45 protein-coding genes and 7 pseudogenes are annotated in these 46,521 nt (G+C 41.2%); 47 read left to right on the forward strand and 5 right to left on the reverse strand.

Features of this window, described 5'->3' with window-relative positions; all coding sequences use genetic code 11:
- The first annotated feature begins 314 nt into the window (after positions 1–314).
- From JQM81_RS10420 to JQM81_RS13915, 11 genes and pseudogenes are all read left to right on the forward strand, one after another.
- Positions 315–824, forward strand: a complete 510-nt coding sequence (locus JQM81_RS10420; protein WP_235233531.1) for a helix-turn-helix domain-containing protein — start codon at positions 315–317, stop codon at positions 822–824.
- A 77-nt stretch (positions 825–901) separates the two neighbouring features.
- Positions 902–1,147, forward strand: a complete 246-nt coding sequence (locus JQM81_RS10425) for a putative immunity protein (RefSeq protein WP_235233532.1) — start codon at positions 902–904, stop codon at positions 1,145–1,147.
- A gap of 91 nt (positions 1,148–1,238) precedes the next feature.
- Positions 1,239–2,564, forward strand: coding sequence for an MATE family efflux transporter (locus tag JQM81_RS10430; RefSeq protein ID WP_235233533.1), 1,326 nt, complete (start codon positions 1,239–1,241; stop codon positions 2,562–2,564).
- A 6-nt stretch (positions 2,565–2,570) separates the two neighbouring features.
- The gene (locus JQM81_RS13685) at positions 2,571–3,434 is read left to right on the forward strand and encodes an AraC family transcriptional regulator (protein ID WP_235233534.1); all 864 of its coding nucleotides are present in this window, start codon (positions 2,571–2,573) and stop codon (positions 3,432–3,434) included.
- Between the two features lie 95 nt (positions 3,435–3,529).
- Positions 3,530–3,787: a helix-turn-helix domain-containing protein gene (locus JQM81_RS10440; protein ID WP_235233535.1), complete on the forward strand. Its 258-nt coding sequence runs from the start codon at positions 3,530–3,532 to the stop codon at positions 3,785–3,787.
- Complete coding sequence (gene rhuM / locus JQM81_RS10445) at positions 3,774–4,694, forward strand: virulence protein RhuM/Fic/DOC family protein (protein ID WP_235233536.1); 921 nt, start codon at positions 3,774–3,776, stop codon at positions 4,692–4,694. Before JQM81_RS10440 ends, rhuM (JQM81_RS10445) begins: the two co-directional genes overlap by 14 nt.
- 27 nt (positions 4,695–4,721) lie before the next feature.
- A pseudogene (locus tag JQM81_RS10450) lies at positions 4,722–4,844 on the forward strand (SpoIVB peptidase S55 domain-containing protein); the annotation flags it as partial.
- Between the two features lie 150 nt (positions 4,845–4,994).
- Positions 4,995–5,213 carry a helix-turn-helix domain-containing protein gene (locus JQM81_RS10455; RefSeq protein ID WP_235233537.1) on the forward strand — a complete coding sequence of 73 codons (219 nt, stop codon included), beginning with the start codon at positions 4,995–4,997 and terminating at the stop codon, positions 5,211–5,213.
- 36 nt (positions 5,214–5,249) lie between these two features.
- Positions 5,250–5,588 carry a RhuM family protein gene (gene rhuM, locus JQM81_RS10460; protein WP_235233538.1) on the forward strand — a complete coding sequence of 113 codons (339 nt, stop codon included), beginning with the start codon at positions 5,250–5,252 and terminating at the stop codon, positions 5,586–5,588.
- Between the two features lie 30 nt (positions 5,589–5,618).
- Positions 5,619–5,819, forward strand: a pseudogene (locus JQM81_RS13910) (Fic family protein); the annotation flags it as partial.
- A gap of 48 nt (positions 5,820–5,867) precedes the next feature.
- Positions 5,868–6,059, forward strand: a pseudogene (locus JQM81_RS13915) (SpoIVB peptidase S55 domain-containing protein); the annotation flags it as partial.
- Between the two features lie 39 nt (positions 6,060–6,098).
- Here JQM81_RS13915 and JQM81_RS10475 read toward each other — a convergent pair.
- Both JQM81_RS10475 and JQM81_RS13820 read right to left on the reverse strand, forming a co-directional pair.
- Positions 6,099–6,536, reverse strand: coding sequence for a DUF2442 domain-containing protein (locus JQM81_RS10475; RefSeq protein ID WP_235233540.1), 438 nt, complete (start codon positions 6,534–6,536; stop codon positions 6,099–6,101).
- Complete coding sequence (locus tag JQM81_RS13820) at positions 6,451–6,792, reverse strand: DUF4160 domain-containing protein (RefSeq protein WP_328282614.1); 342 nt, start codon at positions 6,790–6,792, stop codon at positions 6,451–6,453. Before JQM81_RS13820 ends, JQM81_RS10475 begins: the two co-directional genes overlap by 86 nt.
- Positions 6,793–7,287: 495 nt before the next feature.
- On the opposite strand from JQM81_RS13820, the pseudogene JQM81_RS10485 reads away from it, so the two are divergent.
- The 5 genes and pseudogenes from JQM81_RS10485 to JQM81_RS13920 all read left to right on the forward strand — a co-directional run.
- A pseudogene (locus JQM81_RS10485) lies at positions 7,288–7,810 on the forward strand (type III toxin-antitoxin system ToxN/AbiQ family toxin).
- Positions 7,811–8,045: 235 nt separating this feature from the next.
- A pseudogene (locus JQM81_RS13825) lies at positions 8,046–8,168 on the forward strand (SpoIVB peptidase S55 domain-containing protein); the annotation flags it as partial.
- 236 nt (positions 8,169–8,404) lie between these two features.
- The gene (locus JQM81_RS10495) at positions 8,405–9,106 is read left to right on the forward strand and encodes a TetR/AcrR family transcriptional regulator (protein ID WP_235233542.1); all 702 of its coding nucleotides are present in this window, start codon (positions 8,405–8,407) and stop codon (positions 9,104–9,106) included.
- A 58-nt stretch (positions 9,107–9,164) separates the two neighbouring features.
- Positions 9,165–10,880 (forward strand): DUF6273 domain-containing protein, encoded by a 1,716-nt coding sequence (locus tag JQM81_RS10500; RefSeq protein ID WP_235233543.1) that lies wholly within the window; start codon positions 9,165–9,167, stop codon positions 10,878–10,880.
- A 365-nt stretch (positions 10,881–11,245) separates the two neighbouring features.
- Positions 11,246–11,459, forward strand: a pseudogene (locus JQM81_RS13920) (transposase); the annotation flags it as partial.
- Between the two features lie 252 nt (positions 11,460–11,711).
- Here JQM81_RS13920 and JQM81_RS10505 read toward each other — a convergent pair.
- Complete coding sequence (locus tag JQM81_RS10505) at positions 11,712–12,149, reverse strand: MerR family transcriptional regulator (RefSeq protein ID WP_235233544.1); 438 nt, start codon at positions 12,147–12,149, stop codon at positions 11,712–11,714.
- A 128-nt stretch (positions 12,150–12,277) separates the two neighbouring features.
- Between JQM81_RS10505 and JQM81_RS10510 the strand changes: the two genes are divergently transcribed.
- From JQM81_RS10510 to JQM81_RS10550, 10 genes and pseudogenes are all read left to right on the forward strand, one after another.
- A complete protein-coding gene (locus JQM81_RS10510) occupies positions 12,278–13,273 on the forward strand; it encodes an alpha/beta hydrolase (RefSeq protein WP_235233545.1) in 996 nt (331 codons plus the stop codon).
- Between the two features lie 2 nt (positions 13,274–13,275).
- The gene (locus JQM81_RS13620; RefSeq protein WP_268826586.1) at positions 13,276–13,401 is read left to right on the forward strand and encodes a hypothetical protein; all 126 of its coding nucleotides are present in this window, start codon (positions 13,276–13,278) and stop codon (positions 13,399–13,401) included.
- 30 nt (positions 13,402–13,431) lie between these two features.
- A pseudogene (locus JQM81_RS10515) lies at positions 13,432–13,752 on the forward strand (cupin domain-containing protein); the annotation flags it as partial.
- A gap of 406 nt (positions 13,753–14,158) precedes the next feature.
- Complete coding sequence (locus JQM81_RS10520; protein ID WP_235233547.1) at positions 14,159–15,166, forward strand: 6-bladed beta-propeller; 1,008 nt, start codon at positions 14,159–14,161, stop codon at positions 15,164–15,166.
- 15 nt (positions 15,167–15,181) lie between these two features.
- Positions 15,182–15,571 carry a hypothetical protein gene (locus JQM81_RS10525; protein WP_235233548.1) on the forward strand — a complete coding sequence of 130 codons (390 nt, stop codon included), beginning with the start codon at positions 15,182–15,184 and terminating at the stop codon, positions 15,569–15,571.
- 76 nt (positions 15,572–15,647) lie between these two features.
- Complete coding sequence (locus tag JQM81_RS10530; protein WP_009245215.1) at positions 15,648–15,932, forward strand: transposase; 285 nt, start codon at positions 15,648–15,650, stop codon at positions 15,930–15,932.
- Positions 15,929–16,843: an IS3 family transposase gene (locus tag JQM81_RS10535; RefSeq protein ID WP_235233549.1), complete on the forward strand. Its 915-nt coding sequence runs from the start codon at positions 15,929–15,931 to the stop codon at positions 16,841–16,843. The genes JQM81_RS10530 and JQM81_RS10535 overlap by 4 nt, the downstream gene beginning before the upstream one ends.
- A 194-nt stretch (positions 16,844–17,037) precedes the next feature.
- Complete coding sequence (locus JQM81_RS10540) at positions 17,038–17,424, forward strand: hypothetical protein (RefSeq protein ID WP_235233550.1); 387 nt, start codon at positions 17,038–17,040, stop codon at positions 17,422–17,424.
- A 53-nt stretch (positions 17,425–17,477) separates the two neighbouring features.
- On the forward strand, positions 17,478–17,657 hold the full coding sequence (locus JQM81_RS10545; protein WP_235233551.1) for a hypothetical protein: 180 nt from the start codon (positions 17,478–17,480) through the stop codon (positions 17,655–17,657).
- 806 nt (positions 17,658–18,463) lie between these two features.
- Complete coding sequence (locus JQM81_RS10550) at positions 18,464–18,985, forward strand: flavodoxin domain-containing protein (RefSeq protein ID WP_235233553.1); 522 nt, start codon at positions 18,464–18,466, stop codon at positions 18,983–18,985.
- Between the two features lie 113 nt (positions 18,986–19,098).
- On the opposite strand, the gene JQM81_RS10555 is transcribed toward JQM81_RS10550, so the two are convergent.
- Entirely contained in the window at positions 19,099–19,653 is a 555-nt protein-coding gene (locus JQM81_RS10555; RefSeq protein ID WP_235233554.1) for a TetR/AcrR family transcriptional regulator, read from the reverse strand.
- Between the two features lie 177 nt (positions 19,654–19,830).
- Between JQM81_RS10555 and JQM81_RS10560 the strand changes: the two genes are divergently transcribed.
- The 10 genes from JQM81_RS10560 to JQM81_RS10605 all read left to right on the forward strand — a co-directional run bounded on the left by JQM81_RS10560 (position 19,831) and on the right by JQM81_RS10605 (position 33,872).
- Positions 19,831–21,555, forward strand: a complete 1,725-nt coding sequence (locus JQM81_RS10560) for an NAD(P)/FAD-dependent oxidoreductase (RefSeq protein ID WP_235233556.1) — start codon at positions 19,831–19,833, stop codon at positions 21,553–21,555.
- Entirely contained in the window at positions 21,552–22,835 is a 1,284-nt protein-coding gene (locus JQM81_RS10565) for an NAD(P)/FAD-dependent oxidoreductase (RefSeq protein WP_235233558.1), read from the forward strand. Before JQM81_RS10560 ends, JQM81_RS10565 begins: the two co-directional genes overlap by 4 nt.
- The gene (locus tag JQM81_RS10570; RefSeq protein ID WP_235233559.1) at positions 22,832–23,218 is read left to right on the forward strand and encodes a DUF1667 domain-containing protein; all 387 of its coding nucleotides are present in this window, start codon (positions 22,832–22,834) and stop codon (positions 23,216–23,218) included. The genes JQM81_RS10565 and JQM81_RS10570 overlap by 4 nt, the downstream gene beginning before the upstream one ends.
- On the forward strand, positions 23,199–24,941 hold the full coding sequence (locus JQM81_RS10575) for an FAD-binding oxidoreductase (RefSeq protein ID WP_235233562.1): 1,743 nt from the start codon (positions 23,199–23,201) through the stop codon (positions 24,939–24,941). The genes JQM81_RS10570 and JQM81_RS10575 overlap by 20 nt, the downstream gene beginning before the upstream one ends.
- Before the next feature lie 20 nt (positions 24,942–24,961).
- Positions 24,962–26,521, forward strand: a complete 1,560-nt coding sequence (locus JQM81_RS10580) for an FGGY-family carbohydrate kinase (RefSeq protein ID WP_235233564.1) — start codon at positions 24,962–24,964, stop codon at positions 26,519–26,521.
- A gap of 130 nt (positions 26,522–26,651) precedes the next feature.
- Positions 26,652–30,116 carry an FtsX-like permease family protein gene (locus JQM81_RS10585; RefSeq protein WP_235233566.1) on the forward strand — a complete coding sequence of 1,155 codons (3,465 nt, stop codon included), beginning with the start codon at positions 26,652–26,654 and terminating at the stop codon, positions 30,114–30,116.
- 164 nt (positions 30,117–30,280) lie between these two features.
- Positions 30,281–31,186: a quinolinate synthase NadA gene (nadA, locus tag JQM81_RS10590; protein ID WP_235233567.1), complete on the forward strand. Its 906-nt coding sequence runs from the start codon at positions 30,281–30,283 to the stop codon at positions 31,184–31,186.
- A gap of 64 nt (positions 31,187–31,250) precedes the next feature.
- Positions 31,251–32,408: an L-aspartate oxidase gene (locus tag JQM81_RS10595; RefSeq protein ID WP_235233568.1), complete on the forward strand. Its 1,158-nt coding sequence runs from the start codon at positions 31,251–31,253 to the stop codon at positions 32,406–32,408.
- Between the two features lie 25 nt (positions 32,409–32,433).
- The gene (nadC, locus tag JQM81_RS10600; RefSeq protein ID WP_235233569.1) at positions 32,434–33,285 is read left to right on the forward strand and encodes a carboxylating nicotinate-nucleotide diphosphorylase; all 852 of its coding nucleotides are present in this window, start codon (positions 32,434–32,436) and stop codon (positions 33,283–33,285) included.
- Between the two features lie 77 nt (positions 33,286–33,362).
- Positions 33,363–33,872 carry a transcription repressor NadR gene (locus JQM81_RS10605; RefSeq protein WP_235233570.1) on the forward strand — a complete coding sequence of 170 codons (510 nt, stop codon included), beginning with the start codon at positions 33,363–33,365 and terminating at the stop codon, positions 33,870–33,872.
- A 9-nt stretch (positions 33,873–33,881) separates the two neighbouring features.
- On the opposite strand, the gene JQM81_RS10610 is transcribed toward JQM81_RS10605, so the two are convergent.
- Complete coding sequence (locus JQM81_RS10610; RefSeq protein WP_235233571.1) at positions 33,882–36,218, reverse strand: PEP/pyruvate-binding domain-containing protein; 2,337 nt, start codon at positions 36,216–36,218, stop codon at positions 33,882–33,884.
- A 165-nt stretch (positions 36,219–36,383) separates the two neighbouring features.
- Between JQM81_RS10610 and JQM81_RS10615 the strand changes: the two genes are divergently transcribed.
- The 11 genes from JQM81_RS10615 (at position 36,384) to JQM81_RS10665 (ending at position 46,449) form a co-directional block, all read left to right on the forward strand.
- Positions 36,384–37,232, forward strand: a complete 849-nt coding sequence (locus JQM81_RS10615) for a putative manganese transporter (protein ID WP_235233573.1) — start codon at positions 36,384–36,386, stop codon at positions 37,230–37,232.
- 107 nt (positions 37,233–37,339) lie between these two features.
- Complete coding sequence (locus tag JQM81_RS10620; protein ID WP_235233576.1) at positions 37,340–37,762, forward strand: DUF6465 family protein; 423 nt, start codon at positions 37,340–37,342, stop codon at positions 37,760–37,762.
- A gap of 196 nt (positions 37,763–37,958) precedes the next feature.
- Positions 37,959–38,780 (forward strand): hypothetical protein, encoded by an 822-nt coding sequence (locus JQM81_RS10625; protein ID WP_235233577.1) that lies wholly within the window; start codon positions 37,959–37,961, stop codon positions 38,778–38,780.
- A gap of 62 nt (positions 38,781–38,842) precedes the next feature.
- Complete coding sequence (locus tag JQM81_RS10630; RefSeq protein WP_235233579.1) at positions 38,843–39,016, forward strand: hypothetical protein; 174 nt, start codon at positions 38,843–38,845, stop codon at positions 39,014–39,016.
- Between the two features lie 80 nt (positions 39,017–39,096).
- Positions 39,097–39,933: a PHP domain-containing protein gene (locus JQM81_RS10635; protein ID WP_235233580.1), complete on the forward strand. Its 837-nt coding sequence runs from the start codon at positions 39,097–39,099 to the stop codon at positions 39,931–39,933.
- Positions 39,934–40,100: 167 nt separating this feature from the next.
- On the forward strand, positions 40,101–41,012 hold the full coding sequence (locus tag JQM81_RS10640; protein WP_235233581.1) for a putative ABC transporter permease: 912 nt from the start codon (positions 40,101–40,103) through the stop codon (positions 41,010–41,012).
- A gap of 216 nt (positions 41,013–41,228) precedes the next feature.
- The gene (locus JQM81_RS10645; protein WP_235233582.1) at positions 41,229–42,767 is read left to right on the forward strand and encodes an isopeptide-forming domain-containing fimbrial protein; all 1,539 of its coding nucleotides are present in this window, start codon (positions 41,229–41,231) and stop codon (positions 42,765–42,767) included.
- 44 nt (positions 42,768–42,811) lie between these two features.
- Positions 42,812–44,086: a 3-isopropylmalate dehydratase large subunit gene (gene leuC / locus JQM81_RS10650; RefSeq protein WP_235233583.1), complete on the forward strand. Its 1,275-nt coding sequence runs from the start codon at positions 42,812–42,814 to the stop codon at positions 44,084–44,086.
- Complete coding sequence (locus JQM81_RS10655) at positions 44,086–44,574, forward strand: 3-isopropylmalate dehydratase small subunit (protein ID WP_235233584.1); 489 nt, start codon at positions 44,086–44,088, stop codon at positions 44,572–44,574. The genes leuC and JQM81_RS10655 overlap by 1 nt, the downstream gene beginning before the upstream one ends.
- 23 nt (positions 44,575–44,597) lie before the next feature.
- On the forward strand, positions 44,598–46,085 hold the full coding sequence (thrC, locus tag JQM81_RS10660) for a threonine synthase (protein ID WP_235233585.1): 1,488 nt from the start codon (positions 44,598–44,600) through the stop codon (positions 46,083–46,085).
- A 13-nt stretch (positions 46,086–46,098) separates the two neighbouring features.
- The gene (locus JQM81_RS10665; RefSeq protein WP_235233587.1) at positions 46,099–46,449 is read left to right on the forward strand and encodes a hypothetical protein; all 351 of its coding nucleotides are present in this window, start codon (positions 46,099–46,101) and stop codon (positions 46,447–46,449) included.
- Positions 46,450–46,521 lie beyond the last annotated feature (72 nt).

A 46,521-nucleotide genomic window follows, 5' to 3' on the forward strand; every position in this document is an offset into this window, starting at 1 on the left:
CAAATGCCGGGAACTGTTAAATCTGGCTCTTTCCAGATGCTGTCAATCAACAAATGTGATAATTGTTAGGGGAAAGCTTCTTAATGCAAAATTTACTCTTGACAAGAGGTCACTTCATAACAGCGAGGATATGTGGATATAGAATTTCATACTATGCAGACTGGTAATGGAGATTATCTGTGTTATGATGTAATGATAAAGAAATTATAAAGAATGGTTTGTAATATTAATAAATGTTAATATGCGTTGCTTGTGGCAACGGGCAGGTTCTCATACGATAGTGGTAACGTATGAAAGAAAGGAGATTATCCCTAATGTTAAACGAAAATATTAGAGCAATTAGAAAATCAAAAGGACTTTCGCAGGAAGAACTTGCTATCAAGCTGAATGTGGTGCGACAAACAATTTCGAAATGGGAGAGAGGATTGTCAGTTCCTGATTCTGACATGTTAATCTCCATATCGGAAGTGCTTGAAACACCTGTAAGCACTTTGCTTGGAGAAACTGTTATTGAGTCAAAAGTTGATGACTTAACAGCGATTTCCGAAAAACTGGAGATTATCAACTTACAGCTTGCACAAAGGAAGACCATAAGACGAAAAATACTTCATTGGCTGCTTATTTCATTATGTGCGGTCATAGTAACAATTTCTGTGGCCTTAATAGTATTAAATAGTCCTTACTTAGGCTGGGACTATAGTGATCCTGAAACTGCTGTTGTTGGAGTGGCTTTTCATGCATTTGAATGGCTGTTTGTCAGATTGGCACCGATAATTCTTATAGGGGCAATTGTTGGAATCTTCTTGGCACGGAAGAAAGTATAAATACCGCGTTATGAACTTAACCAAGTTTAACCGGTTTCTTACATAATAGGAGATGATGGAGTACAGAACACTTCCCTATGGAAACGAATGGTTCCACCGATGTGACAGAAGCATTGGGAGTAGTCAAAGACTGGGCATCTGGAAAAATTAAAATGCGATTAGCACAACGGAAAATATTAGATTGCCATGCATTTGCAAAAGAAATTGAAAATAAAGAAGATACTGCAATTATATATAAACATGGGATTGAAAACTGCAAAGACGCAGTAGAGCAACGAAAACAGGAATATATTGAAAAGAAAGTGATATACATCCATCGCTAATGTTGACATTATGGATGCAGATAGCACGAATTCAGAAGTATAGTAATTATTACATCTCTATAATGGAATTCTGTAAAGGAGAGATGTAATTATGGATATTAATCAAATCAAAGAAAATAAACTTAAGACTATCCTTCGGTTTTCAATCCCAAGTATCATAGCAATGCTTTTGGAAACGGTAATCACAATAACTGACGGTTATTTCACTGGCAATTATGTAGGTGAAGATGCGCTGGCAGCCATTAATCTGGGATTACCGATTCTTTACTTTTACCTGGGCGTAGGGTTATGCATCGGTGTTGGTGGAACGGTAATCTGTGGAAGACTGCTTGGAGCAAAGGATGAACGCAAGGCCTCCGAAGTGTTTTCACAGACGATTGTAACGGCCACGGTGATATGTATATTAGCATCACTAGTAATATTAGGGCTGTTCACTCCTATCCTAAAGGTATTGAGAGCAGACGGGAATCTGTCCGCATACTTTACCGGGTACTATAGGATCATGCTTTTCAATTATCCGCTGATGGTTATTGGAACCATATTTGGAATGTTTATCCGCGTGGATGGGAAACCTCAGGTGTGCATGCTTGTAAGTATCATAAGTTGTATTCTAAATGCAATCCTTGATGATATTCTGGTAGGCAGATTAGCGGTGGGAGTACAGGGAAGTGCCATAGCATCACTTATCGTGCAGGTGATTGCAGTCATTGTTCAGTTTATGTATTTCATTAGACTGTCAGCAGGCATACGTTTTAGACATTACAGATTTGACAGAGCAGTGAATAAAGAAACCATTTTTAATGGTTCCTCTGAATTTATCGGGGAGATGGCAAGTGCAATATCTATGTTTGCATTTAACTATGTGTTGATGAAATATGTTGGAGCAGAGGGAGTTGCCGCGTTCACGATTCTTGGGTTTACAGTATACGGATACAGCATGATTGCTATTGGTTTCGGACAGGGGCTGACGACTCTTGTAAGTGTTTGCTGGGGCGCGAAGGAACAGAAAACAGCAATGCAGCTGCGCATTCTGACGAATAAGATATTATTTGGAATAGGCGCTTTGTTTGCAGTATGCTTTTTCGTATTAGGAAGAAGATACGCAGGTATGTTTGGATGCAGTAGCAGTGTGGCAGATATGGTATCCGCAGGATTTCGGTTTTACGCTGTTACATTTCTGATTATGGGATATGATGTGATAAATTCGATGTATTTTACCAGCTGCGGTGATGCGTTAAGCTCTGCTCTGATATCGTCTCTAAGAGGAATGATTCTTCTTCTTTCATTTACATTTATCTTCCCGGCTATATGGGGAATGACAGGAGTATGGATGGCGGCTCCGGCTACAGAAGCTTTGACAGCGATCGTTTCGGCATGGCTGATCACGAAACAAAAGAAGATGATGGAAAGCAGGTGATCTGCAGTGGATGAGAAAGACAGCACTACGATTCGAAGTGCAGTGATCAACAAAGCGATTAGTTATATATTTGAAAATATAGATGAAGAAATTACGGTGGATGATGTGGCCAGACATTGTTCTTATTCAAAATATCATCTTATGCGAATGTTTAAAGAAGATACCGATGAAGCACTGTATCAGTTTATCAAACGTGTCCGGCTTGAAAGAAGTGCCTGGAGACTTAAAGTGGAGAAGGATAAAAGCATTACAGAAATTGGCGTAGATTATGGATATTCGTCTTCTAATTTTGCAACGGCATTTAAGAAACATCTGAATGTAACTCCGGCTGATTTCAGGAAGCTCAGTGAACAAATGGTGGAACGGAGTTCTTTTGCACATGGGATATCACTTGACGAATTAGAAGAGTCGGAAAAACTGATTACGGTCGAGTATCTTAACAGCTTTATGGTTGTGTATGAGCGTAAGAAAGGCAATTATCATAATCTGCCGGAAGAATGGTGTAAGTTTATTAAAAAGTATGAACATTTGTCTTCAGAAGATACGCTTTATATTGAATGTACCATTGATGATCCGTCAATTACGGATGAAGACAGATGCATGTATGAACTGTGCCAGACAATTTCACCGGGGAACCCGGTGCTGAAAGAGGATACCAGTATCTTGACTCATACCTTTGATGGCGGCAAATATGCAGTTTATCATTTTAAGGGATTTCCACAATTTCTTTTTATGGTATATCAGGAGATGTTCTGCAGATGGCTTTCAAAGACCGGAAATCAGCTTGATGAAAGACCGATACTTGATATATATCGAAACGTAGGTGATGATGGATATATGGAAATCGACATTTGTTTTCCACTAAAATGAGAGGCATTTGCTGGAGCATTGACAAAATGGTTCAGATATTTTAGAATGAAACCACCGAAAAGGTGGTTTTATTTTGCGCAAAATGAGGTTTTATCATGGAAAAAAGAGAAGAATTACAAGAACAGGCAGATAAGTTAAAGAGAATCAGAGCCGGTTTAGGCTTGAGCAGAAAAGCATTTTCAGAGTATATAGGTATCCCACTTCGCAATTTGGAAGAATGGGAAGCAGGCAGAAGGAAAATGCCTGAGTATTTGCTTAGGATGTTGATATATTATGTAAAAATGAATCAATATCTGGAGAAAAATGGGCTGAAAGAAGAAATGGAAAGGAAGGTATTTAATGAACAGGAATGAAATCATAATTTTTGAAACAGAAGATCATCAGATAAAGTTAGAGGTTAATGTAGAAAGTGAAACGGTGTGGCTGAGCGCTAATCAAATGGCGTTACTATTTGAGCGAGATGAAAAAACAATTCGAAAACATATAAATAATGTTTTTTCGGAATCAGAAGTGGATAAAATTAACAACACGCAAAAAATGCGTGTTGAAGGTGTAAAGCAATTAGTTCCATTTTATACATTAGATGTCATCATCTCCGTTGGTTATCGTGTGAAATCAAAACGTGGTGTGGAATTTCGCCGTTGGGCCAATTCCGTATTAAAACAGTACATATTGGAAGGTTATGCGGTGAATGATAGTCGTATCAAACAACTGGGAGAAGTGATACGGATTATGAAAAGAACGGAGAATGAACTGGACAGCAAACAGGTACTTTCTGTAATCGAAAAGTACAGCAATGCACTCGATTTGCTGGATTCCTACGATCACCAGAACATGACTCGTCCAAAAGGAAATGAAGCAACATATGTTCTTCAATATGAAGAATGTATGGACGTGATTCAGAGTATGCGATTTGGGGATGAATCAGATCTGTTCGGCAAAGAGAAGGATGATTCCTTCAAAGGCAGTATCGGAAATATTTATCAGTCTTTCGGAGGAGTGGATATTTACGAATCTCTGGAAGAAAAAGCAGCCAATCTTTTATACTTTGTAACGAAGAATCATAGCTTTTTTGATGGAAACAAAAGAATCGCAGCAACCATGTTTTTGTATTTTCTGGATAAGAATAATGCGTTGTTTGTAGACGGGAAAAAGAAAATGGAGGATTCAACATTGGTTGCCCTTACAATCATGATTGCTGAATCAAGGCCGGAAGAAAAAGAAATGATGATCAGTGTGGTAATGAATTGTATGCAATAAAAATGTTGTCCCTAATGACAATCACTCGTGTCAGGAAGTCCGATCATCCAGGATGGAAAGCTGGTGGGAGCAGTGACCCATGTGCTGGTAAATGATCCCACGAGAGGGTACGGCATCTTTATTGAGAATATGTTAGATGCAGCAGAATAATCCTGGGCAGGTAATGCAATGAGTATCTCATTGTATTGCCTGTTTTTTATGTATAAAAAAGAAAGAATTATTTTACATAAACCACGCATTGCGTAATTCCAAGTAATGTGATATGATAAATGAAATACTACATGGAGGTGTTCAGAAATAATGGAATCTGCAGATAAAATACGGAAACTCAGGGAACAAACAGGAATGACCAGGAAAGATTTTTCAATACATATTGGAATCCCTCTGCGAACGATAGAGGATTGGGAGGCAGGACGCAGGAAACCGCCGGAGTATATACCACGGCTGATCGAGTATCAGCTGAAGTATGAAGAATTGATCAGGAAGGTGCAAAGGGAGGAGCAGAATGCAGAAAAATAATGAAGATGAAGTAGAAGAAAAAAGCAATTTGCATTTTTGCAAATTCCAAATTCAGATAAACCGGTAGCCTTTTATAGCCTCGATGTAATCATCTCCGTTGGTTATCGTGTGAAATCAGAACGTGGTGTGGAATTTCGCCGCTGGGCAAATTCCGTATTAAAACAATACATATTGAAAGGTTATGCGGTGAATGATAGTCGTATCAAACAACTGGGAGAAGTGATACGGATTATGAAAAGGACGGAGAATGAACTGGACAGCAAACAGGTGCTTTCCGTAATAGAAAAGTACAGCAATGCACTTGATTTGCTGGATTCCTACGATCATCAGAATATGACTCGCCCGAAAGGGAGTGAAGCAACATATGTTCTTTAATATGAAGAATGCATGGAGGTGATTCAGAGCATGCGCTTTGGTGATGAATCAGATCTGTTCGGCAAAGAAAAGGACGATTCCTTCAAAGGAAGTATCGGCAATATTTATCAGTCTTTTGGTGGAGTAGATATTTATGAATCACTGGAAGAAAAGGCAGCCAATCTTTTATACTTTGTAACGAAGAATCATAGTTTTTTTGATGGAAATAAAAGAATTGCAGCAACCATATTTTTGTATTTTCTGGATAAGAATAATGCGTTGTTTGTAGACGGGAAAAAGAAAATGGAGGATTCAACATTGGTTGCCCTTACGATCATGATTGCTGAATCAAGTCCTGAAGAAAAAGAAATGTCGGGAAGTCCGATCATCCAGGATGGAAAGCTAGTGGGGGCGGTTACCCATGTGCTGGTCAATGACCCGACACGGGGATATGGGATATTTATCGAAAATATGCTGGATGCAGCGGGGTAAATGCGATGCCGGAGGCGGAGCCTCCGGCATATTTACAGCTTATCTTTTTGAAGCCACTCCATATTCTCGCTCCATGGCATCAATGGAAACCACCCATTGCTTGCCAAATTTACAAACATCTATACCATTGACCAGTTTTCCGTAGGAAATCGCTTTTCTCAGGGTGCTTTCGTTCAGCCCCCACAGCTCTGTCGCATCGCTGAATGCCATCAACCCGTCAAAAGGTGTTTTGACAACGGTACCGTTTTCCCACAGCTCGTCACAGGACAAATCCAGTTCATCGTCCCAAAGGATCCCATAGCCGCCTGTATCCACACTTGCGCAGGCGAACAAAGCCGGATCCTGTTGAAGCCGCCTGAAAACCGGAAGTTTCTCAAACAGCGGTTTCATATCATACACCTTGGTGACGCCTTCGCTGAACTGGACATTCAGTTTGAAGTCGGAAATGGGAAAAACATTTTTGACCTTGTGGAACATACATACACCTCCTTATTCCAACGGAGGGAGCTTCCGAAACTCTTGCGTCTTGTAAAGAATCTTTGTGAATAGACAGCCATTCCCGCACCATCGTTAACGCTTTCGGGGGAAGATGCCCCTCTAGCACATCCCCTGTCATAAAGTCGATTGCAGCAACGTCATCATTATAAATTGCGTGGATGTGCGGCGGGTTGTGTTCACTTTGCAAAAAGTACATTCTGATAACGATTCCATAAAATCTTGACAACACCGGCATAGTATCTCAGCCTCCCTCTTCTGTGAATACGGTATCACGATATCGTGATATTGTGATATTGTCAAGAGGATATGGTTCCTTGTATATATATATGCTGGAGCATTGAGTCTTGGCTTTACGAGTAATGAATCGGAGAGCAGAAAAGTAAGGGATTTCAAGGATAATCACAGTTAAAATTGAACTGAAGTTAATGGATAGTTCACAGAAATATGGTTGACATTGCTGTGAGACTAGAGTAATATTAAAGTACAAAAAGAAAAGATTGACACAGCATAATACCTTTGGTATACTGTTAAAATCTGTATATGTTTTAATAATACGGCATATAATGTAAATAAACAAGGCAACTTGTTTTGAGAGAGGTCCTGCTATAGTGGACGATTCAAAATGAGAGAGGTCCTGCTTCAGTGGACGATTCAAAATGAGAGAGGTCCTGCTATAGTGGACAAGAAAGCTGTTTGTTTTATGACAAACAGCTTTTTTTAAAGGAGAAAGATGGAGAAAGAAAGGCCCGTTCTTTACTATGTGGATAAGGAATACCTAAAATATCTGCATAAAGAGGATTATAGAGTAAGTGTTAAATTTAATAATAGACCGTTTGCTGGAATTGTTACATCAGTAGGTGATAAGAAGTATATGATTCCGCTAACATCACAGACAACAGAGGAGCGCAAGAAAGAAGGAAAGAATAAGAGAAGTGCTCTTATTACTACATTTGTTACAGAAACTTCAGGGAAAGAAATAGCAAATCTTCTTTATAATAATATGATTCCTGTTAACGAAGAAATTATAACCGCATTAGAAATTGATCCAAAAGTTGATACATATGAATCTAATGAGATACGATATTTAAGAAAAAAATTGGGAGAGTATAGAGGAAAAAGCGACAAATGTTTTCAATCAGAGATATGATACAAAATCTCACAATTTTGTTTTTTTGAAAAAGACATGCTGTGATTTCAAGAAATTAGAAACAGCATTAGAGCAGTATGGAAATCATAATAAAGAAGAAAGTTAAAAACTTTGCGTATAAATGTGAAATGAGTATAGATTACCAGCAAATAAGTTCTGTTTTCTAAATGAGTTATATCAAATTATTATTATGCGACTTGCAAAGGCTCTATGCAAAGTGTGAAGTATCCGGTTTGTTTGAATAAATCAAGATGATAACCTGTCCTTTGTTGTTTTGCAATCATTATAGTACCACCAACTCATTTAACAATCATAAGTGTTGTCCCTAATGACAATCACTCGTGAGCGGGAGCCCGATTATCCAGGACGGCAAGCTGGTGGGCGCGGTGACCCATGTGCTGGTGAATGACCCAACGAAGGGGTATGGAATTTTTATTGAGAACATGCTGGACGTGGTGGGATAGTATTGTGTTAGAGGTGAAATGGCTGATAGCGAAAGGAGTCACACGATTATCATCTGGATGCCTTCGAGGAATTTCATTTCCACCATGAATGTCTATGCCTACTCCACAAGAAAAGACAAGAGGGAATCCGCAAGACTTCTTGATAATATACTAAAGTGTTATTTGTCTCTTGAAAAACGGACGCACATCTGTTAAAATTGGCTTGCAAGCCAAGATGTATGGCAGGGGGTGATCGAGTGGCAGTACGAAGTGACGGGCTACAGACGAAAAAGCGGATCCTGCAGGCATGTGTCAGGCTGTTCCTGGAAAACGGATACCATCAGACGACCATGCTGCAGATTCTCAGGGAAGCGAAAGTCTCCTCCAGCAGTTTTCAGAATCTTTTTCACAGCAAGGACGGCGTTCTGATGGAGCTGGTGGGATTCATGTATGAAAATCAGTTCGGCATGGCCAGAAGTGTTGCGGGCGAGGCGCTCCCGCCGGTGTATGTCTACGCGGCAGAAACCGCGCTCCAGATCACGCTGACGGAGCTCAATGAAAATCTGCGGGAGATCTATCTGGAAGCCTATACGCAGGAACGCGTACTGGACTACATCCAGCGGGCCACGGCAAAGGAGCTGTACCGTATCTTTGGTCCTTATCAGCCGGAACTTACGGAGCAGGATTTCTACGAGCTGGAATTTGGCTCGGCAGGACTGATGCGCGGCTATATGGCAAATCCCTGCACAGAAGATTTCACTCTGGAGCGGAAACTGAACAAATTCGTGACGCTGGCGCTTCGTGGCTATAAGGTGCCGGAGGAAGAACTGCAGAAGGTGCTTACATTCCTCGCGGGGCTGGATATGCGAGGCATTGCCCAGTCGGTCATGGAAGAATTGTTCCGCCGGCTTGCGATGCAATATGAATTTTCCCTGGACGGACTTCTTCCACAGGGATAGAAGCAAACAAAGGACAGGATTAGTAAAATTGAAAAATATAATCGAGGAGGCAGATTTAATGAAAAGAAAAATATTAAGCACGTTGCTTACGCTATGCATGGTGCTGACATTAGTACCGACAACGGCATTTGCAGATGAAGGAACAGGTAGCACACCAAGCGTATCAGCCTATGCCACAAAGGATCAGTTAAAGGGTGTTACATTTGCTCCGGATTCAAACGGAAATGCAACGAATATCGGCAAACTGGTATTTGGTAAGAAAGAAGAAACTTTGGATGAAGAGGGTAATCCAGAAATCTATTCACCAGCGGAATGGTATATCTTGGGAGAAGATAACAAAGTATTAGTCGATAATACCATAATCTTTGCTGCAAACCCGATAAAAATAAATCAACAGTTTAATTCAAGCGATCCGTCTCGTCAATATACATATAATTATATGGCAGGAACAGGCTATGGGGATTATAGTGGCAGTATAGAAGTATATAGAAACCACTACGGGGTAAGTCAACTTCGTGCGGCACTGAATAATATGGTGGATAGTTCGAATACAACCTATTTTACCGCAGCCGAGAAGGGCTTGATGAATACTACCACAGTGACAACGAATGATACAAGGAATGATAAAACCTATACCACAACAGACAAACTGTATGCACTGGCGGCAGACGGGTCTGATGAATCAACCATAAAAGCAGGAAGCAATAATCAAATAGCACTTGCAGCAAATAGTTATTGGAACAGCGGTAATAGATCGTTCTGGCTGCGTTTGCCTTACGATAATAGTAGTACTAGTGTTAGTGGTGATGCACTACAGGCGGAACCGGGCAAAAAAGTTAACCACTCCAGTGTCAGCAGTAGTTTCGGGGTGCGTCCCGCTTCCAATTTAAATCTGTCAAATGTGCTCTTTGCATCTGCTGCAACAGCATCATCATCTGATACAGTATCAGGAACGATAGCAGATGGTACGGCGATGACCCTGAGGCTGGACGGAAGCAGTAAGAATATCGGTGCAGTGGCATATAGAACTGCAACAGGTGATATTTTTGCAACGAAAGGAAGTACTACAGGTGATGTAGCACTTGTGGTGCAGGGCAAAGAGGGAAACAAGGACTGGTATTACAGCAAGCAGATTACAGGAACTGAAACAGAGATTGTGAATGTATCAGATATCAAGTCAGAACTTGGTTTGTCAGCAGATATAGATTTATTAACTGCCAAAATCTGGCTGGAAACTACAGATGCTGCAGATGGAATGATTTATGCAGTTGATCCAATCACAAGTGATAATCTTATAAGCATCACGCCTCCAGCTCCTATAACAGTAGACAATGGAACTGCTTATGAAAACATGAATCTGCCTGAAACGGTTCAAGTTGTGACGGCAGAAAATTCACTAACAAAACTGCCGGTTGTATGGGATACAGCTACACCAAAAGAGGGCAGCTATGACCCAGACATTAAGACAGAGCAGACGGTGACATTATACGGTTCCTTGCAACTGCCCGATGCCTTTGAACATAATCCGGATGGACCTGCAATAACAACCATTACCATCACAATCAAGGCAGCACCGGCAACTTCGGATAACAGCAACAAAGACAATGATTCAAAGACAGATACGGAAGTTAATGGAGATGTCACAGATGTTAAAGATTCTGTAAATACCGGCGACAACACCAATCTGGTCCTGTGGATTGTACTTATGCTTCTCAGCGCTATGGGCATAATCGGCGTAACTGTTTACTCCAGAAGAAAAAGAACAACTAAATAAGTCATTATATGGCTGCCAGGCTTTCAATTTGAAGGTCTGGCGGCTTTTTTTATGACCAAAAAGGAGTAATTATGTTTGGAAAGAATAAATGTGAGCCAACAAAGAAGTGAGAAAGTGTCAGTGACAGTGAACACTTTATAAGAATCTTCAAAGTCCTGGCGGCAAGACGTTGAATAGTAAAGATGATTATGTTACACTACCAGTAGAACAACCGTGTTATAGGGTGGCTGACCTATTTGATGGCCTTTGGAATGTTCATTCTGGCATTGCTGACATTCGTTTTTACGTTTATCAGATAATGTTTTAATAGAAATCCTTGAACGAAATAAGGTCTTCAACATGAGGATGTTTTAGACTATGTTCGTCATGATACTTTGGATAATAATGACATATACAAACAACGCAGATCTATTGTAGAGCATCCATTTGGCACAATCAAAAGGACACTAGGGTACAGTTTTTTTACGCCGTAAAATAGATAATGTCGATGCAGAAGCCTCTTCTATGTTTATCGCTTATAATTTTAAGCGATTATTAAGCATGTTTTCAACACTGGAATTAATAGAGAAATTTGGATAAGTATCTAATAAAAAACAAATCGTTTCAATTTAAACTCACATTAAATATCAAAAATATCAACGGTAACAAAAAATACCGTACATCAGACTAACGTACGGAAATCGTTAGACAGTCTGATGTACGGTGGTGTGAGAGGGGAGAGGAAATCTCCCCTACTGGATTGCTCAGAATTGCTTTGGTTATGTAATACTATACAAATATTTTGAAGATGGCGGCAGAATGTAAATGCCAGGCAATTACGCCTGGCAAATTTTATTTGTGGGCTTTGTTATAAAGTTTTTGAATGTCCTTTGGGAGATTATCGGGGAGCATGGCATTAATCTTATCTTCGTTGCCATCGGCTATAGCGGTGTCATAATACCAACATTTGAATTCCAACATAGCGAGAGTTTTTTCAAGCTGCTTTATTTCCTCTTTGACGGCAGCTTTTCGATGCTCAAATAATTCTCTTCGTTTTGTATAGCTGGAGGCGCCTTCTGTAACCCATTCAAAGAATTGTTTTATATCTTTTATTTCAAGACCTGATCGTTTTAAGCATTCGATTACTCGGATTGCTTCAAGTTCGTTCTCGCTAAAGTATCGGATATTGCCTTTGCGCTCAAGATTAGGAAAAAATCCTTCTTTATCGTAATATCTCAAGGTAGAAATAGGGAGATGAAACATCTCGGATACCTGACCAATTGTGTACATAAAAATACCTTCTTTCAAAATTTGAAAATAATACTTGACCTAAAGTTAAGTTTAGGTCTTATGATAATATCATAAAGCAAAAAGGCTTTCATTTCAATAGAATTTTTTATACGGAGGTATTTGATATTATGAAGACAGAAGAGCTTAAGATGGTTACAGCGTGGGATAAGACTTTTCCTAAGAGCGAAAAGGTGGATCACAAGAAGATTACATTCATGAATCGATATGGAATTACTCTTGTAGCAGACATGTATATTCCAAAGAATGCAGAGGGTAAGCTTCCGGCAATTGCAGTAAGTGGTCCATTCGGTGCGGTAAAGGAGCAGTGTGCTGGATTGTACGCACAGACAATGGCAGAGAGAGGATTTCTTACAATCGCATTTGATCCATCTTTTACCGGAGAGAGTGGTGGATTGCCAAGATATATGGCATCGCCTGATATTAATACGGAGGATTTTATGGCTGCCGTTGACTTCCTTTCCGTACAGGATAACGTAGATGCCGACAAGATTGGTATTATTGGTATTTGTGGCTGGGGAGGTATGGCAATTAATGCAGCTATACTTGATACACGAATCAAGGCAACGGTTGCTTCCACTATGTATGATATGACAAGAGTGAATGCTAACGGATATTTTGATTCAGAGGACAGTGAAGAAGCCCGATTTGCAAAGAAACAGGCTATGAATGCTCTTAGAACTGAGGAATATAAAAAGGGTGAGTATTCACGAGCAGGTGGATGTATGCCACTCCCGGTCCCTGATGACGCACCATTTTTTGTAAAGGATTACAGCGAGTATTATAAGGGAAGATGTTATCATAAAAGAAGCCTTAATTCCAATGAAGGATGGAATAGCATCGGTTGTCAGTCGTTTATGAACCAGCCGATTCTGAAATATAGTAATGAGATCAGAAGTGCTGTTCTTATCATACATGGAGAGAAAGCACACAGCTATTATTTCGGAAAAGATGCATATGAGGCTATGGTTAAGAACAGTAAGTATGCTGCAAATAAGGAGCTTCTTACTATTCCTGATGCAGTCCATACAGATCTCTATGACAACCTGGATGTAATTCCTTTCGATAAGATGCAGAAATTTTTTGAAGAGAACGGAGTGTGTTAATTATGGCAAAGAAAGTATTGATTGTTTCAACAAGTCTTGTGACCGATAGTGGAATAACTGATTCTAATGATGCAAGTAATCATAAAGACACTATGCAAAAAGCCTATGAGCTTGGAAAAGGGCTGTAATAGATGAAGAGATTTCTTACTCAAGATAATATTAAGAAAGAGAAGGTTGGTATTTTCAACGTCACATTTGAACCCGGATGCAGAAATAACTGGCATATTCATCATGCAAAAAGTGGCGGTGGACAGATTCTGGTATGCGTAGCCGGACGTGGATTTTGTCAGGAAGAAGGCAAGGAAGCAGTAGAGATGAAACCAGGTGATTGTATCAATATTCCGACGGAAGTGAAGCACTGGCATGGGGCAGCACTTGATGAGTGGTTTTCACACCTGGCTATTGAGGTGCCGGGAGTGGATGGCTCCAATGAGTGGTGTGAGGCAGTATCAGAGGAAGAGTACACACAATTAAGATAAGAAGAAGCTTGTAGGTGGTAAACCCTATTCTATATCGATTCCCAAATTTATATAAGACTTTCTCCGTGTTATAACAAGCAATTCCCATTAGTTCATATATATTTTTTTGATAATCATCAATATTATTTTTATAGTCATAAATGATGTATACACAGTCTGAAAAAAATTGAAAACAGGTTAATTTTTGCCCCTTCTAACATGTGATTAGTGAAGGGGCACATTTCTTTTTATTCAAAACCAATTAACCGATTCAACCAATAACTATTTATTTATAAAAACTGGTGTCCTGAATAATATTAAGTCATGGTCAGAGTGTTGATGACTGAAAAGACATATTATAAATTATATAAAACAAACAGTAAATAACGTGCAGAAATTAATAATTTAATGATATGAGGTGGGAAGGATGAAAAAGAAAAAATTTGTTTTGACTATTTTTTGTATGATTTTAATATCTGTGACCGGGTGTCAAAAAAGTGAAAACTATAAAATGACAAAGGCGTCAAAAAATGATGTGCTTCCCATTTATGAACAAAATGCTGAAGAGTTACAAGGAGTATCTGAACTTCAAATATTACAAGATGTATATAAATCAGGATACAAATTTGAGGAATGGCTAATAGAAGGTGTAGAAGAACCCGGAGGTATCCTTGCATTAGAGGAAGCCTTTCTTGTATCAGATAGAGAAAATGATTGTATTTTCAAAGTGGATAATAATGGAAATATAATTGATGAAATCGGGCAAACAGGAAGCGGGAATGGTGAGTTCTTAAAACCGTCTGCACTTGCAGTTTATAATCATGAAATTTATGTGCTGGATCAAGGTAATAATAGAATACAGATATTGGATGAGGATCTAGTTTATGATAGAGAAATAAAATTGAAAGATACAAAAACAGAAGACCCGAATTATATTCCTCAAAATATAGCTGTGAATCAGGAGGGAGTATTTGTTACCGGGGTGTCATTAGAAAATCCTGTGGTAGATCGATATACAGAAGAAGTAGATGAAATTGGTTCCAATTTTATTGGAAGTATGAGTACATATGATAATCAGATGTATTTTATAAATTCTATGGTTCGATATTATGATAAAGAAAACGATAGTTTTGGAGCAGTGAGTATAGCGCCAGAATGGCTTCTGGTTGCCAAAGATAAAAAAATGGAAAAAATATGTGAATTGCCATATGGATTCAATATTACTTCTTTTTGTGTAGATGAAAAAGGCATTCTATGTGTTTCCGTATCAGGTGGTGCAGTATATCGTTTGAATAAGGATGGCGTATATGAAGAGACTATTGCGTGTTTGCCGGGACTTCAGGATGAAGAGGCGACGCAAATGGCAGTTGATGATCAAGAAAGCGTTTATATTGTAATGCCAAATGCTAAAAAAATTTATCGTTGCTATAAGTAGGAGTATGAACAAAATATGAATAGAATCAATTATCAGCTTCGACAAATATTATTTAAAATTACATATCGAAAGAAAGAATATGTTATGTATATTATTTCTTTCTATTTAGGTCTTTTATTGCCGGCATTTTGTTTGGCAAACATAAGGTCTGTAGATCAGGTAATTCATTTTACGACATTTGAAAACATGGACAGAGCTGTTCAGATTGATTGGTTTAGTGATGATTTCTTGGATATGAAAATAGAAGGTGCGAAAAATGTATCAGTGAGCGGATATTATGAGGAAGATTTCGCTGAGTGGGGACATCAGTATGTTCCAGTCAAAGGCATAGATGAGTGTTATATGTACCCATTTCCAAAAATAAAAGGACGTATGTTTAAAAATTTGGTGCTAGAATATAAATAGTACAAGTCAAAATGAGAATTCCTAATCTAATATTTCATGGTACAATGTAGGTACCGCACTGAAGGAGGATCTCATTATGGCAAAGCACTATGACAAACAGTTTAAACTGGATGCAGTCCAGTATTATCATGATCACAGAGACTTAGGACTGCAGGGCTGTGCATCAAATTTAGGAATCAGTCAACAAACATTATCACGTTGGCAAAAGGAGCTACGTGAGACAGGTGATATTGAATGCCGTGGTTCCGGTAATTATGCTTCTGATGAAGCAAAAGAAATCGCACGATTAAAACGTGAACTTCGTGATGCACAGGACGCTCTTGATGTACTAAAAAAAGCAATCAACATTCTGGGAAAATGACGGAAGCCATTTATCTCGAAGTTGCTGAGAAGTCAGAAACTGCCCATAAGGCTGGACGCCGGGTTTCTGTCTCCGGAATGTTGAAATATCTCGGCGTTTCCCGTTCTGGTTACCGTGCATGGCTAAAACATGTTCCTTCAAACGCTGAACAGCGTCGTGAAACGGTAAAAGCCAAAATCAAGGATATTTATGATGAATCAAAACAGAATTACGGTGCCCCAAAGATTACCAAAGAACTGCGAAAATCAGGGGAAATAATCTCTGAACGTACAGTTGGTAAATACATGAGGCAAATGGGAATCAAAGCACAATGGGTAAAACCATGGACTATTACCACAAAAGATTCTGACTTCAGTAGCGAATTGCAAAATATCCTTGATGAACAGTTTAATCCGGAACGCCCAAATGCTGTCTGGTGTTCTGATATCACATATATCTGGACGATAGACGGATTTGTTTATCTAACCAGTATTATGGATTTATATTCCAGAAAAATCATTGCCTGGACACTTTCTAAAACACTGGAAGTATCCTGCGTGATTGAAACAATAAATAAAGCTAAAGCAAGACGTAAAATCGAAGAACCATTGATTCTGCATTCCGATCGTGGCAGCCAGTATGTATCCAAAGAATACAAGAGGATAACTGCCGGTATACAGTGTAGCTATTCGAAAAAAGCTTATCCTTGGGACAACGCATGTATTGAATCATTCCATTCATTGATCAAACGTGAATGGCTGAACCGCTTCAAAATCCGCGATTATGATCATGCGTACCGATTGGTCTTCGAATATCTGGAAGCATTCTACAATACAAAACGTATTCATAGCCATTGTGACTATATGTCTCCAAATGATTATGAAGAACTGTATCGTAGAATCCAGAAAGACGAATTGCTGATGGCAAGTTAAGATGAGGAAAACCTCATTTTAACTTGTACTAAATCTTGACATAGGACCAGGTTGTCGTATATAATTGTGTTTATCTTATAGTCAAAAAAAGAAGTAAGGGTTAGAAAAGTAAAAAAGTAGAGTTCATCTGAAAGAGCCATGTGCGGACTGCCATATCAACACATGGCTCTTTCAGATAACTGCGAGGTAGATGAATGAAGAAAAAGATATCCAGACGATATGTATATATTTTGGTCGGGGTTGCAGCACTTATTGCTTTATTGTTGTGGGTGCATCCAATTGCATTTATAAAAACTGGAATTCTGACAAAAGAGAAGGTGGATCAGTATGAAAAGCAGTATGATCTGGGTGCTGCGAGAAAGTTTGATGCGAATGATAAGAGCATAAAGAACGTCTATATGTTTTATATTGGAAATGAAGCCGTGGAGGTACAAGATGAAACTGTGGACAGTCTTATCGATGTTAATGTGCGAAAAGTTGCTCCGTTTCTATATCGTTGGAATATTCCAGAAGGAAATTGGGGAATCTTTCGGGTCACGTTGGGAAACGACAAATATTATTGTCTGTATATTACAAATTAATTTCATTCATAAAGTACATGTTAAAAAGCATTAATTATACAAGGGGGAAGTTGATGAAGAAAAATGTTATCAAAATAATAGCAGCTACACTGACGCTTTTTCTGTTTTGCAGCAATGGCGTAAAGGCGGAAACTCAAAAAGAATGTATAACAATTGAAGAAAAAAAGGAATATTTGTGTGAAAAAGGTATGCTCAGTTGCAAAGCCCTAACATTTCGCCTAAGATTCAAATAAATCCAGGTGGATGGGCTTTTGTATCTTTTGAACCAAGTTATATGTTTCATGTAAATGATAATGTGGTAACGGATTTGAGGTTAGAGTATGTACATGAAAATATGCCGGGAATTTCATCGATAAGTTTCTCTTATGAAGGGGCATCTATTTCTGCTGGCGGTAATTTTACTGATTCTTTATCTAAAATCACAACATATAGATCCATGTTAGTTGATTATTGGGGATAAAGCGGATTGAGAGAGGATAGATGCCCTTATAATTACGGGATGATATGCAGCGAAAGTCTCTGTGGGGGTAGAACACTTCAGGATTATAAGATAACGGTAGAAGACAATCTCTATAACAGTGGCACAAGATTCTGACCAGTTTAGGTGTTAATCCTTCCGTGGCGGCATTGCTCGGTATTCGGGCTCAAATCCAACATCTGAAAGCCTATACTTCCACGGATGCGCTGGCAAATATCTGCATTGATCTGCGCTTCAAGTATGTAACGCGCGGTTCTTCATCTTATGTAGAGTGGATGGACAGTAAAGAAAATCCGAAAGGCGTGGGCTGGCTCCTTTCCTGCTGTTTTTCTTCGTGCTATAATCTATTAAAAACGGGTGTCTGTCAGCTGTTAACTGTTCGGCATCTCTTGTGCTATTGTACAGTATTAATCCAGTTTTTGACCTCTTTTATACAAGAAGGATTCATTTGTAGTATAGATATCCAATAATAAAAAATAAACTCCGAAGAGTCTGTAATCCATAGCATTTTGCAAAGAAGCATGTTAGAATGAGATGAATCAAAATTTAAGGAGAAGCTTTATGAATGGTGTAGTATTGTATCAATCAAAATATGGGGCAACGAAGAAATATGCAGAGTGGATTTCGGAGAAAACAGGATTTCCTGTGATTGAGACGAAGAAAGCAAAGATAGGAGATATTAAAAAGTATGATATTATAATCCTTGGAGGAGGCATTTATGCATCTGGAATTGCAGGTATCTCCTTTTTGAAAAAGAATATTGATATACTGCAGGAAAAGAAAATCATAGTATTTTGTGTTGGCGCATCTCCTTATGATGAAACTGCATTTCAAGAGATTGTACAACATAATATGAAAGATAGACTAACGGACATTCCTTGCTTCTATTGCAGAGGAGCATGGGATATGGAAGCAATGAATGTTGTGGATAGAAATTTGTGCAAAATGTTAAGAAAAGCAGTCGCAAAAAAGCAGCCAGCCGAATATGAGGTCTGGGAGAAGGCGTTGGTTGCTGCTGGAGATGACAGCTGTGACTGGACAGATCAAAAGTATATTGAGCCGATATTGGATATGTTGAAGTAATCATATGTTTTTCGGCAACGGAAAATGCTTCGGAAGTGTGATGAGGAAGGAGCTTCCGTTGCCGGGCACTTTCAGAAGCAACAGTCAGATATCTGAGGAATATGGATTTCTATTTATCTGCTCAGATACCCTTCCGACCGTTTGATAAAGTCTGCAATGTCCAGCTTGGGATTATCCAAAGTCTTATGGATGAACAGACCATCGGAAAGGAGCAGAAGCAGCCATGCAAGATAATCGGAGGACACGGAATCCGTTCGTTCTCCGATTTTTTTTGAGATGATCTCAGCAAATTCACAGTACCGGCTCAGAAGCTTCTGACGGATCTGTTCATTTCCCATCATCGCATCATAGAAAAGATGAAGCCGCATATCTGCAGTTGCAACATCTCGTTCCAATACATACTTGACCAGCCGGTGAAGAGACGTGTCCTTCGTCTCGTCTTCCGTCCATGTGATCAGGTCCTGATATTGCTGATCCAGATACTTGTCTGTAATATCGAATAAGATATCGTTCTTATTCTTATAATGATAATAAAGTGTTCCTTTTGATATTCCGGCCTCTCTGGCAATCTCAGCCAGGGAGATGTCGGATAATTTTTTATGTTCTAATAATTCTTCTGTAGCGGTTAGAATTAATTCTTTTACATTATCTTTTCTTGGTGCAGCCATAGTGTCCCCTTTTGATGATATTAATGAAAGATGCTCACGCATTTTGTATGTATACAGTATAGCTTCTTTTGTGTGAAATGTCGAGAAAATAGAGCGAAATGTTGACTTTAATGTACAGATTTGCTAATATAAACTTAGAGTCGGTCGCGTGGACGACTTATAGAAAGAAGTGAGTGGATGAAAAAAGAAGCATTGGAAGAAAAACTGAATCATAAATTGCGAAAGCGGTTTGGAGACAGTGTCAGGGTGTCGGTGGAAGGAAGAATCATTCGTGTATCTGGTCATATGTCCAGGTGGGAGGATATTGTAGAAGCCTGCAGCATGTGTGTGGTGAAGCAGCCGGGAGTCCATGTGGTCAATGATGTAGTGCTGGATGGTGTGCAGATGCCGTCGATGAGAGTTCCTTCACTCAGGGATGAAGAGCTGGAAGGGGCGAAGCCGGATGTCCTGATTATCGGCGGAGGCATCTCCGGGTGTAGTATTGCGAGAGAATTAATGAAGTGGAAGCTGGGTGTCCTGCTGGTGGATAAAGAGGCAGATCTTGCTGTGCAGGCATCAGGCAGGAATGATGGAGAAGTGCATCCCGGAGTGGATCTGGGACGTGGAACATTGAAGCAGAAGTACGTGGTGCGGGGCAATCGTATGTTTGATCAGGTCTGCGAAGATCTGGATGTGCCATTTCAGAGATGCGGACAGTACGTTGGCTTCACAGATAAGATCGTGTATCCATTTATCTGGTTGTATGCGTGGCAGCGTAAGCACATCTGCAAGGTGACGGACACACAGATTCTGTCGGGAAAGGAGCTTCACCGAAGAGAACCGAATCTGAATCCGGAGTTTCAGTTTGCACTTTACAATCCAAGTGCCGGATGTGTCTGCCCTTATGGATTGACGATTGCATATGGGGAAAATGCAGTGAGTAATGGAGCAAAAGTAAGTCTGAATACGGTCGTGCTTGGAATGAAAGTATCAAAAGGAAGGATTCAAAGTGTTAAGACCAATCGCGGAACCATATACCCGAAGCTGGTGATCAATGCGGCCGGAGTATTTGCCGAGGATGTGGCTGAGATGGCAGGGGACAGATTCTTTTCGATTCATCCCAGAAAAGGAACCAATTCGATTCTGGACAAAAAGACCGGAAGCCTTGTGAAGGGAATCTCTTCGATAAAGAAATTGACCCATAACGCAGCACATACCAAGGGAGGCGGCATTGTCCATACTGCCCATGACAATCTGCTGGTGGGGCCGAATGCTATTGAAACCTATGAAAAAGAGAACTTTGCAACGGAACAGTCCAGCATTGATGCAGTGTTTGAAAAGCAGAAGATGACGTCGGAAAAGCTCTCGAAGAAAGATATCATTACATATTTTACGGGTGTCCGACCGGCAACGTTTGAAGAAGATTTTGTGATAGAAAAAGGGCGTAAGACGAAGAACCTGATTCATTGTGCCGGAATACAGTCGCCAGGACTGACAACTGCGCCTGCGGTTGCAGTCGATGTGGCAGAGATGGCGGTTCATGAGTTAAAACAGTCGCAAAAGGTTGAAGTGAATCGAGAATTCCAGCCAAAAAGAAAGGGAATTCCACAGGTGAAGAATCTCCCGGAGGAAGAAAGAGACCGATTGATTCAGGAAAATCCAGATTATGGAGTCATAGTCTGCCGGTGTGAAGAGATCAGTAAGGGAGAGATTCTGGATGCATTGAATTCCCCAATCCCGGTAGCAACGGTAGATGGAATTAAGAAGCGTGTCCGCCCGGGAATGGGAAGGTGTCAGGGTGGATTCTGTATGCCTCTGGTAACCAGAATTATCAGTGAACACCAGAATATTCCAGTCGAACAAGTTAGAAAATCCGGGGAAAATTCCATAATATGCTATGGAAAGACAAAGGGGGTACAATGATGCAAAGTTGCGATGTACTTGTAATTGGCGGAGGCCCCGCAGGACTTTCCGCAGCAATCTCTGCCAGAAAAGAAGGAGCAAGAGTGCTTTTGATTGAGCGGGAAGAGCATTTGGGAGGAATCCTTAAGCAGTGTATCCATGATGGATTTGGTCTCCTTCGTTTTGGAGAGAAGCTATCAGGACCAGAATATGTGGAACGGTTCGAAGATGAATTCCACGAACTGCACATAGAGTATGAAGTACAGACCTTTGTTACGGATATCTGCAAGAAAGAGGAAGACTTCCGGATAACAGCGGTCAACCGAAAGGGTGTACAGAAGTATCAGACCAGGACGATCATTCTGGCTACGGGATGCCGGGAACGGACGGCAAAGCAGGTGTTCATCCATGGAACCAGACCATCAGGAGTCTTTACCGCAGGAACAGCACAGCATTTTGTTAATCTGATGGGAGAGATGCCTGCAAAGAAATGTGTCATTCTGGGAAGTGGCGATATTGGCCTGATCATGGCACGTCGCCTGACGTTAGAAGGTGCAGAGGTTGAAGGCGTCTATGAAGTGAAACCAGAACCATCCGGGCTTACGAGAAATATTGTTCAATGTCTGGAGGATTACAACATCCCATTACATCTGTCCCATACGGTGACACGAGTATTTGGAGAGGACAGACTGACGGCTGTAGAGATATCAAAGGTAGATGAGAAGATGCAGCCGATTCCGGGGACACAGAGGCTGGTAGAGTGTGATGCTTTGATTCTGTCGGTCGGCCTGATTCCGGAAAATGAGATTGCGGAGAATCTGGGGGTCTTACTGGATGGACATACCAAAGGGCCTGCCTGTGATAATCTGTTTATGACCAATGTAGAAGGAGTGTTCTCCTGTGGAAATGCACTCCATGTCAATGACCTGGTGGATTATGTATCTGAAAGTGGTGAACTTGCCGGGAAGGCGGCGGCAGGCTATCAGAAGAACTGGAAACCAGGCAGGAAGAAGGTACAGCTGGAAACAGATGTATCCTTACAGTATCTGGTACCACAGAGCCTGAATCTGGAGCAGGGACTGGAACATGTTGTGATGTATTTTCGAAGCAGAGAGACGATACCATATGGTACGTTATGTATTGAGATAGATGGGAAGAATGTATTCGAGAAGAAGTATACGAATCTGAAACCGCCAGAGATGGAGCATCTGGAACTGGATTTCCAGAGATTCCGCCTGACAGAATCTTCTAAGGTGAAGATATCCGTTCGAAAGGAAGCAAAAGGAGGCGGGAAGAGATGAGAGAGATGACGTGTATTACCTGCCCCAATGGATGTACGCTGCAGATTGAAGAAGTAGAAGGAACACTCCATGTTACAGGCAATAAATGTAAGAGAGGAGAAGCATTTGCCATTGCAGAGCTGACACATCCGATGAGAACCATCTGCAGCACAGTCCGGACCATCTATCCGGAAGTACCGGTATTGCCGGTTCGGGTGTCCGGCGAGATTCCAAAAGAGAGAATCTTTGATGTTATGAAGGAGATCAATCATATCCTGGTGGACCGGCATGTCAGACGGGGGGATGTGTTGCTGGAAAATGTTCTTGGATTAGGTGTAGATATTATTGTGACGAGTAATCGACTGAGTAGAGAGGAGAATGAAAATGAGTGCGAAACCGTATAAAGGATTTGAACCAAAATGGGTAAAGGAGGCTGCTCCAAAGGACAGCTATCGGTCTATTTTCCGATGGGGAGACCCAGAGTTTGTAAAGTATCCGAAAGAATCTTTGTATAAAATGATGAAGGAAAAGTTCAAGATGACGGACGATGATTTTAAGTCTTATGCAGGTGATATCGGGATGGATCCAGTCAAGCTGGATGCACCATGCAATCTGGAGCAGAAGCATCTGGATGCATTTGTGGAGATTCTGGGAAAAGACAATGTAACAACAAAAGATTATCCAAGACTTGCAGTTGCCTATGGAAAGACCGGGTATGATGCTGCAAGACTGCGTCAGCGTCAGATTGACAGCCTGCCGGATGCAGTTCTGTATCCTGGAACAACAGAAGAAGTGGAGAAAATCGTAGCATATTGTACGGAACAGAAGATTCCATTGTATGTATATGGCGGCGGCAGCAGTGTGACCAGAGGTGTGGAGCCGACGAAGGGCGGTGTCTCTCTGGATATGCGAAAGAGATTCAATAAAGTACTTAGTTTCAACGAAGTGGACCAGACGATTACCGTACAGAGTGGAATCTCAGGGCCACAGCTGGAAGAAGCTTTGAACAATGCACCGCAGCTATACGGAGCCAAAAGAGCGTATACCTGTGGACATTTCCCACAGTCCTTTGAATACAGCAGTGTGGGCGGCTGGGTAGTGACCAGAGGTGCCGGACAGAACAGTACTTATTATGGATGTATCACCGATATCGTATTATCACAGAAGTATGCAACGCCAATCGGAACAATCCAGACCAGTCATTATCCAAGAGAGGCCACCGGTCCGAATCTGAATCAGATTATGATGGGAAGTGAAGGAGCATTTGGAGTGTTGACGGAGGTAACATTAAAGGTATTCCGCTATATGCCGGAGAACAGAAAGCGCTTCTCCTTTATCTTTAAGAACTGGAAGGTTGCCCGGGCGGCAGCACGGGAAATGATGCAGTGCGAGGCCGGCAATGCATCCGTATTCCGCCTGTCTGACCCGGAAGAGACCAATCTGATGCTTCGCCTTTATAATGTAGATGAGACCCCTCTTTGGAATCTTCTGGATATGCGTGGATATGTGGATATGCAGAGATGCCTGTTCCTGGGATTTACTGACGGAGAGAAAGGATTTTCTAAAAATGTAGCGAAGAATATTAAGCGGATTGCCCACAAATACGGCGGAATGAGCCTGACATCTTTCGTGACCAAGAGTTGGGAAAAGGGAAGATTCAACGACCCATATCTGAGAGATACCTTGTTGGACTTTGGAATTATGACGGATACGTTAGAGTGTACGGTGAATTGGTCGAATATGGCGAAAGTGCATCAGGAAGTGAGAAAGGTATGTCATGCACTTCCGAATACCATTGTTACTACACATATGTCCCACTGTTATCCACAGGGAGCGAATCTGTACTTTATCTTTATCACAAGAATGTCGGATGCTGAGGAATTCAAGGCATATCATGCCACAATTCTGGATGCGATCCAGAAGTCTGGTGCGTCCATGAGCCATCACCATGGGATTGGAAAGATGTTTGCACCATGGCTGGAAGGTCAGCTGGGAAGAAAAGAGTATGGCGTATTTAAAGTGTTAAAAGAATATTTTGATCCAGATAATATGATGAATCCAGGCGGTACGCTTGGTCTGGATCTGAAAGAAGAGGAAAAACGATTCTTACGGGAAGATATCCAGTAGCAGTGAAAGGGGGGACTGCAATGGAAGATAGAATCGTGCTTGCGTATGATGTAGGAACGCAGAGTTCAAGAGCACTTTTGATCAATCAGAGAGGCGAAATCCTGGCAAAAAGCCAGGTGAAGCACCAGGAACCGTATGAATCTCCGAACCCGGACTGGGCAGAAAAGGATGCCGATTTTTATTATCAGAATATCTGTCAGGCATCGCAGGATTTAAAAAAGAGGTATCCAGAGATATTTGAAAAGATTGAGGCGGCAGCTATCACTACGATCCGTGATACTGTTGTATGTGTTGATCGGGATGGAAAACCGCTTCGCCCGGCGATTCTGTGGCTGGATAAGCGAAAAGCCGAGGGAAAACCGAAGTTTTCTCAGGTCACTCGTATGCTCTTTAAAGCAGTGGGGATGGAGGAGACTGCCAATGTGCAGTATCAGAAGTCTCATTGTAACTGGATCAGGCAGAATGAGCCAAAAGTGTGGGAAAAGACATACAAATACTTGCTGCTAAGTGGATATCTTATTTTCAGATTGACTGGTCAGATGGTGGATGCGGCAGCAAGCCAGGTAGGGCATATTCCGTTCGACAGTCAGTCCAGAAACTGGCAGAGAAAAGGAGCACTGACCCGTCCGGTATTCGATGTAGAAGAAGAGAAGCTGTGTGAGATCAAAGAATCTGGAGAAGTACTTGGTACGATTACCGCTCAGGCTTCGGAGGAGACAGGCCTTCCAGAAGGAATGAAATTGATCGCAACAGGTTCGGATAAAGCCTGTGAGATCCTGGGACTTGGATGTGTCAGCAGGGAGAAAGCAGCCATTGGTCTGGGAACAACCGCAACGATAACATTTACCATTGATAAATATCTGGAGCCAGAACGCTTTATCCCGCCATATGATTCGATCATCCAGGGGCGATTTACTCCGGAGATCGAGATATTCCGGGGATACTGGCTCATCTCCTGGTTTAAGAAAGAGTTTGCAGAAAAGGAAGTTGAGCAGGCGAAGAAGCTTGGCCTGTCGGCAGAAGAACTCCTGAATCAGCGACTAGGAGAGATTCCGGCAGGATGTGAGGGGCTTTTGTTCCAGCCGTATTTCACACCGAATATTACCATGCCGAACGCAAGAGGGGCAGTGATTGGATTCTCAGACCAGCATACGAGGATTCATATATACCGGGCAATCATAGAAGGTATTAACTTTGCATTGATGGATGGAATGAAGCTGATGGAGCGAAGATCTGGCCATAAATTTCAGGAATTGTATCTTGGCGGAGGAGGCTCGCAGAGCCGGGAGATCTGCCAGATTACCGCCGATATGTTCGGAATTCCTGCAATCAGGACCCAGAGCTATGAAGTGACCGGAATCGGATGTGCGATGGCAGCATTTGTAGGGCTTGGTGTGTTCTCAAGTTATGAGGAAGCCGTGGAATCCATGGTGCATAAAAAGGATGTCTTTGAACCGAATCTTGAGCAGCACAAGATCTACGAGAGGCTCTATGAGGAAGTGTTTAAGAATATTTATGGAAAGCTTTCGGGACTGTACGAAAGACTATACGAGATCTATCATGAGAAAGATCTGACATAGTGAATACCCCGCCCAAGTGATTCATTTATTTTTCACAGATATTTAATAGAATCTTGTGTCAAAAGATGTTAAAATAATTCTATATTATCGAAAAATATTTGCAATTTATGCATTTTTGGACAGGTGAATAATGAAGTCGAATATGTGGAAATCTACTACACGGGAAATTAAACAAAGTATAGGCCGATTTCTTGCGATTCTTGCAATTGTTGCTTTGGGAGTTGGCCTTTTTTCAGGCCTGAAAGTGACACAGCCGGCTATGGTAAAGACTGTCAACCAGTATCTGACGGAGAAGCAATTCTATGATTATCGGATATTGTCTACCCTTGGCTTTGAACAAGAGGATGTGGAATTCCTTGCTAAGCAGAAGGATGTAAGGTACGCAGAAGGTGTCTTCAATATGGATGTTCTGTGCAATATTGCCGGAGAGAATGAAATGGTGTTAAAGGCCTATAATCTCCCGGAAGATATGAATGGAATTGAACTTATGGAAGGCCGTATGCCGAAGAATGCCGGAGAGTGTCTTGTGGATTCTTCTTGTTTTACCAAGAAAGATATCGGGCAGACGCTGGTGCTTTCGGATACGAACGATGAAGATGATCTGGAATACTTTACAAAAACAGAATATACCATTGTAGGACTGGCGCAATCCTCCAATTACATACAGTTTGAACGAGGCAATACTTCTCTTGGAAATGGACGTATCAGTGGCTTCATGTACCTGCCATGGGAGAGCTTTGATACAGACTATTATACAGAGATTCTGGTGAAGTTTGATCAGGATTATGAGATATACAGTGATGAATATGATGCTTATATAGATGATAAGGAAGTGGAATGGGAAGACCTGGCGAAAGAGGTAGCAGAACATCACTATACAAGAATTCTGGCAGATGCAGAAGAGAAGTTGAATGATGCGGAACAGGAACTGGCTGATGGAAGAGCGGAAGGAGAAGCAGAGCTTGCCGATGCAAGAGCAGAACTTGAGGAGGCGAAAGCGAAGCTGGAAGACGCGGACCGCAAGATCGCTGATGCAAAAAAAGAACTGGCTGATGGCCAGAAGGAGCTGGATGCCAGCCGTTCACAGCTACAGAATGCGGAATCAGAACTTGCTCAGAATGAAGTTGTATTAAATAGTAGTGCGGCAGAACTGGAAAGTAACTGGGCACTATTAGTGGAAAAAGAAGCGCAGGCAGCAGAAGGAAGACAACAGCTGGAAAGCAGTCAGACGCAGTTGAATGAGAATAAAGCGGCATTAGAAGCTGGACAAAATCAGCTAAATGAGGCACAGAATCAAGTCTCAAAGCTGCAACAACAGGTTGATTTATTAGATGCGGCCACATTGGATTCTTTTCCGCCAGAACAAAAAGAAGCGATTCTTGCGCCATTGGAAGAGGCGGTGGATGAATTACTTTCAGGATTGTCGGAAGGGAGTACCGGAGAAGGAACTGACACAAGCACCCTGTCTGCTGCACAAAGAATAGCCATTATGAATGGAAAACTTGCAGGTGCTTCCGCTGCGATTGTTCAAAAACAGAAAGAGATTACGAATCATCTGGAACAGATTCAGACAGCGCAGGAAACAATCGATGCCCAGAGACAGAACTTAGATGATGCAGATGCCCAGCTTGCAGCAGTAAGAGCCCAACTGGAGGCTGCCCAGAAGGAATTGGATTCCGGCAAAGCCCAGATTGAGTCTGGAAAGAAGCAGATAGCAGAAAGCTGGAATGCGTTCTTTGCAGGAGAGGCTGAGATTGAGAGTGGAAAAGCTGAGATCGCAAAGAATGAAGCAGAGCTTCAGGATGGATGGCAGGAATATAACGATGGTCTGGCAGAGTATGCGGAAGGCTATCAGGAATTTGTAGATGAGATTGCAGATGCAGAGAAGAAGATTGCGGATGCAAGAGAAGAGATCGAAGATCTTGCATCACCGGAAAGCTATCTGTTGGATCGAAATACGAATGTTGGATATGCATGTTTCGAGAGTGATTCGGCAATCATCAATGGAATTGCCAATGTATTCCCGGTATTCTTCTTCGCTGTAGCGGCACTGGTATGTATTACTACGATGAGCCGGATGATTGAAGAACAGAGAACGCAGATCGGTGTGTTAAAAGCACTGGGTTATAGTAAGTCATCGATTATGGGCAAGTATCTGTTCTATTCAAGCACAGCAGCAGTGTTAGGTTGTTTGATTGGATTCTTTGGTGGAACCTGGCTGTTCCCGAATGTCATCTGGTATGCCTATGGAATGATGTACGATGTGGGGAAATTGTCATATGTATTGGATTGGCAGCTTGGTCTGATCTCATTGATTGTGTCTGTAGCATGTTCTGCCGGAACTACGTTCCTGACTTGCCGCAAGGAACTTGGTGAGGTGGCAGCGGAGCTGATGAGACCAAAAGCGCCAAAGGCCGGAAAGCGAGTGCTTCTTGAGCGAGTGCCATTTATCTGGAAACGCCTGAAATTCTTATATAAAGTGTCCTATCGGAATGTATTTCGTTATAAGAAACGGTTCCTGATGATGGTAATCGGTATCAGCGGATGTACAGCATTACTTGTGACGGGATTCGGAATCAATGATTCAGTGACGAACATAGCAAGCGATCAATATGATAATATCCAGATTTATGATATGAGTGTAACATTGGCAGATGAAGCAGAGGAAAGTACAAAGGCTGAGATTAAGAAGTCACTGGGAAAAGAGGTATCGGAGTCTGTCTATGTGATGGAAAAGAGTATGGATCTTGTTCATGGAGACCAATTGAAGGGTATCAATCTGGTTGCAGTGGATGAGAAGGAAGATATTGCTCCATTTGTACATCTGAAAGATCCGGATGGTAAGAAAATATCTTATCCGGGAGAGGGAGAGTGTATTCTTTCCGAAGCGATTGCAGAGAACTATGAGATAGAAGTAGGAGATACCATTACACTACAGGATGAGAACCATGAGACCATGGAACTTAAAGTCAGTGGTATCTTTGAAAATCACATTAGAAATTATGTATACATGACGACGCAGACTTATGAGAAATATATGGGAGAGGATGCATCTCTGAATGCTGTCTATATCAACGCCTCAGAAAAAGCAGATGTGCATCAGCTTTCTGCAGATCTGATGAAGATGGATGAAGTGACGAATGTAACGGTATCTGAAGATACCAAGACTCGCTTCGCCAGCATGATGAACAGTATGAATCTGGTAGTAGTGGTAATTATTGTATGTGCGGCCGGACTGGCATTTATTGTATTGTATAACCTTACCAATATCAATATCACGGAACGCATAAAAGAAATCGCAACGATTAAGGTACTGGGCTTTTATAGGAATGAAACTGCAAGTTATGTATTCCGTGAAAACATGATACTGACATTTATAGGAACGATGGCAGGACTCGTTCTTGGAAAATATTTTCACATGTTTGTGATGTCGCAGGTAAAGGTAGATCAGGTGGCATTTGATGTCCGGATTGCACCGATCAGTTATGTGTATAGTATACTGTTGACTTTTGCATTTGCCTGGTTCGTAGATCTTGTCATGAATGGCAAATTAAAACGCATCAGCATGGCAGAATCACTAAAATCTGTAGATTAAAAGAATGGGAAAAGGTTATGATATCTTTTCCCATTCTTTTTTATTACTTTCGCATATCTGTGATTGAAAATATTTAAAAATTAATATTTGTAAATACAACTGTCTTGTCACATGTAAATTACAGTGGTATAATGGTCTGAGTCTGAAAAAGGAGAGAAAAAGTTATGACTATCGTAGATAAAATTGAAAAGTTGAAAAAAGAGAAGAACGCAGTGATTCTGGCACATTATTATGTGAAGCCGGAAGTACAGGAAGTTGCAGATTATATAGGAGACTCCTATTATCTGAGTAAGGTGGCCGTTGGGCTTAAAGAACAGACCATTGTATTCTGCGGTGTTGAATTTATGGGAGAGAGCGCCAAGGCATTGAATCCCCAGAAGACGGTACTTATGCCGGATCTGAGTGCAGATTGTCCGATGGCGCATATGGCAGATCCTGAGATTATTCAGAAGATGCGTGATACATATGAAGATCTGGCGGTTGTGTGTTATATCAATTCTACAGCAGAATTGAAGAAATATTCTGATGTATGTGTAACTTCAGCAAATGCAGTGAAGATTGTAAAAGCACTTCCTAATAAAAATATTTTCTTTATTCCGGACCGTAATCTGGCTCATTATATTGCAGGGCTTGTGCCGGAGAAGAATTTTGTGTATAACGAAGGATTCTGTCCGACGCATGAAAGAATGCAGGCAGAGGAAGTTCTGGAAGTAAAAAAAGAACATCCAGAGGCAAAAGTATTATCTCATCCAGAATGCAGGACAGAGATTCTGGAGATTTCTGATTATATTGGAAGCACTTCCGGGATTATTAGATACGCGACTGAAAGCGAAGAAAAAGAATTTATTATCTGTACGGAAGAAGGAGTTTCTTATAAGCTTTGTCAGAACAATCCGGAAAAGAAGTTTTATTTTCCGAAGTCAGTTCCGACCTGTCCAAATATGAAGAAGAATTCTTTGGAAAAGATATTGCATGTTCTGGAGACAGGAGAGAATGAAGTCCAGATTACGGAAGAGCTTCGCGAAGCTTCTGTGAAACCATTGGAGAGAATGCTGGAGCTTGCGAAGTAAAGATGATGCAGAACAAAAGTATCTGCGAATAAATGGGGCATTTGGCACCGGGAAGGATTGAAAGATGAAGATATATACCGATGTTGTTATTGTTGGTACAGGAGTGGCTGGTCTGTTCAGTGCACTTCATCTGCCCTCGGACAAGAAGATTCTTATGATTACAAAATCAGATCTGGAGAGCAGTGACTCTTTTCTGGCTCAGGGAGGAATATGCGTTTTGAGAGATGAATCTGACTATGACAGCTATTTTGAAGATACAATGAAGGCGGGGCACTATGAAAACCGCAGAGAATCTGTAGATATTATGATTCGAAGTTCCAGAGATATTATCAACGAGTTGGTTGGATATGGAGTGGAATTTGAAAAAAAGGATGGAGAGTTTGAGTATACACGAGAAGGTGCTCATTCAAAACCACGAATTTTATTTCACGAGGATATTACGGGAAAGGAGATTACAAGTAAGCTGTTGGCACAGGTCAAGAAACTTGACAATGTGACTATTTATGAATATACAGCTATGACGGATATTATTGAAGAAGATGGAAGATGTATCGGTATTCTGGCAGAAAATGAACATGGTAAGCTGACTGTATATGCAGAGAATACGATTCTGGCAAGTGGCGGTATTGGCGGAAAATATAAGCATTCTACGAATTTCCCACATTTGACAGGTGATGCACTTGATATTTCGAAAAAACACGGCATTCGCCTGGAACATCTGGACTATGTGCAGATTCACCCGACGACACTTTATTCTGAAAAGCCGGGACGACGATTCTTAATATCGGAATCTGTGCGAGGAGAGGGTGCTGTGTTATATAATAAGAAGAAAGAGCGTTTTGTTGATGAGCTGTTGCCGCGGGATGTGGTGACAAAGGCTATTCGTGAACAGATGGAGAAAGACGGTTCCGAATATGTATGGCTTTCTATGGAGCATATCTCGAAAGAGGAGATTATGAAGCATTTTCCGAATATATACCAGCATTGTCTCGAAGAAGGGTACGATGTAACGAAGGAATGTATTCCGGTAGTGCCGGCGCAGCATTATTTTATGGGTGGAATCTGGGTGGATTCTGACAGCCGGACTTCTATGGATCATCTGTATGCTGTTGGTGAGACGAGCTGCAATGGTGTACATGGGGCGAATCGTCTGGCAAGTAATTCGCTGCTGGAGAGTATGGTATTTGCAAAACGGGCAGCACAAAAGATTGGACGCTCATAATGTGAAGAGAAGGAGACATTAGATTATGAATAAGATTACAATGACTTTACAGGCGGATCATCTGATTCTGGAAGCGTTGAAAGAAGATATTTCCAGTGAGGATGTAACCACGAATTCTGTGATGAAAAAAGCGGTGAAAGGCGAAGTGGATCTAATCTGCAAACAGGATGGAATTATCGCCGGGCTTGAGGTATTTGCCAGAGTGTTCCAGTTGCTGGATGCAGATACAGAGGTTCAGTTGTATTGTAAAGATGGAGACGAAGTGAAAAATGGACAGCTGATGGGAAAGGTTCTTGGTGATATCCGTGTCCTGTTATCTGGTGAGCGGGTTGCCTTGAATTATCTTCAGCGTATGAGCGGAATTGCGACCTATACGCATTCGGTCGCATCACTGTTAGAAGGCAGTCATACGAAACTGTTGGATACTCGTAAGACAACGCCGAACATGAGGATTTTTGAAAAATATGCAGTTCGCGTAGGCGGAGGATATAATCATCGGTATAATCTGTCGGATGGAGTATTGCTGAAGGATAATCATATTGGTGCAGCCGGCAGTGTGACGAAAGCGGTTCAGATGGCAAAGGAATATGCTCCTTTTGTGAGAAAGATTGAAGTGGAAGTGGAGAATCTGGATATGGTGAGAGAAGCGGTTGAAGCAGGCGCAGATATCATCATGCTTGATAATATGTCTACAGAAGAGATGCAAGAGGCAATCCGTATCATAGATGGACGCGCCAAGACAGAATGTTCAGGAAATGTTACCAGAGAGAATATCGGACGTCTGACATCCTTGGGCGTGGATTATATTTCCAGCGGAGCTTTGACTCATTCTGCACCAATATTAGATATTTCCCTAAAGAATCTTCATGTGGTATAATAGCTGTGCAGACAATGAGTGCTGCAAGGAAAACCAGCAAAAGAGTTCGTATATGATCAGGGAGGTGAGAAGCATTTATGACTGGTTCTGAAAGAAGAACAGAGATTATCCGGCAGATACAAGCAAGTGCAGTGCCGGTGTCAGGAAGCAGGCTGGCTTCCACATATGAAGTAAGCCGCCAGGTCATTGTGCAGGACATTGCATTGATTCGTGCGGCGGGTTACGATATCATCTCCACAAACCGGGGATATATCTTGAATACTCCGAAGACGGTCAGCAGAGTATTTAAAGTACAGCATACCGATGATCAATTGGAAGAAGAATTGTGCGCCATCGTTGATCTGGGGGGCTGTGTAGAAAATGTTATGGTCAATCACCGGGTATATGGTCATATCGAGGCAGAACTTCATATTAATTCCAGAAGAAAAGTGGGAGAATTTATGGAAGATATCCGAAGTGGCAAGTCCAGTCCGTTGAAGAATATAACATCTAACTATCATTATCATAAGGTTACTGCAGACAGCGAAGATACTCTAGATATGATAGAGAACACCTTAAAAGAGAAAAAGTTTTTAATAAAAACGTAAGACAGTGCTTTATCCCAGCACTGTCTTTTCGTTTCTTACATCAGAGTATAGATGTATTCCTTTTCCATGCAGGTTGTAGACTCGGATGATATCCGTATATTCTCTGCAGTCGGGAAGAATGTTGGTCAATACATTTGGTTCATCTTTGAAGAAGTCCTTATTGAAATGGATTGTTCTATTATTGTCAAAGATGGCGGTATAAAAAATCTCTGCTTCTACCAGATCCTGAAACATATGGCTACCGTAAGAAAGTTCTGGCATGTAACCGACTTCACTGTCAGACATCTCGCAGATGGCATGGAAATGATGAATCTCCGCAAATGTTACTGGAACGCCAAGTTCTGGTGAGGATGTGCCGATTCTTCCCGGAACGAAGAGCATAAGTTTCTCGTTGCTTTTTCGGAAATAATGATTGATGTCACCGATAATACGAGCAATGTCCGGTTTTTGCTTATATGGACATTGATAGTAGCCCTTGGAGTCTACCCATACAATGTAGTCAATCCGTTCAGACTGGGATCCTCCCATGGAGGAATTGGTCACAGAGAAGACGGTCTGTTCCTTTGGAAAATCTGGAACGGTGACTGCGTCCCGTGATGTACCGATCTGAAGCGGACGGCATTGAAGCAGGTTGAAGACGAATTCACCGGAAGCATTGCTGTTGATCGTAAATTCAATATCCACCGGATAATTATATGCGTTTTGCAATGTGCGAAGAAGAGACTTCATACATTCGGTAAATGCTTTATTCCGAACAAGACCTTCACAACTTGCGAAGAGGATCTCACGATGCTGTCCTCGTTCCCGGAAGGTTCGTTCTGCATCAAAATCATGTTCCAGAACCATTCGTTTATACCATGGATCCATATAAGGAGTAACCTCTTTGACCGAACGGGTGGCAAGTGCCTTATTCCGGTAGTCAATCAGATCTACATAACGCTGGGAGTATTGATGCTTTGCCCAACTGTCGGTCAGGGTAGAACTTTCTGGCTGAGCCAGATTGACAATTCGTGGATAATCTCCTTCGGTACGGTCGACCGCACGGGTTCCGAGCCCCATGACAAGTCGCAGCATTCCGCAGGAAGCATCCAGAGAATCGCTCCAGCGATAGGAACTGTAGGAATAACCGACGCCGGCAGCATTGGGCATCAGAAAATCTTCGTACATGGAACCGGATACACGCTGAATCAAAAGAGCCATCTGTTCATCCTTATAACCAAACCCGCGCTGTTTCCGGTATTCCAGTGCAGACAGATTCATGGTACTGGCATATACGGTGCGGACAGCATTTTCCAGTTCCGTCAGACGCTCGGTGATATCACCAGTGTTAATGCAGAAGACAGATTCATATTTTCCGGCAAATGCATTTCCAAAACCGTCTTCCTGAAGACTGCTGGAGCGGACAATGATCGGGCGTTGCCCAAAATATTCTAACATACGAATAAACTGTTGCCTTGTTGCTTCTGGAAAGACTCCGTTTTTGAATGCTTCTTCGATCTGAGGGGCCAGATGAAAGTATCCTTCTTTTGTCTTTTGACTGATATGAAGACGCCAGAACTTATTATGTACAATATACGTATAGAAGACATCTGAACCAAGATAATAGGAGTCATGTGGTTCCATGTGTTGAAATACTTCTGGCGCATCTTTGGCAACGATTTTTCTCGCGAGAAGCATGCCACAGGCTTTTCCACCGATACTTCCGGTTCCGATCATACGATTATAGATATGAAAATAATCCTCTGGTTCAAAATATGTCTTCAACAATTCCAGAATCTTTGGATCACGTGACATCATATTCTGGCAGAAGGTATCTTCTGTCTCTGCGGAAAAAGTACGGTCTTTATGGTAAATGCGGCTGGCGTCCGATACGAAACGTTCCCAACTGTCCAGGTTCTGATTTTCATAGATGCGAGTCATGTTGTCCACCAGGGTGTAAAATCGGCTGACTTCATATCCTCCGCGCAGAGGTAGAAAAGAACCATCCTTTGTAATGTATTGGTGTGGAAGGAACATATTTGGTGAATAACGATTCCATACTTTGAGCGGATTGATATACAAGCTGTTGGCATCGCTATAGACGTCCAGAAGAAGCTGAGTCGTCTCCTGAATACGGGCAATTGCATCGAAAGAGTGGAGCCCGCGAAGAATTGGAAAATAAGCGACAGTATTTAGTTCAAACAGATAAGGACAGGTTACCTGGAAAAAATTTCCCATCATCAGGTCGGTGGCCCATGCAGCCTGCAAGTCCGACAGACAGTCAAAGATATCATACGACATTGTCGCCCAGACGAATATTATCAAGGATGGAATCCAGGCCGGAAAGCCCAGATGAAATTCGTTCAAATGTACTCAAAATAATCCCTCCTACGAAAGTTTAACTTAATGTTAGTATACAAGATTTTTTTCAAAAAAGGATAGATTTTCTCATTTTTTCATTTTCTCCTTGTAAATTCACAAAACAACATCTAAAATAGTCCTATTAGGTCAAAAACAGAAAGGACAATATATATGGAAATGATAAAGGACGTGATACTGGATACCGGTCTGGATTGCTTGAAAATGCTGCCATATTTATTTGTAGCCTTTATATTGATAGAAGCACTGGAGCATTATTCTGGTGAATTTACAGAAAAGGTTCTGGCAAAAGTAGGAAAGGCAGGTCCGATCTTTGGAGCGGTCGCAGGATGCATCCCTCAGTGTGGATTCTCCGTTATGGCAGCGAATCTTTACGCAGGAGGAATTATTTCCGTGGGGACACTTCTGTCTGTATTTATTGCAACTTCAGATGAGGCAATCTTAATTATGCTGGGGAATCCTGATGCTGTACAAGAAGTTGGGATATTGCTTGTGGCAAAAGTGGTGATCGCTATTGTTGCAGGATATGTGATAGACATTTTCTTTCAAAAGAAGATATCCATACCAAAAGAAAGTGGAAATCTCTGCGATGAATGTGGATGTCATGAAGAAGAGTCTGCGATTTTAAAACCGGCATGGCATCATACAATCAAAATATTTGTGTATTTGTTGGTATTTACTGGAGTACTGAATCTTTGCATAGAGATTTTCGGAATTGAACAATTATCTACATTTTTGCTTGGAGATACAATCTTTCAGCCATTCATAGCTGCAGTTATTGGACTGATCCCTAATTGTGCGGCTTCTGTGATTCTGACACAGCTATATTTAAACGGAGCAATCTCTTTTGCATCTGTTATTGCAGGTTTGTGTACCGGGGCGGGAATTGGACTGGTCGTATTGTTTAAAATTAACAGAGAGAAAAAAGAAAATCTAAAAATAGTAGGAGTTCTGTATATTATTTCGGTGATCGCAGGGGTTATTTTGGAAATATTTGCCTAAGAAAAAGGGGATAGCATAGTGAGGAGCGAAAATTGCTTTTTTGAAAAAGTGTGCTATAATAACTTGAACTAGGTGATGAGGCTTAGGAAGATTGAGGAGGAATTATCATGGCCACAAAGAAAGTAACACCAGCAACTAATGAAACTGTAAAAGAAACTGCAGCAACAAACACAGCGACAAAGGTAGCTCCGGAAGCAAAAGCTGAACCGGCTAAGACCCCCGCAGAAAAGAAAGCAACAGAGAAAAAGACACCTGAGAAGAAAGCACCTGCAAAAAAGGCAGCAACAACAGCCAAGAAAACAACAACTAAAAAAACAACAGCGAAAAAAGAAATCAAAGTAAGTACTTATGTTCAGTGTTATGGAAAACAGGTAGAAGAAAAAGAAATCATTGCCAGCGTAAAAAAATCATGGACAAAATCCGGCAAAAAAGTTGGCGATATTAAGACAATGGAATTATATATTAAGCCTGAAGAAAATGCTGTTTACTATGTAATTAACGGAACAGAGACAGGCGCAGTTGAATTCTAGCAAGTTTAGTGTGATGTTGGAAAGTCCCTCGAATTTCGAAGGGACTTCTTTTTTTGAACAAAAAGGTACAGGGCAAAATTCAATTGGGGACGTAGTATTTTTGCAAAATACTACGTCCCCAATTGAATAAAAGTGGTAAATAATGTTATAATGGTAGCGGTAAAAATAAGTAATAGGGGACAAAGGAGATATTGGCATGGAAGAAATGATGAACCTGATGGGAAGTGACTTGCTGGGAATGTTAGGAGAAAACGGCAATGTATTTCTGGCATGGACCAGACAGATGTTAATGATTGCTTTGATTGTGACTATTGTAATAGGTTTGGCAATCTGTTTCTTTGGATTGAAGATAGTAAGAGTCCTTACGGCAATTGTTGGTTTAGTTGTGGGAGCGGTGATTGGAGGCGTCGTGGCGCTGATGATCGGACTTAATGATACAGCACTCTTGGCGGTGATCGGAGTGAGTGCGGTTATTGTTGCGGTGTTGTTTGCATGGCTGCGTCGTTTGGGGATTTTTTTCCTGATTCTCTTTTATGTGTTTGGTGTCTGTGCTTCGCTTGTGGGTGTTAAGCCTGTATTTTTGTTGATTATTTATTTTGTTGTTGCTTTGGTATTGGCAGTTTTGTCTGTTTTTTGGACAACACCGCTTGTTATTATTGTAACTGGACTAGAGGGCGGAGTATCAGCAGGTCTGGCGATTGCCTCGTTGGCAGGTTTGAATCAGAATGTGTGGATTGGCTATGGAATCAGTATTTTAATCGCATTGATTGGAATGTGGGTGCAGTTCATGATGCAGTCCAGGAAGGTTGGAAAAAAAGAAAAAGTGTACTCCAGAAAAGTGAAAGAAGAAGTCTCCAGAGAGTCGGAAGTTGAGAAGGCAAGAATGATGCTGGATGATGAAGAGGATGAAGAGGATGTTTTTGAAGATCCAGAAGAAGTGAAAAAAGTACCAAAAGAAAATGATACAGAAGATGAAGAAGATGATGATATAGAAATATTTAACACGGAAGAATTATAAGTCCCGATTATGACACACCTCTCCTGATATAGTAGTGACTATAGAAGGAGAGGTGCTTTATTATGGGTAAAAAGAAGAATATGATAATTGCAATACTTGGATGTGTATTGCAGATATTAATGATGGTGACGTATAGTTTTTCTTCAATGCAGATATCAGGAGTTGTTTATATCATTGCATGGCTGGTATGTGCATTGATTGTAAGAAATGTATTAAATGAAAAAAAGGTAATTTAATCCATAGCCATCCGGTTTTATTGTATTTTAAAGCAAATGTGATATAATAGTTTTAGAATATGAATGAAGGAGGCCTTGTTATGAAGATCGATATGCATTGTCATGTAAAAGAGGGTTCTATAGACAGTAAAGTGGGATTGGATGAATATATCACCAAGCTAAAAGAACAAGGCTTTGACGGTATGTTGATTACCGACCATGATACTTACAAAGGATACCGTCACTGGAAGTATGATATGAAAGGAAAGGTTCACGAGGATTTTGTAGTATTAAAAGGAATCGAATATGATACCTGTGATGCGGGTCACATTATCTGTATTATGCCTGAAGGGGTGAAGATGCGCCTTTTGGAACTGCGAGGTATGCCGGTAAGTATGCTGATTGATTTTGTTCATCGTCATGGTGGAATCCTGGGACCGGCTCATCCATGTGGCGGAAAGTATCTTAGCTTTACGAATACGAAGCGCTTCTACAAATCACCGGAGATCATAAAACGGTTTGATTTTATCGAGGCTTTTAATGCTTGTGAACCAGCAGAGTCCAATGAGGGTGCAATGAAGCTGGCTAAAAAGTATAAAAAGCCGGGGATTGGAGGCAGTGATTCACATAAGCTGGAATGTGTGGGACTTGCCTATACAGAATTACCGGAATATGTAACTTGTGAGACGGAGTTGATTTCCCTGATACGCAGAAAAGTTCCGATAGAAGCTGGCGGAACTCTGTATGGAAAGACGACAAAGGATAAGATGGGAAAGGCAGATAAGATCCTGACTTATTCATTCTGGTTCTACAATAAAGGCGGTGAATTGCTGAGACGGCGTAAGCGGAAGGAAAAAGGGCAGATTGAGAATCCGGTAGATCCTATAGATCCTATAGAGATTCCATATCTGCGTTTTCAGAACAGATTGTCAGAGTAATATCTTATGATATAGAAGATAATAAAGCATGTTGAACATCGGAAAGATATCTGGGGTGCAGATATTCTTTCCGATTGTTTGTGTTTGGAAACTAAAAGATTTACTATTTGACGGAAACTGTAATGTGAAGTATACTTTCTAGATAAGAATTTGAAGGGAGTTGACGTATGCAGACATATTTTTTTATACTTTATTTCTTTACATATGGCTTTTTCGGATGGTGTACAGAAGTTGCTTACGCAGCTACGCAACAGAGAAAATTTGTAAACCGGGGATTTTTAAATGGTCCGATCTGTCCGGTTTATGGAATCGGAGTCGGAGTGGTCGTTCAGTTCCTGACACCATTTGAAAATAACTTATTCCTCCTTTATATAACCTCAATAATTGTAGTAACAGTGATTGAGGGACTGACCGGCTATCTGATGGATAAATTATTTCACCATAAATGGTGGGATTATACGAATCAGCCATTGAATATCGGGGGATATGTATGCCTGTTGTTCTCCCTTGCCTGGGGTGTTGCGTGCGTGATCATTGTAAAGGTGATTCATCCGTTCATCCACAAAGTGTTGGCGTGGATTCCTGTGAAGGTTGGAATTGCTCTGAGTGTGTTGCTTGGGATGACTCTGGTTGTTGATATTGTTGTAACTGTTTCGGCAGTGTTGAAGCTGAACAGACGCCTGGAAGCAATGGAGAAGATTGCGGCAGAATTGAGAGAATTCTCCGACAAGGTTGGAGAAAATATATACGAAAATGTCATGGAAACTATGGAATTCCAGGAAGAAGCCAAGAAACAGCTGGATTCGGCAGCTTTGGAACTGCGTGAGAAGCTGGAGACGGTATCTGAAGAACAGAAGACCCGCATGGCAGAACAAAAAGAACGGATTACTGAGCAGAAGAATCGCATGGCAGAACAAAAGGCCCGTATAGAAGAGTTGAAAACAAAATATGCGGAGCTGGCAGGACGCAGTACAAGAGTCAGTATTCGTCTGGTAAAAGCATTCCCGAAGATGGAATCCAGACACCACAAAGAGATTTTAGAAGAATTGAAACTTCGTGTAAAAAAGAACCGGAAGTAATCCGGTTCTTTTTTGAACGGTGGTATTGACAAAATAAGAAAATATAGATATGATAAGAGCACTCGTCTAAGAAATCTAATCATTATCATTCAAAGGGGTATCCCCATCGGGAAGATTCGTTCCCAATTTCCAAAACGAGAAAAGAACCATACAGGAAAGGAGGGTAGAAGTATCATTTCAATTATTCAGTGTGTTTATGTAAAAAGGAGTGTTTAAATGAAAAAAACAAATAAAAAATCTATCTTTTTTTCTGTAGTTTTGTTGTTCCTTAGTGTATTAGGTATTGTGGGAGCCGCTAGTACGATGACGGCAGAAGCTAAGGAGGTCTCTTTGGTAACGGGAGCATCCGTCCAATATATGGGATATTCGACACATTATTATTATGTGGATGGAAATATGGCATATTGTCTGGAACCCGGTAAACTCTCGCCGAATAACGGAACTTATTCCTCCGATGAGTTGGATAAGGACCAGCTTTTGGCAAAAGCAATGTATTATGTGTATGGAGGACCTGGGTATGATGTGTATATGAAACCGACATTGACAGGAGGGTGGGATCAACCAGACCGAGCCTATTGTCTGTCGCACTGCATATTGTCTTATATTTATGATGGGTGTGATCCAAATAGCGATGGGTTCAAGGGATTGAATGCGGATATTAGTAATGCAGTAATTCAGTATACGAACGCAATTCAGGGATGGCCAAATATACCGGATACAGATATTGCTCTTTCTCAGGAGAATTTAACCGCATTTTTTAGTGCTGAGGAGGGCGTGCAGCGAACAGAGGTTGTTACATGTGAAGGGGATACATCGAATTCATTAGTGCTTTCTTTGCCCGAAGGAGTGACTCTGGTAAATGTAACCCAGCAAAGTCGTCTGCAGGGCCAGGTGACAGTGCATGGGCAAGAGCAGTTCTATCTGGCATCAGATGTGGCTTATGGTAACGGAACAAGTTGGGACAGTGGTCAGATAAAAGGGACTTTGAATCAAGCGTGGAGAACGCTGGTTGTAAAAACTGGTGGCGGAAGCCAGGATATCGGAACTGGACAATTGCTCACGGTGGAACCATCAGCAGTATCTCTGCAAGTGAAGTGGATGGAGCGCCCGGAACTTATGGTTGAGAAACATGCAGATAAAACGGGGAAAACTTATCAGTTGGGAGACATTGTTACTTATACTATGGATGTAACACAGCAGATTCAAAATGCGGTGGCAAAAAATGTGGTGATTACAGATACAATTCTTACTGAGGGAGTACAGCTTCAGAAAAATTCCATTGTTCTTCTGGATGGTTCCCGTAATGTGATACAAGATGCAGTGATCTCTGTCAACGGAAATTCATTTACCATTCATGCAGGAGAGTTCTTACAGTGTGTAGAACTTGGAGAACGCTATATAGTCGAGTATCAGATGGCAATAACGGATGAATCGGTGATAGGAAAAGAAATAGATAATGAAGTAGTTGTCTGCGCGGATAATGCGGAAGAGAAAAAAGATGAAGAGAAGATTCTGGTAGAAAAACCGAAAGAATCAGATGAACCAGAAAAAGAAACACCGGAGATAGAGAAACCAGAGACGGAACCTGAGAAACTTGTGGAAGCAAAATCCAAAACGACAGCAAAAATTGCATCCGTTAAGACTGGTGATCAAGAAAATATAGTGGTTCTTGTACTATTCTTGATTCTTTCTTGCACCACTATATTTGTTTGTGGTAAAATGAACGCATGGCTACGGAAAATATGGAGAAAGTAGTATTCAAAAGATAAGTCAATGAAGAAGAATAGGAGGTTGTCGTGATGGGAATGACAATGACGCAGAAGATATTGGCGGCTCACGCAGGGCTCGATTCTGTTGTGGCAGGACAATTGATAGAGGCGAAGTTAGATGTAGTAATGGCAAATGATATCACCGGACCTATGGCACTGCCGATTTTTCGGGAGATGGCAGAAAATGTGTTTGATAAGGATAAAGTAGTTCTGGTACCAGATCATTTTACACCGAATAAGGACATTAAATCAGCAGAGAACTCTAAGGCAATCAGAGAATTTGCAAGAGCACAGGGATTAACATGGTATTTTGAACAGGGAAAATCCGGCGTGGAACATGCAATCCTTCCAGAAGCTGGTGTTGTTGTGGGTGGTGAGTGCATTATTGGTGCAGATTCACACACCTGTACATATGGCGCATTAGGTGCATTTTCTACTGGTGTGGGAACCACAGATATTGCAACAGGTATGGCAACAGGTGAGTTGTGGTTTAAAGTTCCGAGCGCAATGAAGTTTGTATTGACGGGAAAGCCAGGACCATATGTCAGTGGAAAAGATATCATTATCCATATTATCGGTAAGATTGGGGTAGATGGCGCACTTTATAAATCTATGGAATTTGTTGGAGATGGCATTGCTAATCTGTCTATGGATGATCGTTTTACAATGGCGAATATGGCGATTGAAGCTGGTGCCAAGAATGGAATCTTCCCGGTAGATGAACAGACAGAAGCCTATATGAAAGAACATTCCAAGAAGGAATACAAGATATATACTGCTGATGAGGATGCAGAGTATGATGAAGTGGTTGAGATTGATCTTTCAGAGGTACGTCCGACCGTTGCATTCCCACACCTTCCAGGTAATGCTAAGACAATTGATGAGGTTGAGGCGATGGAGCCAATCAAGATCAATCAGGTTGTAATCGGTTCTTGTACCAATGGGCGTATGGAGGATATGAGAAAAGCAGCAGCAATTTTGAAAGGCCATACAGTTCATCCAGATGTACGTGTTATGGTAATCCCTGCAACACAGAAGATCTACAAACAGTGTATCGCAGAGGGACTTTTGGATATCTTTGTGGATGCAGGCTGTGCTGTGAATACACCAAGCTGTGGACCATGTATGGGAGGTCATATGGGTGTTATGGCAGCAGGTGAAAAGTGTGTGTCTACAACAAATCGTAACTTTGTGGGCAGAATGGGACATGTAGATTCTCTGATCTATCTTGCGTCTCCAGAAGTGGCTGCAGCGAGTGCGATTGCAGGATGTATTGCGAATCCAGAGAAAGTAGGTGACAGATAATGAAAGCAGTAGGACATGTATTTAAGTATGGTGATAATGTGGATACGGATGTTATTATTCCGGCAAGATATCTTAATTCCTATGATCCTCAGGAACTGGCAAGCCATGCGATGGTAGATATTGATCCAGATTTTGTAAATAAGATGAAGCCGGGAGATCTGATTGTTGCGAATAAAAACTTTGGATGTGGTTCATCCAGAGAACATGCACCTCTGTGTCTCAAGACGGCAGGTGTAAGCTGCGTCATTGCAGAGACATTTGCCAGAATCTTCTATAGAAATGCAATCAATATTGGATTACCGATTATTGAATGCCCAGAGGCAGCAAGAGGAATCGATGCCGGTGATGAAGTGGAAGTTGATTTTGACAGTGGAAAGATCTATAACCGTACAAAAGGCACAGAGTTTCAGGGACAGGCTTTCCCGGAATTTATGCAGAAGCTGATTGCTGCAGGTGGCCTGGTAAAATATACAAATAGTAAAAAATAGCGGATGATAGAAGGGTGAAAAAGATGAATCTACATTACAAAAGTACAAGAAATTCGAACTTGAAAGTAACAGCTTCTGAAGCGATTCTGACAGGTCTTGCTCCGGACGGTGGTCTATTTGTGCCGGAGAAACTTCCGACACTCGATGTTTCAATGGAGCAGTTGAAAGACATGTCATATCAGGAGACCGCTTATGCGGTTATGAAGCAGTTTTTAACAGACTTTACAGAAGAGGAGTTGAAGGACTGTATTCGTAAAGCATATGACAGTAAGTTTGACACTGAGGAGATCGCGCCGCTGGTAAAGGTAGATGATACGTATTATCTGGAATTGTTCCATGGGGCAACGATTGCGTTCAAGGATATGGCATTGTCTATATTGCCGCATCTTTTGACTACTTCGGCCAAAAAGAATCATGTGGAAAATGAGATTGTGATTCTTACAGCTACGTCTGGTGATACGGGTAAGGCTGCTTTGGCGGGATTTGCTGATGTTGAAGGAACCCGAATCATTGTATTTTATCCGAAGAACGGAGTCAGCAAAGTACAGGAACTTCAGATGGTTACGCAAAAAGGAAGTAATGTAGATGTGGTTGCGATCCATGGAAATTTTGATAATGCACAAAGTGGTGTGAAAGCAATGTTCGAAGATAAAGAACTGGCTCAGGAACTTGCAGCAAAGGGATACCAGTTTTCTTCTGCTAATTCTATCAATATTGGACGTCTGGTTCCGCAGGTCGCATATTATGTAAATGCTTATGCAAAATTACTGGCAAATGAAGAGATTGCAGAGGGAGAATTGATCAACGTTGTAGTCCCGACCGGCAATTTCGGAAATATTCTTGCTGCTTACTATGCAAAGCAGATGGGAGTGCCGATTGATAAACTGATCTGTGCATCAAATAAGAACAAAGTGCTGTTTGATTTCTTCCAGACGGGTACATACGATAAGAATCGAGAGTTTGTGCTGACGACCTCACCATCCATGGACATTCTGATCTCCAGTAATCTGGAGCGTCTGATCTATCTGATTGCAGGTGAAGATTCTGAGAAGACCAGAGAATTAATGGAAGAATTAAAAGATAGTGGAAGCTATACGATTACTGAGGATATGAAGGAAAAATTATCTGATTTTGCATCTGGATATTCAGATGAAGCAGAGACTGCCGAAAGTATCCGTGAGAATTACGAAAAGACAGGATATGTAATTGATACGCATACAGCTGTTGCTGCGCATGTCTGTGAACAGTATAGGATTAAGACCGGTGATGCAAAGAAATGTGTGATTGCATCAACGGCGAGTCCATATAAGTTCGTTAAGAGTGTTATGACGGCAATTGATGAAAAATATGCAGATGCAGATGAATTCGAACTTCTGAAAGTGTTGGAAGAGACATCTGGTGTAGAGATGCCACAGGCAATCAAAGATATTCTGGATGCCAATATACTTCATACTTTGGAATGTGATGCAGATAAGATGAAGGAAACTGTAAAAGGTATATTGCAAGTGTAAGGAGTGAGGACAGATGCTGTTGGATGGTTTCTTTGGGGCAATTGCTCTGGGGGCTGGAATCTACTGCCTTTATGGATATTATATGTTAAAAGTGAAAAAAGAGATTGTGAAGACAATCTTGCTTCCGAAGGGTGTAAATGAAAAAAGCTGCAAAGACCTGGAGGGATATTGCAGAGATGTCGGGAAGCCACTTCTTGCGTTGGGAATTATCCTGTTGTTAGATGGGTGTGTAGATCTGTACGATTCCTATATCAGCAGTGTTGGCATACTGTATGTAATTATGACGGCAGTTCTATGTGTGATGCTTGTTGTCTTTATGCTGAAATTACGTAAATACAACCAAAAATATTTTGGAATCAACTGAATGGTTGGAGCTGGATTTCGGTTATATAAAATATTTATATGAATAATAGATAAGTTTCATAAATTATAATAT

Origin of the sequence: Faecalicatena contorta (genome assembly GCF_021531895.1) — a bacterium.
In the GTDB taxonomy this organism is placed as follows: Bacteria; Bacillota; Clostridia; order Lachnospirales; family Lachnospiraceae; genus JAFBIX01.

Bases quoted from the DNA above. Each gene is read 5' to 3' on its own strand.
- JQM81_RS10615 (WP_235233573.1), top strand. From the start codon at position 36,384: ATGGAAATGATAAAGGACGTGATACTGGATACCGGTCTGGATTGCTTG.
- JQM81_RS10580 (WP_235233564.1), top strand. From the start codon at position 24,962: ATGGAAGATAGAATCGTGCTTGCGTATGATGTAGGAACGCAGAGTTCA.
- JQM81_RS10475 (WP_235233540.1), bottom strand. From the start codon at position 6,536: ATGTTCCACAAGGTCAAAAATGTTTTTCCCATTTCCGACTTCAAACTG.
- leuC (WP_235233583.1), top strand. From the start codon at position 42,812: ATGGGAATGACAATGACGCAGAAGATATTGGCGGCTCACGCAGGGCTC.
- JQM81_RS10665 (WP_235233587.1), top strand. From the start codon at position 46,099: ATGCTGTTGGATGGTTTCTTTGGGGCAATTGCTCTGGGGGCTGGAATC.
- JQM81_RS10595 (WP_235233568.1), top strand. From the start codon at position 31,251: ATGAAGATATATACCGATGTTGTTATTGTTGGTACAGGAGTGGCTGGT.
- JQM81_RS10630 (WP_235233579.1), top strand. From the start codon at position 38,843: ATGGGTAAAAAGAAGAATATGATAATTGCAATACTTGGATGTGTATTG.
- JQM81_RS10535 (WP_235233549.1), top strand. From the start codon at position 15,929: ATGACGGAAGCCATTTATCTCGAAGTTGCTGAGAAGTCAGAAACTGCC.
- JQM81_RS10530 (WP_009245215.1), top strand. From the start codon at position 15,648: ATGGCAAAGCACTATGACAAACAGTTTAAACTGGATGCAGTCCAGTAT.
- JQM81_RS10425 (WP_235233532.1), top strand. From the start codon at position 902: ATGGAAACGAATGGTTCCACCGATGTGACAGAAGCATTGGGAGTAGTC.
- JQM81_RS10625 (WP_235233577.1), top strand. From the start codon at position 37,959: ATGGAAGAAATGATGAACCTGATGGGAAGTGACTTGCTGGGAATGTTA.
- JQM81_RS10550 (WP_235233553.1), top strand. From the start codon at position 18,464: ATGAATGGTGTAGTATTGTATCAATCAAAATATGGGGCAACGAAGAAA.
- JQM81_RS10455 (WP_235233537.1), top strand. From the start codon at position 4,995: ATGGAATCTGCAGATAAAATACGGAAACTCAGGGAACAAACAGGAATG.
- JQM81_RS10420 (WP_235233531.1), top strand. From the start codon at position 315: ATGTTAAACGAAAATATTAGAGCAATTAGAAAATCAAAAGGACTTTCG.
- JQM81_RS10655 (WP_235233584.1), top strand. From the start codon at position 44,086: ATGAAAGCAGTAGGACATGTATTTAAGTATGGTGATAATGTGGATACG.
- JQM81_RS10620 (WP_235233576.1), top strand. From the start codon at position 37,340: ATGGCCACAAAGAAAGTAACACCAGCAACTAATGAAACTGTAAAAGAA.
- JQM81_RS10645 (WP_235233582.1), top strand. From the start codon at position 41,229: ATGAAAAAAACAAATAAAAAATCTATCTTTTTTTCTGTAGTTTTGTTG.
- thrC (WP_235233585.1), top strand. From the start codon at position 44,598: ATGAATCTACATTACAAAAGTACAAGAAATTCGAACTTGAAAGTAACA.
- JQM81_RS10500 (WP_235233543.1), top strand. From the start codon at position 9,165: ATGAAAAGAAAAATATTAAGCACGTTGCTTACGCTATGCATGGTGCTG.
- nadC (WP_235233569.1), top strand. From the start codon at position 32,434: ATGAATAAGATTACAATGACTTTACAGGCGGATCATCTGATTCTGGAA.
- JQM81_RS10510 (WP_235233545.1), top strand. From the start codon at position 12,278: ATGAAGACAGAAGAGCTTAAGATGGTTACAGCGTGGGATAAGACTTTT.
- JQM81_RS10525 (WP_235233548.1), top strand. From the start codon at position 15,182: ATGAATAGAATCAATTATCAGCTTCGACAAATATTATTTAAAATTACA.
- JQM81_RS10560 (WP_235233556.1), top strand. From the start codon at position 19,831: ATGAAAAAAGAAGCATTGGAAGAAAAACTGAATCATAAATTGCGAAAG.
- JQM81_RS10605 (WP_235233570.1), top strand. From the start codon at position 33,363: ATGACTGGTTCTGAAAGAAGAACAGAGATTATCCGGCAGATACAAGCA.
- JQM81_RS10545 (WP_235233551.1), top strand. From the start codon at position 17,478: ATGAAGAAAAATGTTATCAAAATAATAGCAGCTACACTGACGCTTTTT.
- JQM81_RS13820 (WP_328282614.1), bottom strand. From the start codon at position 6,792: ATGCCGGTGTTGTCAAGATTTTATGGAATCGTTATCAGAATGTACTTT.
- JQM81_RS10635 (WP_235233580.1), top strand. From the start codon at position 39,097: ATGAAGATCGATATGCATTGTCATGTAAAAGAGGGTTCTATAGACAGT.
- JQM81_RS10585 (WP_235233566.1), top strand. From the start codon at position 26,652: ATGAAGTCGAATATGTGGAAATCTACTACACGGGAAATTAAACAAAGT.
- JQM81_RS10555 (WP_235233554.1), bottom strand. From the start codon at position 19,653: ATGGCTGCACCAAGAAAAGATAATGTAAAAGAATTAATTCTAACCGCT.
- nadA (WP_235233567.1), top strand. From the start codon at position 30,281: ATGACTATCGTAGATAAAATTGAAAAGTTGAAAAAAGAGAAGAACGCA.
- rhuM (WP_235233536.1), top strand. From the start codon at position 3,774: ATGAACAGGAATGAAATCATAATTTTTGAAACAGAAGATCATCAGATA.
- JQM81_RS10505 (WP_235233544.1), bottom strand. From the start codon at position 12,149: ATGTACACAATTGGTCAGGTATCCGAGATGTTTCATCTCCCTATTTCT.
- JQM81_RS10575 (WP_235233562.1), top strand. From the start codon at position 23,199: ATGAGTGCGAAACCGTATAAAGGATTTGAACCAAAATGGGTAAAGGAG.
- JQM81_RS10565 (WP_235233558.1), top strand. From the start codon at position 21,552: ATGATGCAAAGTTGCGATGTACTTGTAATTGGCGGAGGCCCCGCAGGA.
- JQM81_RS10520 (WP_235233547.1), top strand. From the start codon at position 14,159: ATGAAAAAGAAAAAATTTGTTTTGACTATTTTTTGTATGATTTTAATA.
- JQM81_RS13620 (WP_268826586.1), top strand. From the start codon at position 13,276: ATGGCAAAGAAAGTATTGATTGTTTCAACAAGTCTTGTGACCGATAGT.
- JQM81_RS10640 (WP_235233581.1), top strand. From the start codon at position 40,101: ATGCAGACATATTTTTTTATACTTTATTTCTTTACATATGGCTTTTTC.
- JQM81_RS10540 (WP_235233550.1), top strand. From the start codon at position 17,038: ATGAAGAAAAAGATATCCAGACGATATGTATATATTTTGGTCGGGGTT.
- JQM81_RS10570 (WP_235233559.1), top strand. From the start codon at position 22,832: ATGAGAGAGATGACGTGTATTACCTGCCCCAATGGATGTACGCTGCAG.
- JQM81_RS10440 (WP_235233535.1), top strand. From the start codon at position 3,530: ATGGAAAAAAGAGAAGAATTACAAGAACAGGCAGATAAGTTAAAGAGA.
- JQM81_RS10430 (WP_235233533.1), top strand. From the start codon at position 1,239: ATGGATATTAATCAAATCAAAGAAAATAAACTTAAGACTATCCTTCGG.